The following is a 45,191-nucleotide window of genomic DNA, read 5'->3' as shown; positions in this document are numbered from 1 at the left end:
GTGCGCAGCGAGCGCTGGCGCGTGGCCAGCAGCGCACCGCTTGCCGCGGGCTGCCGCGTGCGCGTCACCGGCCGCCACGGGCTGCTGCTCACGGTCGCCCCGCTCTACGACATGCCGGTGCAAGAACAACACCAAGGAGAACCTTCATGATCGGTTTCACGTTCGGCTTCAGCAGCATCCTGATCGTCTTCGTCGTGGTACTCATCGCGTCGTCGATCCGCATCTTCCGCGAGTACGAGCGCGGCGTGGTGTTCATGCTCGGCCGTTTCTGGAAGGTGAAGGGGCCGGGGCTCGTGCTGATCATCCCGATCGTCCAGCAGGTCGTGCGGATCGACCTGCGCACCGTCGTGTTCGACGTGCCCGCGCAGGACGTGATCACGCGCGACAACGTGTCCGTGAAGGTCAATGCGGTCGTGTATTTCCGCGTGGTCGACCCGGAGAAGGCCGTGATCCAGGTGGCGCGCTTCTTCGAGGCAACGAGCCAGCTCGCGCAGACGACGCTGCGCGCGGTGCTCGGCAAGCACGAACTCGACGCGCTGCTCGCCGAGCGCGAGCAGTTGAACGCCGATATCCAGAAGACGCTCGACGCGCAGACCGATGCGTGGGGGATCAAGGTGTCGACGGTCGAGATCAAGCACGTCGACCTGAACGAGACGATGATCCGCGCGATCGCGCGGCAGGCCGAGGCCGAGCGCGAGCGGCGCGCGAAGGTGATCCATGCGGAAGGCGAACTGCAGGCGTCGGAGAAGCTGCTGCAGGCCGCGCAACGGCTCGCGCTGCAACCGCAGGCGATGCAGCTGCGCTACCTGCAGACGCTGACGACGATTGCCGCGGACAAGAACTCGACGATCGTGTTTCCGTTGCCGGTCGATCTGCTGGGGGCGTTGCTGGAGCGGTTGGGGGGGAAGCGGGAGGGGTGAACGCACGCAGCCCATCGTACGTCGACCGCCTCCCCTAGGCCGCCGATGCCAGGATGGCGTCAATCAGTTCGGCCCCCCCTTCGATGTCCTCGTTACCCACGAATCGGGAAACTTCCATGTGTCCGTCATCGAACACGTCGATCTCGATACGCTGTCCCACGACTGTCACGGAAACGAGAATGGTGTCGGGACGATGGCGACTGAGCGCATAAGCCACATGTGCGCTTTCCAGCTTCGTCAGCAGGTCAAAAATCGGATGAGTCATGCCGGATCCTGTTTCCTGAATCGGTTGTCGTTGAGCAGTTTAAGTGCATTGCAGCACGGAAGCCGGCCGGTCCCGAGCGCTTCTTGCGGTACTCCAGAACGATCAACAAGTGTCATCGGAGCATCCAGTGCGGCACCAGGCTGGCCACGATCACGGTGCCCCGACTCTAGAGCTTCCCCTCCATTTCCCCCTTCCATTAGGACAAATCCTCACCTCTGGGGGCTGGCGCGCGTCCCGGAACCGTCTATGATCATTACATCATTCAATGACACATTAAATGCTGACTGAATAACCCGCGACGGTGACGCCGGCGGGCGCGTTCCGGATCAGCGCCCCAAACGGAGACGCGCCATGGCCGACCACCACCCGCTGCCGGAAGTCCACCTCGACGAGCTGCCGCAATTTCGCGCGGTCCAGCAGCTTGCGTACCGCTGCGTCGAAACCGTCGGCGCGATGCTCTACCCCGGCATCACCGAAAAGGAAGCCGCGCGCCTGCTGACCGAATGGCTGCAGGACAACGGCGTGCACGACTGGCTGCACAAGCCGTTCGCGTGGTTCGGCGATCGCACCGCATTCGAAGGCTTCTCGGGCCTCAAGCACATGGGCGGCTTCAATCTCGCGTTCTTCCCGAGCAACCGCCAGCTCGAGACCGACATGCCCGTGATCCTCGACGTCGCGCCGGTGCTCGACGGCATCGTGGCCGACGTCGGCTACGCGCACTGCCTCGGCCACAACCCGATCCTCGAACAGCTGCAGGACGACCTGATGGACCACCGCGACATGATCGTGCGGCTCGTGAAGGAGCGCCGCTCGATGGCCGAGGTCGCGCAGGAAGTCGACGCGCTGTGCCGTCGCCAGGGCGTCGAGCCGCGCCACAAGGCCTATCCGTTCAAGGTGCTCGCGCATCGCGTGGCGAAGATCCACAAGCTGTCGAAGCCGCGTTTCGTCGCGCGCTTCGGGCTGAACGCGACGCGCAACCTGCTGCTCGACCAGGGCCGCGCGGCGAAACAGCAAGGCTGGTCGCCGCTGTGGTCGATCGACCGCCGCTCCGAGCATGCGCCCGTGCCGGGCCTGTGGGCGGTCGAGCCGCATCTCGGCTTCGCCGGCGTCGGCGCGAAATTCGAAGAGCTGCTCGTCATCACCGAAGACGACGCGTACTGGCTCGACGAAGACCTGCCGCACGTGCGCCGCTGGCAGCGCCGCCAGGCCGAGCGGACGCAGGCCGTCGCGACCGTGCCGGCCGCCGCCTGACGCAAACGCGCCCCTCCTCCCGAATCCCTGAACGACGGACTCACGATGCAGCCTCTTTCCGACGAAGCGCCGCTGGCCCTGTTCGAATCGGTTCACAGCGAAACGGCGGTCGCCTCCGGCGACCTGACGCTCGCGGTCAAGACCTGGGGCGACCCGGCCCGCTCGCCGGTCGTGCTCGTGCACGGCTATCCCGACGACAGCAGCGTCTGGCAGCACGTCGCGCCGCTGCTTGCGCGCAAACACTACGTGATCGCGTACGACGTGCGCGGCGCGGGCCTGTCCGGCGTGCCGAAGCGCACCGCCGACTACCACCTCGCGAAGCTGACCGACGACTTCGTCGCGGTGATCGACGCGCTCTGCCCCGGCCGCGCCGTGCACCTGATCGCGCACGACTGGGGCTCGATCCAGGGCTGGGAATTCGTCACCGATCCGCGCCTCGCCGGCCGCATCGCGTCGTACACGTCGTGCTCGGGGCCGTGCCTCGACCACGTCGGCTTCTGGCTGCGCGAACGCGTGCTGCGCCCGACCCCCGCGTCGCTCGCGAAGCTCGGCGGCCAGCTCGTGCGCTCGTGGTACGTGTACCTGTTCCACCTGCCGTTCATCCCCGAGCTCGGCTGGCGGCTGTGGCTCGGCCGCGCGTGGCCGCGCCTGCTGCGCCGCCTCGAGAAAACGCCCGCCGCGCCGCGCCCGACGCAGGCCGACGACGGCGCGCGGGGCGTGCGCCTCTATCGCGCGAACTTCATCCGCTGCCTGTTCGCGCCGCGCGAACGCTACGCGCATGCGCCGGTGCAGACGATCGTGCCGCTCGGCGACAAATACGTGAGCCCCGCGCTGTCCGAGAACCTGTCGCGCTGGGTACCGCAGTACTACCGTCGCGAAGTCGCGGCCGGCCACTGGCTGCCGCTCGCCGATCCAACGCGCTTCGCGGATCTTGCCGGGCAACTGATCGACGCGGTCGAATCGGGCAACGAGCCGCCCGCGCTTGCAAACGCGCGCCGCCGTGCAACCAGCGGCCGCTTCAGCGGCAAGGTCGCGGTGGTGACCGGTGCGGGCAGCGGGATCGGCCGCTGCGCGGCGCTCGCGTTCGCCCGCGAAGGCGCGACGATCGTCGCGTGCGACATCGATCTCGCGAGCGCCGAACGCACCGCGCTGCTGATCGGGCTGACCGGCGCGCAAGCGCACGCGAAACGCGTCGACGTCGGGTCCGCCGACGACATGGAAGCGCTGGCGACGTGGGTCGGCAGCGACCTCGGCGGCGCGGACGTCGTGATCAACAACGCGGGCATCGGCATGGCCGGCGGCATCCTCGACACGAGCACGCGGCACTGGGAACGCATCCTGCACGTGAACCTGTGGGGCGTGATCCACGGCTCGCGGCTGTTCGCGCAGCAGATGGCCGCGCGCGGCACCGGCGGCCACATCGTCAACACCGCGTCGGCCGCCGCGTTCGGGCCGTCGCGCGACCTGCCCGCGTATGCGACGACGAAGGCCGCCGTGCTGATGCTCAGCGAATGCATGCGGGCGGAGCTCGCGGAGCAAGGCATCGGCGTGACGGCAGTGTGCCCCGGCTTCGCGGAGACCGGAATCATGGCGTCGACGCAATACGCGGGCGCCAATGCGCAGGACGAAGCGCGGCTGCGCAAGCGCGCGACGAAGCTGTACCAGATGCGCGGCCTGAAACCCGAAGCCGTCGCGCAGGCGATGGTCGACGGCGTGCTGCGCAACCGCCCCGTCGTCGCGGTCGGCGGCGAGGCGCACGCGATGCGTTTCGTCGGCCGCTTCATGCCGTGGCTCGGCCGGATGATCGCCCGCGTCAGCATGGCATCGCATTGACGGCGCATCGCGCCGCACAGGGAGACACAGATGACCGATACCGCCGACTATCACAAGATCAAGGCCCGGCACGTGAAGTTCGACTTCAGCGACACGCCGATTACGTGGGTGCCGAACGACCCGGGCAGCACGCACATCATCAACACGCTGAACCTGCTGTTCCCGGAAGGCGAGCTGTGGTTCTGCCGCGTGTACAACAAGGCGTTGCCGCTGATCGCCGATGCGCGCCTGCGCGACGAGGCCGAAGGCTTCCTGCGGCAGGAAGCCGTGCATTCGCGTTCGCACGGCGGCGTGCTCAAGCACTACTACGACCGGCACGGGATCGACACGAAGCCGTTCACGCAGAAGCTCAATCGCCTCTTCACGCGCGTGCTCGGCGAACAGCCGCTCGGGCTGAAGATCGGCCACACGCGTTTCTGGCTGCGCCAGCAGCTCGCGGTGATCGCGTCGCTCGAGCATTTCTTCGGCTATCTCGGCAACTGGGTGCTCAATGCGCACGGGCTCGACGAAGGCAAGGCCGACCCGACGATGGTCGACCTGCTGCGCTGGCACGGCGCGGAGGAAGTCGAGCACCGCACGGTCGCGTTCGACATCTACCGGCACCTGGGCGGCACCTATCCGGAGCGCTGCGTGCACATGGCGTTCGTGATCCTGCTGCTGCTCTACTACATCACGACGGGCGCGAAGTTCATGTACCGGCGCGACCCGGCCGCCGGCCGCTACCCGGGCTTCGTGCTCGCGTGGTGGCAAGGCTCGCGGCGCGGGCACCTGCCGTCGTTCTGGAAGGTGATCGGCGCGGCGCTGCGCTATTTCAAGCCGAGCTATACGCCGCACCACGAAGGCTCGACCGAACAGGCGCTCGCCTACCTCGCCCGCTCGCCGGCCGCGCAGGCGGCCGCGCACGGCGGCAACTGGGGCACGACGAAGGGCGCCTGACCGGGTTTCCTGCCGGCTCGGCGGGCGGTGCCCGCCGAAATGCGTACAATCGCGGCTTCATTTCCCGGAGGTGCCGCGATGGCCATGAAGAAAACCGATCTCGAAAAGAACAAGGCGCTCAAGCTGACGCACGCGCTGAAGCAATCCAGCTCCGCGCGTTTCGGCAAGGGTGCCGACGACGCAGCCAAGCTCGACCGCCGCGCGCAGCGCAAGCTCGACCAGGAACAGGGCCTCGTGCCGTTCGCCTGCAAGCTCAACGCCGAACTCGTCGAACAGCTCAAGGCGCGTGCGGCCACGCACCCGGAAGGGATGACGGGCCTGCTGTCCGAGCTGCTCGTGAACGGGCTCGCGCAACGCGACGCGTGACCGCCACGTATCTCGAAAATTCCGTTGACATTGCTGCGCCGGCGCGACACACTCGTTCGCATGCCTACGCTCAAGCCCGCCGCCATCGCGCATAAAACACCAGTGAACGCCAATACGTGGCGATCACCGGGGGCGCTTGTGCGTTAGCATCGAGATTCAGTTGCGCATGTCACAAGGCCTCGCCGGAAACGGATGAGGCCTTTTTGTTTTGGTGCGCGTCATTCTGCCCGGCTCAACGGATGGAGATGACGATGGACCAAGCAAGCCGGCTGGTTGTCTGCCCCGATCGGTGCCGCACCGATGCGATCGCATTGCCGCGGGTCGTGATGCAATTCACGGTCGCGCCGCGCAAGACGCTGACGTGGCGCGCGCAAAACGACGCCGAGATCCGCGTGCACGACGCGACGCTGTGGGTCACGCGGCTGGGCAGTGTCGACGATTACTGGATACGAACCGGCGACGTACTGCGCGTGCGGCGCGGCGATCGCATCTGGATGAGCACCGACGACGACCGTCCCGCCGAAGCATCGATCACGACCGCGTATGCGATGAGACGCAGCGCGTGGCTCGCGCATGTGCTCGCACGCATGCGCAGCTTGCTACGCGAGCGATGTCGAAGTCGATCTTGACGAACGCGCTGCTGCGCACTCGATACGGCTATGCAGCGGCGTCACGAAATGCCGTGCGCGCACGTCGATGCATCGCGCTCGCGTATCCCGAAAATTATCGTTGACAACGCAGTTCCACGAAGACAAACTCGTTCGCATGCCTACGTACACGCCCATCGCCGCCGTGATTCATCGATCGATGAACATTCGAAAGAATGGTTCACGGGAGGCGCGTGTGCGTTAGCAATCGAGCAGTACCGCATGTCACACAAGGCCTCACCGGAAACGGATGAGGCCTTTTTGTTCTGGTGCGCGTCATCCGTCCGGCTCACTGAATGGAGAAGACGATGGACCAGGCAAGCCCGCTGTTTGACCGTCCCGATCGGCGCCGCGCCGGCACGATCGCGTTACCGACAATCGTGATCCGTTTCGCGGTCGCGCCGCGCGCGACGCTGACCTGGCGCGCGCCGCAGGACGCGGAGCTCCGCGCGCATGGCGCGGCGCTGTGGGTCACGCGCCCGCCGTGCATCGACGACTACTGGGTGCAGCCCGGCGACGTGCTGCGCATTGCACGCGGCGAGCGCATCTGGCTCGGCACCGATGCCGACCGGTCGGCCGAAGCGACGCTCACGACCGCGTACGTGCGGCGCGGCGAACGCTTCAGGCGCACGCTCGCGCAAGTGCAACGTTTGCTCTTCGGGGCAGGCAGAAGGAGTGGATGAGCGACGCGCCGTCAGGCACGCGAGGCGCGGAACGGCCGCGACCGGAAACGGACGCACCTGCGGCGTAACGCGCCGCAGGTGCGCATCGAATGACGCGGCACGCCGGTGCGTGCCGCGAGCGATCGCGCGCCGTGCGCAGCGACAGGATGCAGCAGGTGCATCAGGTGCTGGCGGCGAGACGCGGGCCCGTGCTTCGTGGAGTGGATTCGAGGTCGGGGCGTTGCGCTGCCTGCGAGGTCACCCACGGATCGATGCCCTGCTTCTGCACCTCTTCGAGGAATGACACACGTGTACGCCAGTAATCCGCTTGTAATTTCGCGTCGATGACGCGCTGTTCGGCAGCGAACAGTTCCATGCGCGCCGTCACGAGCATCGACGCAGCGGTTTTTTCCGGCGTGGGGGCGTGTCGCATCGCCCAGCGGCTGATCCAGTTCAACATGCTGACCTCCGTTATTACGGACGAACCCGCATCGGGCAATCGCAAGCGGCCGTGCCTGCCCGAACACGCAACGGCCTTGACCGCACTTCACCGCCCGGCCTGCACGGACTGCGACTCCCCCGCGTCGGCAATTACCGGCCGGCGTGTGCATGCGCGGTGTATCTATCCTAGAAAGACTTGCCGGTTTATGCGATGGGGTCTTGCAATCTTTTACACAGAAACCACAGTCGCCCCCCCATCACGAAATGACAGTTGCGGGCGGGACGGCTTCGGCGCACGATAGCCCGATATCTGCACCCGCCTGGACTGACGAATGGCCGCTGCATGCCGCGGCCGGGCATCCGCACCGGCCGCGCACGTGCTGCCTGCCCCGCGTTCGTGCAGCATGCGGGCGCTCCGTTTCAGTCGGATGTCATCCCGCACCCGCCACACTCGATACGCCGCGCGTGCCGTCCTGCACGTTCTCGCACGCCGTTGCGTACGCATCGGCGGGCCTCGTCCGCACCTCCCGCTTCCGTTTCAGGCATTTCTTCCGGCCCGCTCCGCCCGAACCGGTAAAATGCGCGCCTTCGCCGCGCGGCCGGGCTGCCAGACCGTTCGCGGGCAGGCAGCCACGCGATCTGTCGATCGTGCCCTCCAACTATATCGTCCGAGCTATCCGCGCTATTACAATCCGCCGATAGCCGGGCAATAGTGGCTGGTTACAGTAAGCCGGCCGCGCGCTGCCTTTACAACAATTCGGCACAACAAGCAACACGACAACCCGACCGGAGAAACGCCTTCATGGAATCCATCAAGCGGTATTTCGGCTTCGCTGAAGCCGGCACCGACTTCCGCACCGAAATACTCGCGGGCGTCACCACATTCCTGACGATGGCCTACATCATCTTCGTCAACCCCGCGATCCTCGGCGACGCCGGCATGCCGAAGGAATCCGTGTTCGTCGCGACCTGCCTCGTCGCGGCGCTGGCGTCGCTCATCATGGGCCTGTACGCGAACTACCCGATCGCGTGCGCGCCCGGCATGGGCCTGAACGCGTATTTCGCGTACACGGTCGTCAAGGGCATGGGGTTCACGTGGCAGGCCGCGCTCGGCGCCGTGTTCATCTCCGGCTGCCTGTTCCTGCTCGTCACGCTGTTCCGCGTGCGCGAGGCGATCGTCAACGGCATTCCGAAATCGCTGCGGATCTCGATCACCGCCGGTATCGGCCTGTTCCTCGGCATCATCTCGCTGAAGACGTCGGGCGTGATCGTCGGCAACCCGGCCACGCTCGTCACGCTGGGCGACCTGCACAAGCACGACACGATCCTCGCGATCGTCGGCTTCTTCACGATCGTCACGCTCGACCACCTGCGCGTGCGCGGCGCGATCCTGATCGGCATCATCGGCGTCACGGTCCTGTCGTTCTTCTTCGGCGACAACCAGTTCCACGGCGTGTTCTCCGCGCCGCCGTCGATCGACGCGACGCTGTTCAAGCTCGACATCCACGCCGCGCTGTCGACCGGCATCATCAACGTGATCCTCGTGTTCTTCCTCGTCGAGCTGTTCGACGCGACGGGCACGCTGATGGGCGTCGCGAACCGCGCGGGCCTGCTCGTCGAAGGCAAGATGAACCGCCTGAACAAGGCACTGCTCGCCGACAGCACGGCGATCGTCGCCGGCTCGGTGCTCGGCACGTCGTCGACCACCGCGTATATCGAAAGCGCGTCGGGCGTGCAGGCCGGCGGCCGCACGGGCGTGACGGCCATCACCGTCGCGGTGCTGTTCCTCGCGTGCCTGTTCATCGCGCCGCTCGCCGGCGTCGTGCCGGCGTACGCGACGGCACCGGCACTGCTGTACGTGTCGTGCCTGATGCTGCGCGAAATGGTCGAGGTGCCGTGGGACGATGCAACGGAAGCCGTGCCGGCCGCGCTGACCGCGCTGCTGATGCCGTTCACGTACTCGATCGCGAACGGCGTCGCATTCGGCTTCATCGCTTACGGCGGCCTCAAGCTGCTGACGGGCCAGGCACGCTCGGTCAAGCCGATCGTGTGGATCATCGCAGCCGTGTTCCTGTTCCGCTTCTTCTATCTCGGCAGCGAGTGACGGCGGCGCTTGGGCGCGATGCATGAGGAAAAAACGCCACCTTCGGGTGGCGTTTTTCGTTTTCGCGCGATTCTTCTGCGATCCTGACGGATCGACACGCACGGACTGACCGACACTCGGGCAATCCGGGGCGGCCCGCATACGAAAATGCCGCCCGGCCCCGCCGAACGGCATTGCGTGAAAGGCAACGTCTTCGCGTGCGCAGCGCTCAGCGACGTGCGCCGCAAGACGAGCGTCGTGTCAGCCGCGCCAGTTGGCCTCGTAGAAGCGTACATAGCCGCTGCGCAGCGTCACGCATTGCGCGCGCGTCTCCGACAGCAGGCGCCGTGCAGCCGCCTCGATGCGGTCGCGGTGCTGGTCGAATGCGCCGACCATGTCCTCGAAGCGCGGCGAAGCCGCGCCGAAGTGATCTTCCAGCGCCTCGGCGGTGATCTGACATTGGACGCGCTCGCCATTCACCAACGCCGTGAACGCAAGCATCAAGTCGCGCCCCGAATACTCGGGCTTCTCGTTCGTGAAATGGATCTGCATGGGAGCCGCCTCGACCCGTAGAAAACGAATGACCGCGTCCGTCGTCCGCCACCGGCCGGACGAAATGTACGCGGGCTCGCCGGCAGAGGCGCGACGCGCGGGAGTAGGCGCGAACGATGCATGCCGGTTGATTTCCACTTTAGACGGTTTCGCGCAGGAGACAAAATTTCCGGCGTGCGTCGTTCCGACGCGCATTTCATCTGATCAGCGCGGCATCCGGCACCGTTTCGGCAACCGGCGTCAGTGAGGATCGGTCGGCCAGACGTTGAGCGCGATGGCAGCCGTCGTGGCGCCCACTGCAATCGCAGCCGCCCCGTATCGCACCGCATCGGTCAGATCGAACAGCAGCCCGTGAATCGCCACGGCGATGCCGCCCAGCATGATGAATGTGGCGATAGCCGCCAGCACGACTCTCAGTTCCGTCCGAACCATGATGCCTCTCCCGAACGGATGCATGTCGCGTCGCATGCATGTTGCAATGCGGAACACGGCGCGTGCGTGCTCCATTTCCATCATTGCAGGCGGACGTTTAAAAGCAAGGGGATTTTGTTCGCGGTCGCGCATCGTACGCGGCGCTTGTATGATGATGCGTACCCGGATGGTTGCCGTTCGCACACCGATGGTGCGCCGCACGCGAAGGCGGGAATCTGAGGAGGGTTTTGGCGCGTGTGCATGCGCCGGGAACCGGTCAATATCGACGAGCATGGGCCTGGGTAGGCGTTGAAGTGCCAACCGGGACCGACCGCGAAGCATGGGGTCCCAGCAAGCGCTGAAGCGCTAACTGGGGCCGACAGGAGACAAGTCATGCCGCAACCCTTCGTGCTGCCCGCCACCGCGGGTCGCACCGACCTGCTCGCGCAGGCGCATGCGCGTTCGACCGCGGTCGGCCTGCGCGCGCACGAACGCCCGGATTTCTCACCACTGTCGCGCATCGCGCTGCGCGAACTGCTCGACACGAATCACGCACTGTTCTCGCACGCGCGCCCGGTGATGGAGAACCTGCACGCGCAAATCGCCGACACGCAAAGCCTCGTGCTGCTGACCGACGCCGACGGCGTGATCCTGCACAGCATCGGCGACGCGGACTTCATCGAGAAAGCCAACCGCGTCGCGCTATGTACGGGCGTCTCGTGGGCGGAAGGCGCGCGCGGCACCAACGCGATCGGCACCGCGCTCGCATCGGGCCAGGCCGTCGCGGTGCACGGCGCCGAACACTTCCTGCGCGCCAATCACATCCTCACCTGCTCGTGCGCGCCGATCTTCGACCCGTTCGGCCGCACGCTCGGCACGCTCGACGTCAGCGGCGATCCGCGCGGCTCGAGCCCGCATACACTCGCGCTCGTGCGGATGTCCGCGCAACTGATCGAGAACCACCTGTTCGCGAACCAGTGCGCAGAAGCATTGCGGCTGCGCTTTCACGCGCACGAGGAATGCGTCGACTCGCTGTTCGCCGGGCTCGTCGCATTCGGCCCCGACGGCGGGCTGATCGCCGCGAACCGCAGTGCACAATTCCAGCTCGGCGCGTCGTTCGACGCACTGCAGCATCAGGCCAGCGACGCACTGTTCGGCATGCGCTTCGGCCAGCTCGCGCAGCAGGCGGCACGCGCACCCGGTGCGATGTTCCGCCTCACGCTGTCGACCGGCGTACGCGTGCTGGCACGCTGCGAATTCGCGGAAGCACACAAGACCACCATCGCCGTCACGCCGCCCGCGCCCGCCGCGCGCGTGCGCACGCCGGATCCCGACGCGATCACGTTCGCGACGCTCGACACGGGCGACGCGCGCATGGCCGCCGTGCTCGAACGCGTCGCGAAGATCCGCGGGCGCGACCTGCCGCTGCTGATCCTCGGCCAGACCGGCACCGGCAAGGAATGGCTCGCCCGGGCCCTGCACCAGGCATCGCCGCGCGCGGACGGCCCGTTCGTCGCGGTCAACTGCGCAGCGCTGCCCGATTCGCTGATCGAGGCCGAGCTGTTCGGCTATGAGGACGGCGCGTTCACGGGCGCGCGCAAGCGCGGCAGCCCCGGCAAGATCGTGCAGGCCGACGGCGGCACGCTGTTTCTCGACGAAATCGGCGACATGCCGCTCGCGCAACAGGTCAGGCTGATGCGCGTGCTGCAGGAACGCGCGGTGATGCCGCTCGGCGGCGCGCGCGCGGTGCCGGTCGACGTGCGGGTGGTCTGCGCGACCCATCGCGACCTGCGCGCAATGATCGCGGAAGGCACGTTCCGCGAAGACCTGTTCTACCGGATCAACGGGCTCGCGGTCACGCTGCCGGCGCTTGCCGCGCGCACCGACCTGCCCGCGCTCGTCGAGCGGATTCTCGCGCGGCTCGCACGCGGCGAACCGATGCCGCGCCGCATCGCGGCCGACGTGCTCGACGCGTTCACGCGCCACCGCTGGCCCGGCAACCTGCGCCAGATGACCAACGTGCTGCGCACGGCCGGCATGCTGGCCGAGGACGAAGCCGAAATCACGCGCGCCCATTTGCCTGACGATTTCTGGCTCGACTGCGACGATGCACCGGTTGCACCGGCCACCGCGATGCCGGCCGTAGCGGCCGGCACGCACGAAGGCACGACGCTGCAAAGCCATCAGGCCGCGGTGATCGATGCCGTGCTCGCGCGGCATGGCGGCAACGTGTCGGCGGCCGCGCGCGAGCTCGGTCTCGCCCGCAATACCGTGTACCGGCACCTGCGCCGCCATTGACGCCGGCGGCCGGCCGGCGCCGGCCGCCAGCCCGTTCGGGTATGCTTGGCGCGTTGCCGCCGAACCGCCACCCGCCTCCTTCATGACCGATCCGGAACACGCTCCCCTCGTACGCATCGAGCCGCTCGGCGCGACCTTCGATGCGCCCGATTCGCTCACGCTGCTCGAAGCGGCCGCGTTCGCGCGCGTGTCGCTGCCGCGCTCGTGCCGCAACGGCACGTGTCGCAGCTGCCTTTGCCGGATCGTCAGCGGCAGCGTACGCTATACGATCGAATGGCCCGGGCTGAGCCGCGAGGAAAAGGCCGACGGCTATACGCTGCCGTGCGTGGCCGTCGCGACGTCGGACCTCGTGCTCGACGTGCCCGACGCGGTCATGCTCGACTAGACGCGGCGCGCGGTCGCGCGCGTCGTCCTGCAATGCTCGATCCTGCATGGAGAACGTGATGACCCAGCAAACCGATCGCATCGAAAAACAGGCCCAGCTCAACGCATCGCCCGACCGCGTGTGGGAAGCCGTCAGCAATTCCGGCGAATTCGGCCAGTGGTTCGGCGTCACGTTCGACGGGCCGTTCGCGGCCGGCCAGCCGCTGTTCGGCCGCATCACGCCGACCCGCGTCGACGACGACGTCGCCAAGGCGCAGGAGCCCTATGCCGGCACTGTGTTCGAAATCGTCGTCGATCGCGTCGAGCCGAAGCAACTGTTCTCGTTTCGCTGGCATCCGTTCGCGATCGACCCGAATTTCGATTACTCGACCGAGCCGATGACGCTCGTCACGTTCGCGCTCGCCGCGCAGGCCGGCGGCACGCTGCTCACGGTCACCGAGACGGGCTTCGACCAGTTGATCGAAGCGCGCCGCGCGAAGGCGCGCGAGATGAACGATCACGGCTGGGCCGCACAGATGACGCTGATCACGAAATACCTGGCGAAGCGCGCGTAGCGCGCCGCCACGCCGCACGTCCGTGCCGACATCCGAAGCGACGTGCGTGGCATAATCCGCTCCATCCTCGCCCAACCGTCGCCGCGCATCGCATGCTGAGTCGTCGCCTCCGGAAGATCGGCAGTCTGATCGGGATGCTCGCCATCCTGATGACGGCGCTCGCGCCGACGATCTCGCAGGCCCTGACGACGCAGCAGCGCGTCGATACGCTGCTGGCCGGCTACTGCACGGCCGCGCCGGCCGCCGGCGAGCGCGCCGCCGATTCGGCGCAGAAGAGCCTGACGGCCCACCTCCAGGCATGCGGCTATTGCAGCCTGCTTGCCCATACACCTGCACTGCCGGCGCCCGAACTGACGTTCGCGGCCAACGTGCACGTCATTCAGCACCGCGAAGCGACCCGCTTCGAAAGCCTGCGCCGCGCGCTGCCGCTCACGGCCGCGCAACCGCGCGCCCCTCCGTTCGCGTCCTGATTCGTCGTCAACGCCCGTGATGCCATAACGCATCGCGTGGTTCGCGCGCCACCCGCGCGCGTGACGTGTCACGTTTCGAAGGACGATCATGTCTCACCGTGTTGCGCGCGGCATCGTGCCGTGCGTGCGGCTGGCTGCTTCCGGCCCGGACTGTCGCGCCGACATTCGCTCGCGGGCGAACGTCCGGCCGCGCATGTTCGCGCCGGCATCGGCCGGCATCGGTGCTGCCGCGAGGGTGCGCGTGCATCCGTCCGTCGAATCCGTGTTGCGCCATCCGATTCACCACTCGCACATTCGACCATGAACACCACTACTTTCGTTCGCGGCGCGCTCGCCGCACTCGGCTTCGTCGTCATCCAGGCCGCCCACGCCCACGCGCTCCCGAAGACGCAGGAGCCGGCCGCCGACGCCACGCTTTCGACCGCGCCGCACGCGGTCACGATCGGCTTCAGCGAAGCGCTCGAGCCCGCTTTCAGCTCGATCGCCGTCACCGACAGCCACGGGCAGTCGGTCGTCGACGGAAAATCGTCCGTCGATGCCGGCAACCGGAAACGCATGCAGGTCGCGCTGACCAGCCTGACGGCCGGCACGTATACGGTCGCGTGGATCGCGGTGGCCAGCGACGGCCATCGCACGCACGGCCACTACGCGTTCACGCTGAAATGAGATTCGCGATGCGTATCGGCGTGCCGCGCCGGTCGCGTCGCGGCCTATATCCTGCATCCACCGCATCCGCTGCATTCACCCATAAGGAGAACCAACCATGAAACGTTCGATTCCGACCGGCCTGCTGTTCGCACTGCTGGCGCTGCAAGCCCCCGCCACGTTCGCCGCGCCGGCCGTGCAGGCAGAAAACTGCTGGATCCGCGCGATGCCGGCGACCGTGCCGTCGTCCGGCTACTTCACGCTGAAGAACGACGGCGACGCCCCCGTCACGCTGACGGGCCTCGACTCGCCCGCGTACGGGATGGCGATGCTGCATGAAACGCAAACGAGCGGCAGCACCGCGAAGATGGTTCACGTCGACGCCGTCGAAGTGCCCGCGCACGGCACGGTGACCTTCAAGCCGAAGAGTTATCACGTGATGCTGGAGCAACCGCGCCAGGCCGTCGCGCCGGGCGCGAAGGTGCCGTTCCGGCTGCATTTCGCGGACGGCTCGACGGTGTCCGTGACCTGCGACGCCAAGGCGCCGACCTACGCCGGCCAGTAACGCCCACCGCCCCCGATCGAAGGAGACGCACATGAAACATCGCCTGCCGCTGGCCGACCTGATCGTCCGCTACCGGACGCCGCTGAACGTCGCCGTGATGATCGTCTGCGGGATATGGGCCGGGTGGATCGCGTGGATGACGCGGCCCGCCGCGATCGATACGCCGCCGTCGATTCCGGCGTACTGCATGCGCGACGCAAGCTGACGCGCCGCGACGGCACGGTTCCGGCGCAAACCTGCGCCAATTATTGGCGTGGCATCATCGCTTCATCCCGACCGCCGGAACCGCCTCTCGGAGCGCCACATGTCCATTCAGACCTGGATGCTGTTTGCCGCAGCCTATCTCGCCACGACGCTGTCGCCGGGGCCCAACGTGCTGCTCGTCATCCGCAACACGGTGCGCTACGGCACGCACGGCACGGCCGCGACGATCGCGGGCAACCTCGTCGCGCAAGGCGTGGTCGTGCTGCTCGTCGCGCTCGGCGTCGGCGCGGTGCTGGCCGCGATGCCGCCGCTGTTCGTCGCGATGAAGGTGGTCGGTGCCGCGTACCTGATGTTCCTGGGGGTCCGGCAATTGCGCGGCGACCGCAAGGCCGCCGCTTCGACCGGTGCGGCGGAAATCGCCGCGCCCGACCGCAGGAAACTGTTCCGCGAAGCGCTGTTCGTATCGGGCAGCAATCCGAAGACGATGATCTTCCTGTCGGCGTTCATGCCGCAGTTCATCGTGCACGACCGCCCGCTCGCGCTGCAATTCGTCGTGATGTACGCGACGATCGCGTGCACCGTCGTGGTCGTTCACAGCGTCTATTCGGCCGGCGTGCGCCGGTTCCATCGCGGCTTCGGCATGAGTCGCGCCGTGCGTGCGCTCAAGCGCGCCAGCGGGCTGCTGTTCGTCGGGCTCGGGATCAAGCTGCTGACTGCGCGGCAGGCGTAAGCGGGCGCGCACCCGTCAGTGCGTATGCGCGGCCAGCTCGGCCGCGATCTCGCCGAACGACGGCCGCGCTTCGACGTCGTCATTCAGGCAAGCCATCGCAAGCGCATCGAGCGCGCTCCTGCCGGCCCAGGTGTGCGGTTCGCATCGCTCGAGCAACTCGCCGAGCAGATGGCCGAACGCCCGCACCTCGAGCCGTTCGAACGCAGTAGCACGCGTGCGGTCGTTCACGTCATAGAGCGACGCTGCGCCGAAATCCCCGAGTAGCGCACCCCCTGCACCGTCGTGCAGGATGTTGTGCGCATACAGGTCGCCATGCATGATGCCGTGTACGTGCAGATGGCCCGCCACCGACGCGATGCCATGCGCGATCCGCACCGCCACCGCCGGCGCGAAGCTCGCGTCGGCCGCATACACGTCGCGCGTGCAGGTCGCGAAGCTCGGCGGCCCGGCGAGGTTCGTGAGCGCGGGATCGACCAGTTCCATCACGAGGCCGTGCGTGCCGTCGGGATGCCCGCTCACCTTGCCGATCACCGGAATCATGCCCGGATGGCGGCCGGCGTGCAGGCACGCGGCCATTTCGCAATCGGGCAGGCCGTCGCTCGTCACCGCGCCCTTGAACAGCTTGACAGCGACCGCCCGGGGCGGATGCCCGTCCGCACGCCATTGCGCGCGGTAAATGACGCCCGATGCGCCCTCGCCCAGCTTCTGCTCGCATGCCAGCGACGCCCAGTCGACGTCCGCGACCTCGGGCCCGGCCGACGCCGCGGCTTCGGGCGCGGCACCGAACGGGTTGCCCGCGGTGGCGAGCCACGCGAGGCGCGGCAGGCGCAGCAGCCAGTCGGGCAGGTCGTCCAGCCGGTTCGCGGACAGGCGCACCAGTTCAAGCGCGCGGCATGCGGCCATTTCAGCCGGCAGCGCGCGCAGCCGGTTGCCGGCGAGCATCAGCTTCTGCAGCCGCGAGCAGTCGCCGATATCGGCGGGCAATGCGTCGATTGCGTTGTCGGTGAGGATCAGCCAGCGCAGCGCGCGCGGCAACGAACCGCTCGGCACCGTTTGAATCCGGTTCGCCTTGAAGCCGATCATGTCGAGCTGCCCGCATGCGCCGAGCACGTCGGGGAAGGCGGTGAAGCGGTTGCCGGACGCGAACAGGATGCGCAGGCGGTGCAGCCGCGGCAGGTCGTCCGGCAACGCCGAGAGCGCATTGCCGGTCAGGTCGAGCACTTCGAGCGTGTCGGCAAGATCGAAGATCTCGCGCGGGAATTCCGTCAACCCGCATGCGAGCTTGAGTTGCCGTGCGCCGGCGAGCTGCCCGGCCTGCAGTTGTTCGAGGGTGTGTGTCACGCGGAGAAAGCGGGTTGCGGTTGCGACGATCGTCGGGTCGATCGCCCGAATTCTACCGGGATCGCCTGCGTGAATCCCTTCAATGTGTCACACCCCCTTCACAAACGCGCAACGTCGCGCTAGAATTGCGCCCCTTGCAGTGCCGACGTGGTGAAATTGGTAGACACGCTATCTTGAGGGGGTAGTGGCGAAAGCTGTGCGAGTTCGAGTCTCGCCGTCGGCACCAGATGCGGTTTCTCCGCATGCACCGCAATTCCGGAAACCCGCGACAGCACGACGCTTCGCGGGTTTTTTGTTTTTGATGTTCGGTAGTCGCGGAAAGTGATCGGGAAAAGGGCTTGGAAGACTCCGCCAACCGCTGTCTTGCCGCCCTTCGCAATGTCGGGCCGTCGCATCCATCCCTGTCGATCAGACGGCGCCCGGCCTCAGTCGAAGACTGTTCAGGAACGTGTCCCACACTTGAAGCGCGCCAGCCTCATCCACTGGCGACGTTGCTTCATCCCGCGACAAATCGTGCGTCCTTGCGCCGAGTATCAACTGAATGGCGGTATGGGGTTTCGCCAGCGTAGCCGGATCGCCCGGTGCGAGCAGGTAGAAACGATACGAAGTGATGTCGCCGTCGTTCAGTTCGAACAGCACTTCTTCGGCGTCCATTCCCGCCACCGTGCGCTTGCCTTTCCGCAGGATGCGGTAGCTGCCGTTTGACACCCGGTTAAGTTGTGACCGCAGTTCGGGCAGCGTCTTGGTCAGCGGTGATTTCTGATCCACGTCCACCGCGTCGCGCATCTGGATCACCAGCAGCGCCGGACGACCCGGCATCAGTGCGAACGACTGAGACACTTCCTCTGTAGAAGTCGACGAACCCGTGGCAATCCCGCCGTCGAAGCAGAATCCTGATTCGGTCGGCACCGACCAGTTATCACGTGCCTTGATCCGGCGATAGATGCCGTTATAGATGTCTTCTGCCTCATCAATTGCCGCCGACCCGATGCGGCCGGTTGTATGAAATAGCGTTCTATTTTCGTAGATATACCCTTCCGCATCGAATGGCAGGACAACCCCTTCCGTGTACGCCTCCTGGTAAATGAATACCCTGGATTCACCCGTCGGCGAGAACGATTTTTCCAGCCATACGTGAGACAAAGGTTCGTTTCCGCTGCCCGGGTCGGTGCGCTTCTTTGTCTTGAGTTTCTTCTCCAGCTCCGCAACCTTGGCCTGATACGTCGCAGGCGCTACGTTGTATTGCGTCTCCAGTTTGTCTCCCTGAAACTCGTACCGCTCATTCGTGATTATGCTTGCCGCTGGGCGGTCGAACACGAAGCGGCCGACGCACCACGGACGCAGGTTGGTCAACACAGGGTTGGTGACGGTCAGTTCCTCGGCGAACGCGATCGAGCAGGCACATACGCTCGCCGCCAAAAACAGAAATCGTCCCACTCGTGTCAGCATTTCGGCTCCGATACATCTCGTTCGTCAAACGGTGATCGCTCGCGATGCGCGCCAAACGCATCTGAGGGCAGGCTTCTATTCGACCGGCATGGCGCATGGCGTCGGGTAGCGTAAACGAGCCGACCAGGCCCGTCCGCTCGCCTCATGCGTCGATATACGACACCGACTGCGACGCCACCAGTTTCGGCGGCACCGGACAGGCGCACCGACATAGATCGTCACTCAGCGCCATCTGTCGGCCATCCGGCCCGGTGCTCGATTGGCGCGGGCCGTCGCACACGATCACGCCGACGGTCTTGCATACAGGACACCACACCGGATCGTGTTCATACGCTTGTTCGCGGCCGAGCAGCGTGTCCTGTCCGTCACCGCCCTGCACGATGCCGCCAACCGTCGTCGTGTCGCCTTTCACAATGTCGTAGCGTCGCATCACACCCTCGCTCACACCGCGCCAGGCCGCAGTCGCAGGCTGTTCAGCAGCGTGTCCCAGACTTGCAGAGCACCGGCCTCGTCGACCGGGGAACTTGCCTGATCCGGCGCCATGTCGGGGCGCGGGGCACCCAGCAGCAATTGAATCGCCGTATGCGGCTTCGCCAGCGTGCTCGGATCACCCGGCGCAAGCAGGTAGAAGCGATACGACGTAATCTCACCCTCCTTCAACGCGAACAACACCTCTTCGGCATCCATTCCCGCCACCGTGCGCTTGCCTTGCCGCAGGATCTGGTAGCTGCCGCTCGACACCCGGCTAAGCTGCGCGCGCAATTCAGGCAGCGTCTTGGTTAGCGGCGCCTTCTGATCGGAGTCCACCGAATCGCGCATCTCGATCGCCAGCAGTGCTGGTCGACCCGGCATCAGTGCAAACGACTGAGTGACTTCCTCGGTGTAGGTCGAAGACCCGGTGACGATCCCGCCATTGAAACAGAACCCCGATTCGGTCGGCACCGACCAGTTGTCGCGCGCTTTAACCCGGCGAACCGTATCGTTATAAATTTCCTCGGCTCGCCCGATTGCGGCCGACCCAATCCGGCCAACCGTGTGAAATAGCGTTTTGTTGTCGTATATATACGATTCAGTATAAAAAGGAAGCTTAATGCCTTCCGTATAGGATTCTTGATAAACAAACACCCTGGAGTCGTTTTTTGGAGAAAATGCCTTTTCCAGCCAGGCATGAGCTAAAGGCTTGCCATTTTCACTAGGATCCGTTCGCCTTTTTGTTTCCAGCTTTTTCTCCAGATCCGCAACCTTTTCCTTATAAGTCGCAGGCGACACATCGTCCTGCGTCTCAAGCGTTTCGCCACGAAACTTATATCGTTGATTCGTGATTTCGCTCGTCGTTGGGCGATCGAATACAAAGCGCCCGATACACCACGGGCGCGGCTTGGACAACAATGGGTTCGCCATCACCGGCTCTCCGGAATACGTTATCGAACAGGCGCACACGCTCGCCACCAAAAACAAGAATCGACCAATGCGTGTCAGCATTTTGGCTCCGGTGCATCCGTTGCGATTTGCGCGATACTGTAGAGTAACGCCCAGCGCACCCACGGATGGTTATAGCTGTCCTGATGCACGTAGCCTCCCTGGTCAAAAATTACTTGAACACCGTGAGCCGCGCCCCCTTCTGCGCTATGCGCGGGCGCCTCAGCCGACCAAACCGGTACGGTGCTGTCACCCGGTATGATGCCGTTCTTTTTAGCGTCGGGCGCATCGCAGCCAGGCGGCAGTTTCGCCGTTTTCTGTACCTCGAATTCGACGGTAATGTCGCGCGAGTCCAAATGAACGCGCAACCTGCCAGTGTGGGAATCGTCATGCTTCTCGCCCAGGAACCGCGCCGCGCGCAGTTCGTCCTCGGTCACGCCTTCCGGTATGTTCCCCTTCCACATCACCGTGCCCCACGCCAGCAGATCCGCAAGCTTCTTGCCTTGCTCGATCGCTGGCTTTCCGTGGTTGTCAGCCGATTCGGCGGAGCCCCTGGGACGTAGTTCTCCATTTCCATAGGTAACATAGGTTCTATCGTGGTACTTGTCCCTTATACCGTTTTGGTTATCTGTAACAACCCTCATAACATCATTGAAATATTCGAATACATCGTTATCTTTCGCGTCCGAACCCAGTCTTTTTTTCACCATTCCTTCCGGGTCGAGCAAAGAAAACGACTGTTCCGGCACCAAGCCATACCATTTAGAATTGGCATAGATTTCCTTGTATGCACTACCTTGCTGCGGCAATTTCAACACCGGCGTCCCATCCAGCCGCGCAAAAATCCACCACGCCTCTCCCTGGTGATAATCCGGCATCGGCAGCAACTCCAGCGCCCCCGGTGCATTCGCGGCGACCGCCACGAACTCGTCCGCATTGCTCCCGAGCAGCGCGCCGTTGATAAAGCCGTTCTTCCCGCCTTCGCTACCACCACCGGTACGGAATCGCTTCGCCGCGATCGGCGCACCCGTCGCCGGCAACACGTTATGGAACACCCCGTGAAACAGATTCATCGCACCGTGCATCGCGATCGCCATGCGTGCAACTAATCCACCCATGGAGTGCGTGAGAATGATCGCCTTGCCGCTGTCGTTCTCATTGATGATTTCATTGATCCCCATCAGCCGCATCTTCTGGCCGGTCTTCTTGTCCTCGAAATTCGCGCCATCGATGACCTGTTTCGCCGACTTTTCATTCGACTGCAGCCAGTTGTAGCCGATCGCATACACCCGGTACTGGTATTTCAGGAAGTGCTTGAACACCTCCGATTCTTCCGTGATCGCCTGCCCCCGGCCCTGCTTGCCCGCGTCGTTCGCGCCATAGTCGGACGGCTCGGTATCCAGCACGGGCTTGAGCGCCCACTTCTTGCCGTCGGGGGCGGCTTCGGCCCATGCGCCCTTGGTCTTCCCCATATGCTTCGGCTCGTTCAGTTGCTCCTGCAACCATGCCAGCAGAGGTTGATAGCTTGACCGGTACACCGAGCCCCAGCCGCGCCGACGCGCTTCCGCCTCGTCCACGTACTGGATCGCCGAGTCGCCCTTCTCGTGCTTGCCCGCACTGACCGGCCCGAACGGCGTCACCTCGGCCACGGTCGGGTCGAACTGCTTTTCCCGCGTGGCAGCACCCTTGAACCACATGCTGATCAGCGTCGGTAATGCGCCCAGGTCGCCCAGCATGCCGTCCGTGTTCGGCGCAAAAAACATCTCCTCGCCGGTCACCGAGTTGATCAGCGGCGAGCCCATCACGCCCGGCAAAAAAATGACCGGAATGATCGGCCTCACATCGCATAGCAACTCCTTGCTGCGCGTGTCGCTCGCCGGCGTCAACGTGAAGTGCCCGACCGACGCACCGTCCTTGTCGGTACGACCGACCTGCTGCACGACCTCTTTCTCGGCCTCGTCGCCGAAAGGCGACCCGCCGCCGGATTGATCAGTGTTATCGCTCATCGTCGCTCGTCAAATTCGACCATCGGTGATTGAATTCATGCAGCGGGGCCGCGCGATACCGAGCGCAACGCCCGCACCGCCACCCCCTCCACGTCGTCGCTCTTCTGCTCGTCCACGTGCCCCAGCTCGTTCGTCATCCCGGTCAGGCGCGTGCCGTCCCCGCGAATCAGTTCGTAAGGGTGGTTCTTCAGCACTTCGCCCGTGATGCGGTCGCGCAGCACATACGGATCGTTGAATTTCGCCTGCGGCAGACTGTTCATGTGCTGGGCAATCGAACTCGGCCCCTGACGACTGAGCGATGCCGATTTGATCGTGCGCGGGCCCTGCGTGCCATCCTCAATGCCGGCGGCCACCCAGCGCGTGTACGAGCCGCCCGCCTTGACGATGATTTCATCGGCGTCGAGCACGATGCGCTTGGCCTTCACGGTCACGTCCTTGCCTGCATTGACGCTCACGTCGTCCGTGTTTGCCGACAGCTTGATCGGACCTTTCGCCGTGACGAAGAACGCGCCGAGTTTCTGCGCGAAAAAGCTCACCTTTTCCGCAGCCGCGACGACGAACGACTTGCCCGTCGCGACATACGTGTTCTCGGTGCTGACGACGTTGACCTCCTTCTCGGCCACGATATGCGTCGAGCTGTCTGCGACCAGTGCGATGTCCTTCGGCGTCGAAACCAGGATGTTCGGTTGTGCGAATCCATTGGCGCTACCCGTGCCGCCGCCCGCCGTCACCCCGCCCGACGTATCGCCCGATACCGGGTGCTGGATAGCCTTCGACAGCGCCTTGAGCGCGTCCTGTCCCGTCTGCAGCGATTCCGCCTGGGCAGTCGTGCTGGCGCTGGACAGCGACTCGACCAGCATCCCCGCCTGCTGCAACTGCGATCGCGCTTCGTCGACCCCCATCTGTTCGTCGTCGTACGCCTTCGGATGGGCGCTGATGGACAACCCCTTGCCGGCTCGAACCGCACCGAACTCGTCCGCATGCAGCACGAAGCCGGCACCGAGATACTGGCCGCGCGTGTTGTCGTCGTGCTTGATCAGGTAGCCCTGTGTCAGCGCCGAATAGCACTTGCCGGTGTAACTGATCAACCGCGTCCCGCTTTGATTCGTGGCGTCATCGTGGACGAACGCGTTATAGGCGCCGGTCTTGCCGAACCCCTCCGACTTGAACCCGGACATCAACGCATTCGAATGCCATTGCGACGGCGTGGTGCCGCCGTTGATGCGCCCCAATACGAACGGCTTGTCGCAGTCGCCGTTCCAGTAGCCGACGATGACCCATTCCCGTGCCCGTGGCACGTGAACCGCACCATAGCCGTTCCCGGTATCGGATTGAAGCGACGACAGCAATGGCGACGAATTGAAGGCATCCGAAGGATTCTTGTGGTCCCACGCGAAATGCACCCGGATCTGGTTCCGTTCGTTCGTCCACGCTTCGGCGCCATCCGGCGTCACGACCAGCGCGTGCTCGATCGACATGACCGGTTTCGGATGATCGAGCGGGCTCCGGTATTCGACCGTCGTCGGCTGCGCCTCGACTTCGAGCATGAAAAAACCGGCCGAACCATCCGCCGCATGCCCGGGCGTCTCGAATCGCTCGCGATGAATGGCCTGCTGCTCGGCCAGCGTCGCACGAAGACTCTGAGGAAACTCGACCATCTGCTGGCCGATCGGCACGTTGTTCTCGATGAACCAGCGCGCCTCGACCACCAGAAACTCCCGCTTCTTCGTGTCGCCATCCGCGTGACGAGGATGATCGTTCAACACGAATCGCGATCCCGCATCGAGCCAGCGCACGCCGCCCGTTCCGAAATACCGGCTGGCGCGCGCATCCCATACCTGCACGCGCCGTTTTGCACGCGCGTCGCCATGGTCCGAACTCGAATAGCCGTAGGCCGTCGATTCGTAGACGGTCATCGGTGCATCGGGAACACCGTGCTCGACCTGCTGTTGATGCTCTTGCGTGACATAGCTCGTCGCGGCAAGCGCATTCTCCACCTGAAAGTCGGACGTGGGCCGCTTGTAGTCGAATGCGCGAGACACGTAACGCGTACTCTGCATCGTCTGCACCGCAGCCCAATGCGCGAACCCGTCCGACTCGTCGTTGCCGTTCGCCCGGATGTACTCAACCGGCTTCGCGTCGGGAAGCGACACCACCTGGTCGACGATCGTCAGCGTCGTCTTGGGCGGGCTCCCCTCGCTGACGTTTTCATGAACCCAGTAAAAGTACCAACCCTCGGCCTCGGCCAGGCGGTTCACGAAATGAAGATCCGATTCGCTCTGTCGGCACCACGACCGCTTGGCGGGATCGGACAGCAACGCAAAGCGATACTGTCCGCGAAGTTGCGGGTATCGATCCAGTACGTCGGAAACGATCTCGCGGGCATCCTTCTCGAGCCACCCTTCCTCATTGTGGGTTCGCTCGAGAAAGACCAGCGCCGACGAGAATTCAATCTGGTAGGTATACAAGCCGCCGTCCCCGCCCAGATAGGCGACGCGATGCACGAAACCGTGGACCGGGCGATACGTCGAGGGGCTGAACGGAGCGGAAATCTGCTGAACCCAGAGCGTGACCGGCTGGTGCATCAGCGAGAGCAACGCCGTGTCGTCACGCAGCGATGCCACATCAACGGTATAGGAATAGTTGCGCCCGATTCTGGCAAACCCGCGCGTGCGCAATGGCGTCAATGCGTTCTTGCCGAGCGGCGTATCCAGCATCAGTAATCGATCGCGCTGAAACATGCCCGACTTCATCGCGCCGGACAGGTCGCGCAGCGTCATCCCCCCGAGTGCGGACGGTCTGATTGCCATTTTCGTTATCCTTCTTTCTCTCAGGTTCAACCGTCAAAAAAGTGACACAAAGACGGTCAGCCGTTGCGACTATCAGTCGCTCACGCGATTTTAATCAGCATTCGATAAATTTTGTTCGGCTTCACAAAAATTGACGCCGAATGACATTTCACGTCAAATCACCGACACCAAAAAGACATATTTCAAATCAGAGACATCGGCAATACACACCAGACATCGCATGAATTCGTCATTTGGCGAGATGCGCCACACAAAACTCCGGCTCCCCGTCCAATTGTTCGGGAATTGGTGTGATTTCAGCGCGTAAATGCGCGGCCGGCCTGTAACGAAGGATGCCTGATTCGAAATACGCGGCGCGTTTGTCGCGCCGCGTCAATACGAAGGCAGAATGATCAAATATGCAGCTTTCAGGAAAATGACAATCGGAGGCAAGCAGTGGCCTCATTGTGCGCACGCATCTCATCGTGATCGTCTTGGGTCGCACAGCACGGCATCTGCTTCATCGCGGCCTGAAAATGCCGCGCAAATCACTTTCAAGCCCGACACGCTGCAACGCCGCGCCGATGAGGACGACGGGCGTTGCAGCGGTGAAAACATCACATGCGTCGATCACGACGCCAGCACATCATCCCCCTTCACCGCATACGCCGCCTCCCGCCGCCGCAACCGCATCGCGATCAACGCAGCCAACACCGCCAGCGCCACCCCGGCCAGGAACCCGCCCGTATAACCCACCTTCGCGGTGAGCGACAGGATCGTCGACGACGCAATCAGCTCACCGAGATCGCGCGTGCTCTGCACGGCCGTCACGTCGGTGCCGGCCTGGTCGCTGCCGCCCGCGAAGCGCATGCCGGCCGTCATGATCGACACCGACGTGATCCCGGTCGCCAGCGAACCGAGCACCGTGCACAGCCATGCCCACGACGACGACACCGGCAGCCATCCGCTCGCCTGCGCGAACCACAGCAGCGCGGCCGCGCCCGCACAGCTCACGCCGGCCGTAAACGCAGGCCACAGCCCGAGCCGCCGGACGAGCCACGCACCGCCGCCGCAACCGAGCACGACCGTCACGATGCCGCCGGCCATCCCCAGTTTCCCGATCGCGTCGAGCGTCCAGCCCGCGTCGTTGAGAAACAGCTTCGACAGGCCGAAGCCCGATACGGCCGTCATCGCCGACAGCAGCGCGAGCGACAGCAGCGACCACGAACGCGGCCGCTTCGCGAAGCGCACGAGGCTCGCATTGTGTTCGGCTTGCACACGTGCGCGATCCGCATCGCGCGGCAGCACCCAGAGCACGCATACAAGGCTCGCAAGCGGCACGACAGCCAGCGCGAGAAACGCGGCGCGCTGGCCGAACAAGCCGATCAGCGTCAACGTGCCGGCGCCGCCGCCGAAGAAGCCGATCATCACGCCCGCGATCTGGATCGCGTTGATCTTCGCGAGCGTGTCGCCGCTGAAGTGCTCGGCGGCCATCCCGTCGTTCGCGATGTCCTGGGTCGCACTCGCGAGCGACGCGACGGCCAGCAGGCCGACCGCCCACCCGGCCGTCGCGACCGTCATGCCGATTTGCGCGAGGCTGGCGAGGCACAGCACGACGAGCGTCTGCATCGGCAGCATCCAGCTGCGCCGCCGGCCGATGCGCGGCGACCAGCGGTTGTCGACGACGGGCGCCCACAGGAATTTCACGACCCACGGCAAACCGACGAGCGGCAGGAACGCCAGTGCGTGAAGCGGCGCGCCATCGTGGCGCAGCAGGGTCGGCATCGCGTCCATCGCAATGCCGATCGGGATTCCCTGTGACAGGTAGAGCAGCGTGATCGTGATGACCAGGCGGCGATGTTCGAGCAGATCGCGCATCGAAGTCTCCAGTTGCATGAAATTAAAAAGGTTCGGCGCCGGCCGGCACGCGCGAGGGCCGCAGCGCATCACGCCGCGGACGGCGCGCGGCACGCAGCAGCAACGCGCCGAATGCGACGAGTGCCACGTCGATCGGCCAGTACACGGGTTCGCCCGTGCCAAGCAGCGCGATCGCGCAGTGCGCCATGCCGGCCAGCCCGTACGCGGCGCCGGCCGTGCGCATCAGCCTGCGCAGCCACGCCGCACGATCGGCCACACAGGCCGCCAGCGCGACCGCGCCGCCCCACACGGCCCAGAACAGCATCGCGAGCACGTGGTCGACGTGCACGCCATCGGGCAACGCACGCCCTGCGAGCAGCAGTACGCCGCCCGCGAGCACGAGCCCGCCGCAGGTGCCGACGGCGACCGCGGCCAACACGTTTGCGGAGCGATCCTGCTGCGCCCGCCGCCGCTCGATCCACAGATGCAGCCCCGTCGCGCACAGCGCGCACGCGGCGAGCCCCATCAGGAAGTGCACGACGCGCAACACGCCGCCCATCGCCCCCACCCAGCCGTATTGCGCGAAGTGCAGCGGCTGCACCGCGATGAAGGTGCGCAGCCAGAAGCCTCGGCCGCGCGACGTGGCGTCCGCGAGCCATTGCCCGTCCGCCGCGCGATACAGGTGACGCTCGAACACCGCCGTACTCGGCAGGCCGGCGGTCGTGCCGGCAATCTCGACGCGCGCGTTCGCGTCGCCCCAGCCATGCAGCACGACTGCTTCCGGCCGGAAATCCGGCATGCGTGCCGCGTCGCGCCGCAGCAGCGCATCGAGATCGGGCGCGCGTTGCCACGCACCGCCGGCCGCGGCAGGTGGCGGCCCGCCGAGCAGCTCGGCGAACGCACGCTGCGGCTGCCCCGGATACGCGACGCCCGCGAGCGACACCGTGCCGAGCGCGCCGAGCCCCGACAACGCGCCGGTGAACGCGAACAGCACGAGCCACGGCGAGCCCCACAGGCCGATCCACGCGTGCAGGTCGAACAGCGCGGCGCGCAACCCTTTGCCGCGCCGGATACGCGCCGCGTCGGGCCAGCGCCGGTGATGCACGATCAACCCCGCGACGATGAGCACGAGCAGCACGATCCCCCACAGGCTCACGAAGATGCGCCCGGGAAAGCCGGCGAACAACGTCTTGTGCAGCGTGACGAGCAACGCCGCGCGTCCGCCGTCGGCCAGCCGCTCGCCCGTCGCCGGGTCGAGCGCCAGCGTGCACGCCTGGCGCGCGTCGCAGAAACGGATCGCCGGATCGGCCGGTTGCGGCAGCACGATGCGCGCATCGCGCAACGGCACGCCGAGCGCCGCCGCGCGCGCGACGAGTTCATTCAGCGAAAGCGACGGCCGCGCGACGGCGAGCGGCGGCGGCCGCCACCAGCCCTGCATCGAATCGGTTGCCAGACTCCACGTGCCGCTGAACAGCACGACGAACAGCACCACGCCGAACAGCGCACCGGCGCCGCGATGCAACGCGCGCCAACGCGAACGCAAGGAGACGTCCATGTCAGCGCCCTCCCCAGAACATCGCGCACGGCACGAGCACCGCGAGCCAGGCACCCGCCCGCCACGCGGCCTGCCGCCGCCCGGGCGCGACGAGCACCCACAGCAGCGCGGCAACGCCCGCCGCAAGCGACAGCAGTACGGCCGCGTAGAGCCGGTTCAGGCCGTCGGCCGGGTAATGACGGGCCAGCGTGACCGCCAGCGCGACCGCGCCCGGCAACACGCCGCCGATCGCAAGCGCCGCCCGCGTCCCCCAGCCGCCCGCCATCAGAACTGCCCGCGCACGGTCAGCATCACGTTGCGCGGTTCTCCGTAACGGTTGTTCCAGCCGGGCTGGCTCAGGCTCAGGTAGTACTTGCGGTCGAACAGGTTGTTGACATTGATCGCCGCGCTCCAGTGCTTGTCGTAGCGGTAGCCGAGCCGCACGCTCGCGAGCGCGTAGCCGCCCTGGCTCATCGTGACGCCGTTCGCCTGCGCCGAGTAATTGCTCTGCACCTGCACGCCGCCGCCGACGCTCCAGCGTCGCTCCTGCCACGGCAGGTCGTAGTTGGTCCACAGCCGGAACAGGTGGCGCGGGTTCAGCAGCGGCGCGAACGAGCCCGCGTTCGCGAGGTTGTCGGCATAGCTCATCGTGTCGTACGTGTAGCTCGCCCACACGCTCCACCACGGCGTGATGCGGCCGTTCGCCTCGAACTCGAAGCCCTGGCTGCGCACGCTGCCGCCGTTCACGTAGTAGCAGTTCGGCCCCGCGCACGGATGCGCGAGATCGACCTGCGGGTTGTTGTCGAGATCGATGCGGAACGCCGCGAGCGACACGTTCAGCTTGCCGCCCGCCAGTTCGCCCTTCACGCCCGTCTCGTAGGTGCGCCCCTTCACCGGTGTCAGGATGCCGCCGCCCCACATCGACTTGGTTTGCGGCTGGAACACTTCCGCATAGCTCGCGTACCACGACCAGTCGCGCGCGAAATCCCAGATCAGCCCGCCGTACGGCGTGAACTGGTGGCCGGTGTTGTAGTGCGCGCCGAGGCTGTCCTGGTTCCACCAGCTCATGCGGCCGCCGAGCACGAGCGTGACGGGTTCCGCGAGCTTGATGCGGCCGAGCCCGTACACGCCCTTCTGCGAAACGTCGTTCTGCTGCGACTGCTGGTACGGACCGACGCCCGGCTCGGGCACGCTGCTCGGGTTCCAGCGGTACACGTTCACCGGTGTGCCGGACACGTCGCCGAGCAGCTGCGCCGACATCTGCCCGCTGCTGCTGTTCGCGTAGGTCACGCCGAACAGCAAATCGTGCGTGAGCCCGAACGCATGCACCGGGCCCTGCACGTTCGCATCGATGCTGCGGCTGTAGCTGCTGAACTGGTACGCACCGCCCGTCAGCGCGCCGCCCGCGCCGGTCGCCGGGTCGATCGTGCCGAACGAGCCCGCGTACTTCAGGTCAGAACGCACGCTCTGGTATTCGCCGCTGACCTTCGCCTTCCAGCCGGCGCCGAGCTTTTGCTCGACCGACGCGAACGCGCGCGTCGTGTCCCAGTCGAAGTGGCCCCACGCCGTGTCGAGGAACGTCGAGCGCGACAGGCCGAGGCTCGATCCGTCGCGCGCCATCGGCACGCCGGACATGTCGGGTATCGATCTCGTCGTCTGGTATTGCGCGCCGAACGTGAGCAGCGTGTCGCGCGTCACGTCGACCTCCGTGATCCCGTAGATCGAGCGCGTGTCCTGCTTCGCATGGTCGTAGAAGAAATGGCGATCCTCGTATGCGGCGACGAGCCGGCTGCGCACGGTGCCGGCCGCATTGAGCGGGCCGCCGATGTCGGCTTCCGCGCGATAGCGGTCCCAACTGCCGACGCTCACGCTCGCGTTCGCGGAGAACTGGTACTGCGGCCGCTTGCGCACGAGATTGACCGTCGCGGCGGGGTTGCCCGAGCCGTGCAGCAGGCCGTTCGCGCCGCGCAGGATTTCCACGCGCTCGTACACGGAGATGTCCTGCGGCGCGCTCGCCATGTCGCCGATCACCACCGGCACGCCGTCGAATTCGAACGAATCGACCTTGAAGCCGCGCACGAAATACGCGGTGGTGAGCAGCACGTAGGGCTGCACGGTCACGCCCGCCGATTGCTGCATCACTTCGTCGAGCGAGTACAGGTTCTGCTGGTCGATCCGCTCGCGCGTCGTCACGCTGACCGACTGCGGAATCTCCCTCAACGCCAGCGGCATCTTGCCGACCGTCGCCACCGACGGATCGTCGGTCACGCCGCGCGACGCGGTCACCGAAATCGCCTTCAGCTCGCCCGCGGCTGGCTTCACGGCGGTCGTCTCATCCTTGCGGACTTCCGCGCCGGCCGCCGGCGCCGGCGCCGCATCGGCAAACGCCGCCGCCGGATGCGCGGCAATCAGCAAGCCCAGATACAGCGACGGACGCCAGCGCCCTCGCCCCAAACGGGCGACGCGCGCGCCCTTCGTCCTCGATCTCCCAGGTTCCACCACCTCGTACCGCATTCACGCCCCCGTATTTGATAATCATTCTCATTATCAATTAGAACCGGCGGGCGATTTTTCGATCGAGGGGCTTTTCCTATCGATTCCGGGCATGCCGGATCGCATTGTTCACGTCAGTGTTCGGATTCGGCCGGCCGGGCTTCCGCGTCCGCATCGGCCGGTGGTGGCCCATCGGACGGCCGCCCGGCGCGGGCGAACGTCGCATACCACGCATCGGTCTCGACCAGCTGCGCGTGCGTGCCGGTCGCCCGCACCCGGCCCGCGTCGAGCACGACGATCGTGTCGGCGGCCGCCGCGAGCGCCGGCTGGTGCGTGACGACGATACGCGTGCGCTGCCCGCGCAGCGCGACGAGGCTGTCGCGCACGCGCCGCGCGCTCAGTTCGTCGAGGCTCGCGGTCGGCTCGTCGAACATCAGCACCGGCGCATCCGCCAGCAACGCGCGCGCCAGGCACGCACGCTGGCGCTGCCCGCCCGACAGCAACTGGCCGCCCGGCCCCACGTCGGACTCGAGCCCGTCCGGCAGGCGCTCGGCGTCGTGCAGCAGGCCGACCGCGTCCAGCGCGGCGCGCAGTTCGGCATCGGTCGCGTCCGGGCGGCCCATCCGCACGTTCCATGCGAGGCTGCCGCGAAACAGCCCGTTGTCCTGGAACACGAGGTTGCGCGTCGCGGCGAGCGTCGCCTCGCTCAGGTGCCGCACATCGGCGCGGCCGAGCAGCACGCGCCCGGCGCCCGGATCGTCGAGCCGCGCAAGCAGGCCCAGCAGCGTGCTCTTGCCGGCCCCCGTGGGGCCGACGATCGCGACGAAGCCGCCTGCCGGGCAATGCAGGTCGACGCCGTCGAGCAGCGTCGCGCCGGTGGCCGACCGGTAGCCGACGCACACCGCGTCGACACTCGCATCGTGTACCGGCGTGCCGCGCTCGGGGCTGTCGAAACGCGGCGCATGCAGCACCGCGAGCACCGTGTCGAGCGCGCGCCAGCCGCCGCGCAGCGCCTGGTCGAGCTGCGTGAGCTGCGCAAGCGGCTCGATGAAGCGCACGAGCAGCACGAGTACCGCGACGGCCGTCGCGGCATCGAGCCGGCCGGCCGAGACGGCCCACGCACCGCCGACCAGCATCGCGACGAACACGCCCTGCACCGCGCCTGCAAAGCCGAGCTCGATCGGCAGCGAGCGCCGCATCAGCGCACGCGTGCGGCGATGCTGCTCGTCGAACGCGTACTGCAGCGCTGCGCGCGCGTCGCCTTCCCGGCCCGCGAAGCGCAACAGCCCCTGATGCGCGGCGAAAGTCTGAAGCTGCACGGCCATCTCGCGATCGCCGGCCGCGCGCGATTGCTCGAACGCGAGCGTGCGCGTGCCACCGCGTTCGAGCAGCACGAACAGCAGCACGGCCGCCGCCGCGAGGCACAGCGCGATGCGCCAGTCGATCCACGCGAGCCCGGCGACGACCGCGAGCGGCGTCACGACCGCGCCGATCAGCGGCCCGAGCAGGTGTGCGGGAATCCCCATCGCCTGCATGACCGGCCCGCGCAGCAGCCCGGCCGGATGACTGTCGCGCACGGCCTGCCACGACGCGATGCGCGGCAGGTGCCGCACGAGGCGTTCGACGAGACCGGCCGCGAGCGCACCGCCCGCGCGATAGCCGCCGCGTTGCGCGACGTACAGCACGAATGCGTGGCACAGCGTCAGCGCGCCGAGCGCGATCGTCCACTGCAGCACGGCCGCATGCACGCCGGCAAACCATGCGCGGATCAACGGCACGAGCAGCAACCCGCAGGCGCCGTCGAGCAATGCGGCCGCCACCGCCCAGCCGGCTCCGCGCCACAGCGCGCGACGCGTTTCGGATGGCAGGCACTGCAAACGTTTGAGCGACTTCATCATCATGCGGCCTCCCCGCCTGCGGCACCGCGTTCGCTCCATAGCCGCGCATACAGCCCGCGCGCGGCCAGCAGCGCCGCATGCGTGCCGCGCTCGACGATGCGGCCGCGATCCATCACGAGAATCTGGTCTGCGTGCCGGATCGCGTCGAGATCGTGGCTGACGATCACGCGCGTGCGGCTATCGCCGCGCAGCGCATTGCGCAGCGCGCGCCCGGTTTGCGGATCGAGCGCCGAGGCCGGTTCGTCGAGCAGCAGTAGCGGCGCCGGCGACAGCAACGCACGCGCGATCGCCAGCCGCTGCAGTTCGCCGCCGGACAGCCGCACGTCGCGACCGCATAGGCAGTCGTAGCCGCCCGGCAGCGCGTCGATGCGTTCGTCGAGACAGGCCGCGCGTGCGGCTGCGCCAATCGCGTCGCGATCGGCGTCCGGCCGGTAAAGCGCGATGTTCGCGGCAATCGACACATCGAGCGCGGCGGCCTGCTGGAACACCATCGCGACCTGCTCGCGCCGCGTATCCGACGCGAGCAGCCGCAGATCGGCGCCACCGAGCTGCACCGTGCCGCGGTCGGGATCCATGAAGCGCGCGAGCAGCATCAGCAGCGTGCTCTTGCCCGCGCCCGACGGCCCGACGATCGCGGTGGCCGTGCCGGCCGCAATCGTCGCGTCGATGTCGCGCAGGATCGGCGTGCCGTCGAAGTCGACACTCACGCCGCGCAACGCGATCGACGCATCGCGCGGCATCTTTGCGGCGCCCTCGGCAGGTTCGGGCAGACCCGGCTGTGCGAGCAATGCCTCGAGGCGTGCCGCGGCCGCCCGCGCCTCGCGCAATGCGTCGGCACCGTGGCCGAGCGCGCGCACCGGCGCGGCCACCGCCCAGATCAGCAGCGCGAACACGCACAGTTCGCCGATCGGCAAGCGGCCGGCCGTGAGCCACATCGCACCGAGCACGACCCACGTGAGCAGGAACGGCGTGCCGAGCAGCACCTGCGTGCAGGCACCGGGCCCGCCGACACGGCCGACCCACGCTGAAAACGCCTGTTCGAAGCGCCCGGTCGACTCGAGCGCGGCCGCCTCGATGCCGGCGCCCGGATACTGCCGCACGAGCGCCGGGTTCTGTGCGAGCTGCGCGTAATCGCCCATCAGCTGTTCGAGCGCCGCGTTGCGCGCGGCGACGGCCGGCGCGAACCGCGCCGAACGCATCCACCGGAACAGCGCGGCGCCCGCGACGAGCGGCACGAGCGCGAACGCGAGCAACGCAGGATTCAGGTAAAGCAGGCACGCCAGCGCCGCACCCGGCACGACGATGAGTTGCGTGACGTCGGCCGGCGCATGCGCGACGAGCTGGTGCAACGCACGCACGTCCTGGTCGACGTGGCGCGCGACGCGATCGCTGCCCGCACGGGCGAACCAACCGAGCGGCAAGCGTTGCAGATGATCGGCGAGGCGCCTGCGCAAGCGGTCGGCGAGATCGGCGTCGACGCGATGCGTCAGGTGCAACGCGACCGTCTGGCCGCCCAGCCAGCACACGCCGGCCACCACGGCCGCGACGAGCCAGCCGCGCGCCGTCGCGTCGAGCTGCGCCGTCGCACGCCACGCGTCGGCGACCCGGCCGAGCGCGAACCACGGCACGAGCGATGCGACACCCGCCAGCGCCTGCAGCGCGACCGCCGCCACGAGCGGCACCGCGAACGGCCGCAACATCGAAAGCAACGGCCCCTTCATGCGGCACGCTCCAGCAGCATGCCGAGCGTGGCCGCGCACGCGTCGCCCGGCGGCTGCTCCGGAAAACCGAGCTGCATCGTCAGTTGCTGCCAGACGCGCGTCACGTCGATGCTGCGCTGGTTGCACGCCCGCAGCCCGTCGCCCGACACGAGCCGATCGACCGCGCGCACGGCCGCTTGCGGCCAGCTGCGCGCATGAATCGCCCCCCACGTGTCGCTCGCGTCGTCGCACATCTGGATGCTCGGCATGTCGTTGTCCGTCGCGTCGCCGAAGATCGGGAACAGCCCGTTCTCATCCGTCGCCGGTTCGCGCAGCGCAGGCGCCCACCACAGCGGGCCGTGCGGCGATGCGAGCGTCCACGTGCCGGCATCCGTCGTCAGCGTGATGCTGAACAGCATGCTCATCCGGCCGTCGTCGGCCGCCGCCATCTCGTTGTGCACACGCAGCGAGACCGGCGTTTCGGCGAGCACCATCGCGCATTCGCGCATCGACGACAGCGCCGGCCCGACCGGCTCGACCGACCACGGTCCCGCGCCCTGCAGCGCGGCCGCGAGCACGTCGAGCGCCGCGAAACTGGCCTGCACCGAGCACACGACATCCGCATGCACTGGCGCGCTCGATTCGCGCAAACGCCGCGCGACGGCGATGAAGCGCGAGACGACCGGCAGGTTCGGATAGAAGCTGTTGAGCAGGCAGCGGCGGCCATGACGCGATGCGGTGCGCAGCACGCGGTCCCATTCGTCGGGCAGCAGCGGATGCTCGATCACGACATCGATCCCGCGTTCGAGCAGCCGGCACGCAAGCGCGGCCCCGTCGGCGCCGCGCGCCGCGCCGCCGACCGCGACGCACGCGACACGCACGTCCTCCGGCAGCGCTTCAGGAGAGTCGAACACGGGTGCGCCGACACGCGCGGCCAGCGCGGCGGTGCGCGCGCTGCCTTGCCCCAGGATGCCCGCGACACGATATGCGCTGGACGCAGCGAGGCCCGCCGCATAGAACTGGCCGAAGCGGGAGCCGGCCACGACGACCGGCAACGGATGGACCTTCATGGCGCCTCCTTCAGGCGGGTGTCGACGAACGCGGCATTCAGGCAGTCGAAATGACCGCCGGGGATATCGACGGCCGTGATGCCGCCGAGCGCCTGCGCCGTCCAGTATTCGGTGAGCGCCGCGCGCTGCTGCGGAATCAGCGGGTTGCAGCGCTCCGGCACGAACAGCCGCAGTGCGCCCGCATACGGCGCGTCGCCCGCCCAGTGGCTCGCCTGCACCGAATGCATGAAGAGCCGGTACAGCCGTTCGCGTTCATCGAGCAGCGGGTGCGCGACCTCGTCCTGCATCGACAATCCGGCCGCCGCGCGCAGCACGCGGCGGCGCAACGCATCGAACGGCTCGCAGCGATCGCCGAAGATTTCCAGCTGCGCCTGCAGGCTGTCGGGCGCGAGGCGCGCGGGGTCGGCCTTCAATGCGTCGGCGAGCGCGTCGGCCAGCACATACGTTTCCGGAAACCCGAGCGCGTCGAGCGGCAGCCCGAGCGTCGCCGCGAAGTTGAACAGCACGAGCCGTTCGTCTTCGATCAGGTACGGAATCCGGTAGCTCGACACGATGTCGAGCGTGCGCACTTCAACGCCGAGCTGCACCAGCGACTTCGCCATTTCGAGCGCGACCAACCCGCCCGAGCAGTAGCCGAGCACGTCGACCTCGCGCACGCCGGTGCGCCACAGCGCATCCGCATAGCGCCGGCCGAGCGTCGCGTTCAGGTGGCGCGCCGGCACATCGAGATAGTCCTGCGCGTCGCGCACCGCGAAGCCGAGCACCGGGCCGAGCCGCGCGAGCGCCGGCATCACCGGACGATACGCATGCACGGTGCCGAGACCCTCGTGCACGATCACGCGCGGCACACCTTCGCCCGGCGCGAGCGGAATCGGCCGCACGTCGGCACGCACACGAGGTGCCGGCGCGTGGATGACCGCCGACGCGTGCGTCGTGCGCGGGGCGGCCGGCGGCGTTGCGACCGCCTGCTGCTCGCCTGCCTCGCGCAGGCATTGCGCGAACGCAGCGGGCGTCGGTTGGGCGAGCACCCAGCGCAGCAGCCGGTCGAATGGATGTGCGTGCGCGAGCGGCTCCTCGCCGCGCAGCCGCGACACGAGTTGCGCGATCAGCAGCGAATCGCCGCCCGCGGCAAAGAAGTCCTGGTCCGGCGTGACGTTCCGCGTATCGAGCACGGCTTCCCACAAGCCGATCAACCGCGCCAGCAGCGGATCGGCGGCGGACTGCGTGTTGACCGGTCGCGCGGCCGCCGGCTCCGGCTCGCGGATGTCGGCGATGCCGGCCAGCGTGCGGCGGTCGATCTTGCCGTTCGCGGTCACGGGCAGACGGTCGAGCACGCGCAATTGCGACGGCACCATGTAGCCCGGCACACGCTCCGCGACGAACGCCAGCAGCGCGTCCGGCGCGATGCGCACCGCGCCGCGCTTCACGTGCGCGAGCAGGATGTCGTAGCCGAGCGCGTCGAGCGGCGTGCCGGGTACCACGCAACCGAGCGCGCGATCGCCGCCATCCGATTGCAGCCATTCGAGCCACTGCGCACGCGGCACGAACAGCCGCGCCGACTCGGCGCGCGCGTCGTTCGGCGTTTCCATCATCAGCCCCTGGCTGATGCTGATCTCCGGATGTTCGGTCGTCAGTTCCTGGATCACCCACCACGCATCGGCCGCCGACAGCGCGCGCAATCCGGCGACCAGCGCGACCGTGTCGCGCGCGTTGTTCAGCGCGCCGGAGCTGATCGTGACGTCGATCGAATGCGGTGCGATGCCCTGCGCATCGAACGGCGCGTTCATGTCGAACCGCACGAACCGCATCCACGGATACGCGGCGAAACGCTCGCGCGCCGCCGCGAGGAAATAGCTCGACACGTCGCTGAACAGGTAGTCGATCCGCGCCCCCGCCTCGACCAGCGGTGCGAGTGCATCGACGATCGCGCGCGTCGCCGCCGCCGTGCCCGCGCCGATCTCGAGGATGCGCCACGGGCGCTGCGGCTCGCGCGCAACGATCGCGCGCACCGCCTCTGCCATCCCGCTGTGCAGTGCGTGCGCATGTTCGCCGTCGCTGTACATCGCGTCGGCGATATGCGACGCACCTTCCGGGAACATCAGGCCGGCAGGCGACACGCTGCCGTCCACCTGCACGTCGATGCATCCCGCGCTGTCGCGGAAGTAGTCGACGAGGACGGCCGGCCACAGCTCGGGCGATGCATCCTGCGCGAAAGCCTCCCAGCACGCGTGCGCATCGGCGTGGCGGGCATCTGGCCGCAAACGCCAGCCCCCTGCTTCGGCATCCGCGTGCAGCACGCCGTGCTTGTCGAGCATCGCGAGCCAGTGGCGCAGCAGATGCTGTCGCGCCACCGGTACGCGCAGCCGTTCACACAACGTTGCGAAATTCGTCGCAGCGTCATCGGTCAGCGCAGCCGCCGGCACGATCCACGCGGCCAGCGACGCAACGCAGGCCGCTTCGAGCTGGGCGACCGACCGTGCCACGTCTGCATGCGCGGGCCAGCGCGCGGCGTCGAACGCCGTCCGCACCTGCTTCGCGATCTCGTGCAGCGCGTCGTCCTGCGCCGACGTCGATGGCTCCGCGCCGTGCAGCGACGCGAAGCTCGCGAGCCGTCGCTCCGCGCCTTCGCCGAGCACGATCGTTGCGGCTGCGCCGACGAGCGGATGCGCGGTCAGCGCCGCATCGATCTCGGCCAGCTCGATCCGGTAGCCGCGGATCTTCACCTGGTCGTCCTGGCGCCCGAGGAATTCGAGCGAACCGTCGGCGCGCAAGCGGCCAAGATCGCCAGTGCGGTAGAGCCTGCGCCCGTCGCGATGACGGATGAAGCGTTCCGCCGTGCGCACGGAATCGTTCGCGTAACCCGTCGCGAGCCCGACGCCGCCGATATGGATCTCGCCGCGCACGCCGGGCGGGCACGGCCGGCCGAGCACGTCGAGCACTTCCATCGTCTGCCCGGTCAGCGCGCGACCGTACGGAATGCTGGCAAGCTGCGTGTCCGCCGGACGAATCGGATGCTCGATCGACCAGATCGATGCCTCGGTCGCGCCGCCCAGGCTGAACAGCGCGCTGTCGGGCCAGCGCCGCCACCAGCGTGTGGGCAGCGTCACCGGAATCCAGTCGCCCGACCACAGCACGCGGCGCGGGCCCGGCACGTCGAGCGCCGGTTCGCCTTCGAGGTAGTCGATCAGCATCTGCCCTTGCGCGGGCACCGAGTTCCACAGCGTCACGCGATGGCGCACCATCAGCTCGGCCCAGTGCGACGGATCGTTGCCGCGCGCCGGATCGGGCAGCACGATGCACGCGCCGCGTGCGGTCGCACCGAAGAAGTCGTAGACGGACAGGTCGAAGCTCAACTCGGCCAGGCCGAGCACGACGTCGCCGTCGCCGACTTCGTGGCGTGCGCTGATGTCGGCAAGCGTGTTGCACACGGCTGCGTGGCTCAGCATCACGCCCTTCGGTTCGCCGGTGGAACCCGACGTATAGATCACGTATGCGAGTGCATCGCCGTCGACCTCACGCGCAGCCCGCGGCGGCCATTGCGGATCGATCGGCAATGCATCGATATCGATGCGCACGCAACCGTCATGTTCGAAGTCGAGCGCCTGTACGCTGACGACCGCACGCACCCGCGCATTGCGCAGGATCGCCTGTTGCCGCAGCGCCGGCTGGCGGCTGTCGACCGGCACGTACGCGGCACCCGCCTGGACGATCGCGAGCACGGCCGCGAGCTGGTGCGCGCACTTCGGCATCAGCACCGCAACGGTGTCGCCCACGCAAACGCCGGCCTGCTCGAGCGCAGACCGCAGCGCCGCCGCGTGCTGCGCGACATCGCGATACGTGCGCGCCCCCTGCGCATCGATCACCACCGGCGCATCGGGCGTACGCAACGCCTGCTCGGCGAAGCCGGCCGCGATATGCGTATCGGCATCCGGATGGAGATCGGCGGCGGGCGCGTCGGACGGCAGCACGATGTCGCCCGCACGCGACCACCATTCGGCTTCCGCTGCGAGCCGGCCCAGCAGCGCGACGTACGCGTCGAACATTGCGGCAGGCATCCCGTCCGGAAACAGGTCGTCGCGCACGTCCCAGCCGATTTCCAGCCCGCCGAACTGGTCGGTCACCTGGCAGTCGAGCCAGACCTGCGGCGTCTGGCTGATCATGTGGAGAGGCGGCTCGGCGCGGCCCGCGTGCTCGCCGAGCAGGCGGCCGACGCTGCCGATGCCGCTCGTGAACACCACCGGCATCAGCGCCGCATCCTTGCCGCGCCGCCGCGCGAGTTCGCGCATCACGTCGACGCCGGTAAACGCACGATGGTCGAGATCGTCGAACATCCGTGCGCCGATCGTGCGGGCGCGCTCGACGAAATCGCGCCCTTGCGTCGCGTCGACTGCAAGCAGGCTCAGTGCGGTGAAATCGCCGAGCACCGCGTCGATGCGCGGATGCACGGGCGGCCGGTTCAGCACCGTCAGGTTCAGGCAGAACGCCGGCGACTGGCTCCAGCGGCCGACGACCTCGGCGAACGCGGCCAGCGCGACGCTCGCCGCGCTCAGCCCGAAGCGGCTTGCGTGGCCGCTCAACGCGGCCCATTGCGCGCGATCGAGCCGCGCATGCCGGTGCGTGAAGCGCGGCCGCGCGTCGGACTGCATCGCGGGCACCACCGGCAGGTCGGGACGCGCCGGCAGATCGTCGATGCGCGCCAGCCACCACGCCTTGGCGCGCGCATGATCGGCGCGCGTGCCGGCATGGGCTTCATTGACGACGTAATCGCGGAACGTCGCGTCGAGCGGCGCGGGCTGCCATTGCGGATCGTCGTAACGGCGCCGCCATTCGGCGAGCAGCAATTGCAGGCTCGCGTAGTCGATCAGCGTGAAATCGACCGACAGGTGCAGCACGGCGCCGTGCGGCCCGAGACTCACTTCCGGCTGCAGCACCGGCCAGCGGTCGAGCGCATGCACCGCATGGTCGAGGCGCTCGCGCACGCGGCTGACATGAGCGTCGAACGCGTTCGCATCGGCATCGCGCAGGTCGTGCACCGCGAGCGGCTGCCACGGCACGTCGGGCAGCACGCGTTGCCATGCGTTGTCCTCGACGATCGCGCGCAGCATCGGATGCCGCGCAACGCACGCATTCCACGCGGCCTCGAAGCGCACGCAGTCGAGATTCGCGGGCTCGCCGTATTCGACGTACAGATGGCACGCATTGCCGCCGTACTCGAACGATTCGTGTCGGCCGAGCACATACGCGGCCTGCACCGGCGTCAGCGCGAACCGCTCGTGCCGGCGCGCCGGATCGCTGCGCCACGCACCGTCCTGCAGGAAGCGGACGAACGCGTCGCGTTCGGCCTTGATGCGCGCGGCCAGGTCGGCGTCGAGCGCGCCGGCCGGCGCGCGATAGCGCAACTGTCCGCCGTCGTCGCACCACAGTTCGATCTGGCGTTCGCGGCAAAGATCGAGCACGTCATCGAAGCTCACAGCACGCCCTCCTCGATCGTCGCAACCGGGGCGTCACCTTCGGCCGGCGATGCCGGTGCGGCCTGCGTCGCCTCGACGAGCTGCGCGGCAAGACCGGCAAGCGTCGGCTGCCGGTAGAACGTAGCCATCCCGACCCGCACACCGAGCCGCTCGCGCAGTTGCGCGAGCAGGCGCGTCGCCAGCAGGCTGTCGCCGCCGAGCGCGAAGAACGTCGCGTCGCGCGCGTTCGCCGGGCGACCGAGCGCGTGCTCCCAGCACGCGAGCAGCGTCGCCTGCCGTTCGTCGGCCGGCACGAAGGCATCGTGTGAGGCCGGTGCGTCGCCGAGCGCCCGCGCGAGTGCATCGCCCACCGCCCGCCGATCGATCTTGCCGTTCGCGTTGAGCGGCCAGCGCGCGATGCACCACAGTGCGTCCGGACGCATCGCGTCGGGCAACCGGTCGCGCAGCCAGTCGGCCAGCGCCGCTTGCGCGGCCGGTTCGCCGACCCGGCGCGCGTCGATGCAGGCAAAGGCAGTCGAGCGCCAGCTTCGGGAAGCTTCCAGCGCAAAGCCGCACGCGTGTGCCGCCGACGCCAGCGCATCGTGTGCAAACGGCCGCGGCAGCGACGCATCGCCCGTCACGCCCGCTACGAGTTCGCGCAGCGGCGAATCGCGCAGCACGTCGGCAAGCAGCAGGCGGCCATTCTCCGCCAGCAACGCTGCTGCGATCCGGAACGTGTCTCGCGGATCGTCGCGCAGGTGTGCGGCCGCGAAACTGATCACGCAATCGAACCGGCCGAGATAACGTGCAGGCACCAGGCCGTCCTGAGTCGCCTGCAACGTCGGCATCGTTTGTGCAAAGTACGCCTGCGCGTTGTGCAGCAGACCTGGCGACGCATCGAACAGCGTCACGTCGAAGCGCGGATCGTCGAGCACGCCGAGCCCCGCATCGAACCATTGCCCGGCGCGCGCGTCGAGCACCGCGACCCGCAACGGTTCGGTGCGCGCAGCGGCCTGGGCCTGCAGCGCATCGCCAAACTCGCGCAGCGCGCGTGCGCCATCCGGCAGATGCGCCGCGAACGCCAGCGGTGCTATCCGCGGATCGAGCGGCACACGCCGCGCGGCGCCCTCAGGATCCGCAGCGAGCGCACGCAACGATCCGGTCAGGTCGTCGAGATCGGCGGCATACCAGTCGAGCAGATCGAGCGCGCCGTCGATGGAGATCGATACGTCATCCTTCGCATGCCAATACGCACGCAGCGAAGGCGGCAGGCCCGTCTCGCCGTCGAGCAGCCGATCGGCGACCGCGCGCGCGACGGCCGCTTCCGCGTGCACGGTATCGGCAACGTCCGCTTCCGCGAGCGCGACCGATGAGGGCGCTGCATCCGATGCGCGATCGGCCGGCACGAACGCCGCGGCGATACGTGCGGCCTCGCCGCCGACCACACTCGCGCATGCACCGTCGATCTGCGGATGCGCGGCCAGCGCGGCCTCGATCTCGCCCAGTTCGATCCGGTGCCCGCGCACCTTCACCTGGCGATCCTCGCGCCCCAGGAATTCGAGTGTGCCGTCGGGCCAGTAGCGGCCACGGTCGCCCGTGCGATACCAGCGGCCCGACGCCTGCTGCATGAAGCGCTGCGCGGTCAGCTCGGGATCGTTCCGGTAGCCGCGCGCAAGACTGTCGCCGCCGATCAGCAGTTCGCCCGCCACGTAATCCGGTACGTCGTGACCGTCGGCATCGACGACGCGATAGGCCTGCCCCGGCAACGGCCGGCCATACGGAATCGAACGCCAGTGCGGCGGCACGTCGTGCACCGTCTGCACGTTCGACCAGATACCGGCCTCGGTCGCACCGCCGAGCGCATGGAAAGCACAGGCGTCACCGCACCGTTCGCGCAGGCGCGCCGGCAGGTCGAGCGCGATCCAGTCGCCGGACAACAGTGCCGCGCGCACGCTGCGGCACGCGTCGGCCGCCGCCGGCACCGCCAATGCCATTTCCAGCAGCGCGGGCGCCGAATTCCACAGCGTCACGCGATGCTGCGCGATCAGTTCGATCCAGCGCGCCGCGTCGCGCGCATCGTCCTGGGTCGGCAGCACGAGCTCGGCGCCGGCACCGAGCACGCCGAACAGGTCGTACACCGACAGGTCGAAATCGAGCGCCGACACGGCGAGCAGGCGGTCTTGCGCACGCACGCCGAGCAGCGCATCGATCGCATCGATCGTGTTGAGCGCCGCCGCGTGCGTCATCTCTACACCCTTCGGCACACCGGTCGAACCGGACGTGTAGATCACATACGCGGTGGCCTGCGGCGCGACCGCGAGCGGCGCAGCCAGCGGCGCATGCCGCATCAGCGCCGCGACGCCGAAATGCGGCAGCGGCGCATCGGCAAGCGTCGTGTCGCCGATCGCGGCCTTCACGCCGGCCGCGCGCTCGATCAGCGCCTTGCGCGCGGCCGGCTGCGCGATATCGAGCGGCACATAGCACGCCCCCGCCGCCAGTACGCCGAACACCGCGGCCACCTGTGCGGGCCCGCGCGGCAGGCTGATCTCGACGGCATCGCCGTGACCGATGCCGGCCGCACGCAAACCACCCGCAATCGCCAGCGCCTGCCCGGCCAGTTCGCCACGCGTCACCGCATGTTCGCCGAACCGCAATGCGACGGCCGCCGGCTCGCGCACGGCCAATGCGAAGAAATCGGCATGCAGCATGCGCGGCCGCCCGGGTGCGGGCACTGCGTTGAGCGCATCGCGCACGCGTCGCTGCGCGGACGGCAGCTCGACGGCGATCGGCAGCCGCCAGTCACGATCGCACAACGCCTGCACGAGTGCGACATACGCACCGAACATCGCATCGATCATCCCGTCGGGAAACAGGCCGTCGACGCTGTCCCATGCGAGCAGCGCGCCGTCCGGCACGCGATAGAGCTGATGGTCGAGCCACACCTGCGGCGTCTGCGAAATCATGTCGTGCAGGTCGCCGAACACGCGCGCGAATGCGTCGGGCACGAACGGCGCATCGCCGAGATTGCACGAGAACACGACGGGCGCCGCGCGCGGCGCACCTTGCCGGCGCGCATCGCGCAGCACGTCGAGCGCCGGATACGCAGCCTGTGCGATCGCGCCGTGCAGCCGCTGCTGGAAGCCGCGCACCGCATCGGCTGCGCTCGCGTCGGCGCGCATGTCGCATTCGACGAGCAGCAGCGTCGTGAAATCGGCGATCACGCGGCCAAGATCGGGCGCATCGCCATGCCGGTCGAACAACGGCACGTTGAGCAGGAATGCCTGACGGCCGCTCCAGCGCGCGAGCACCGCGGCAAACGCGGCGCCGAACACCGACGACAGCGTGACGCCATGCTGCGCGGCCCGCGCCTGCAGGCGCGCGAGTTCGGCCGTGCTCAGCGTATGCGCGACGCGGCTGAAGCGCGGCGCACGAATCGTTTCCGGCGCACGGGCGAGCGGCAGCGCCGGCCCTTCCGGCAGCGTAGCGAGCCGCGCCTGCCACGCGTCGCGCGCCACGGCCCGCGCATCGCGCGTATCGGCCGCGCGACGCGCGAGCCAGGCCGGGAACCACGTCGACGGCGCATCGGGCAACGCCGACGGCTCGGCGTATGCGGCGCCGATCTCCTGCATCAGCAGCCGCACGCTGTCCACGTCGGCCGCGAGCAGGTCGACGCTCAGCCACACGCGATCCTCGCCGCCGGGCATCTGCACGAGCCCCACCATGAACACCTGCGCGTGCTCGACGTCGAGACATTCGTGCGACCGGAACGCGCGCAGCGACGCCCATTCGGTTTCCGCATCGGCGGCTGCCCTGTCGCGCCAGTCCGCATGCGCGAATACCGGCGCGTCCGGCGCCGCGACGATCTGCTGGCGGCCACCGGTGAAGCGCGCGCGCAGCATCGGATGGCGCTCGCGTACACGCCGGCACGCCGCATCGAGACGAACGGGATCGATCGCGCGGCTGCGAAA

At 67.4% G+C, this 45,191-nt stretch carries 36 protein-coding genes and 1 tRNA gene (1 of these 37 cut by a window edge); 18 read left to right on the top strand and 19 right to left on the bottom strand.

Annotated elements, in window-relative coordinates; translation table 11 throughout:
• Both BDI24065_RS40940 and BDI24065_RS01645 read left to right on the top strand, forming a co-directional pair.
• Window positions 1–150: NfeD family protein (locus BDI24065_RS40940; RefSeq protein WP_368040765.1), on the top strand; the 150-nt coding region annotated here is incomplete at its 5' end.
• A complete protein-coding gene (locus BDI24065_RS01645) occupies window positions 147–920 on the top strand; it encodes a slipin family protein (RefSeq protein WP_089475357.1) in 774 nt (257 codons plus the stop codon). The genes BDI24065_RS40940 and BDI24065_RS01645, both read left to right, overlap by 4 nt.
• A gap of 34 nt (window positions 921–954) precedes the next feature.
• Here the strand turns inward: BDI24065_RS01645 and BDI24065_RS01640 are convergent, their stop codons facing one another.
• Window positions 955–1,185 (bottom strand): hypothetical protein, encoded by a 231-nt coding sequence (locus tag BDI24065_RS01640; protein WP_254609645.1) that lies wholly within the window; start codon window positions 1,183–1,185, stop codon window positions 955–957.
• 351 nt (window positions 1,186–1,536) lie between these two features.
• On the opposite strand from BDI24065_RS01640, the gene BDI24065_RS01635 reads away from it, so the two are divergent.
• The 6 genes from BDI24065_RS01635 (at window position 1,537) to BDI24065_RS01610 (ending at window position 6,901) form a co-directional block, all read left to right on the top strand.
• Entirely contained in the window at window positions 1,537–2,436 is a 900-nt protein-coding gene (locus tag BDI24065_RS01635; protein WP_175029700.1) for a M24 family metallopeptidase, read from the top strand.
• A 45-nt stretch (window positions 2,437–2,481) separates the two neighbouring features.
• On the top strand, window positions 2,482–4,269 hold the full coding sequence (locus BDI24065_RS01630) for an SDR family oxidoreductase (protein ID WP_175029699.1): 1,788 nt from the start codon (window positions 2,482–2,484) through the stop codon (window positions 4,267–4,269).
• Window positions 4,270–4,299: 30 nt separating this feature from the next.
• Window positions 4,300–5,205 (top strand): metal-dependent hydrolase, encoded by a 906-nt coding sequence (locus BDI24065_RS01625; protein WP_175029698.1) that lies wholly within the window; start codon window positions 4,300–4,302, stop codon window positions 5,203–5,205.
• A 78-nt stretch (window positions 5,206–5,283) separates the two neighbouring features.
• Entirely contained in the window at window positions 5,284–5,571 is a 288-nt protein-coding gene (locus BDI24065_RS01620) for a hypothetical protein (protein ID WP_089441866.1), read from the top strand.
• A gap of 251 nt (window positions 5,572–5,822) precedes the next feature.
• A complete protein-coding gene (locus BDI24065_RS01615) occupies window positions 5,823–6,200 on the top strand; it encodes a DUF2917 domain-containing protein (RefSeq protein ID WP_175029697.1) in 378 nt (125 codons plus the stop codon).
• A gap of 326 nt (window positions 6,201–6,526) precedes the next feature.
• On the top strand, window positions 6,527–6,901 hold the full coding sequence (locus tag BDI24065_RS01610; RefSeq protein ID WP_175029696.1) for a DUF2917 domain-containing protein: 375 nt from the start codon (window positions 6,527–6,529) through the stop codon (window positions 6,899–6,901).
• Between the two features lie 160 nt (window positions 6,902–7,061).
• Here the strand turns inward: BDI24065_RS01610 and BDI24065_RS01605 are convergent, their stop codons facing one another.
• Complete coding sequence (locus BDI24065_RS01605; protein ID WP_011354312.1) at window positions 7,062–7,340, bottom strand: hypothetical protein; 279 nt, start codon at window positions 7,338–7,340, stop codon at window positions 7,062–7,064.
• A 783-nt stretch (window positions 7,341–8,123) separates the two neighbouring features.
• Between BDI24065_RS01605 and BDI24065_RS01600 the strand changes: the two genes are divergently transcribed.
• On the top strand, window positions 8,124–9,425 hold the full coding sequence (locus BDI24065_RS01600) for an NCS2 family permease (RefSeq protein ID WP_175029695.1): 1,302 nt from the start codon (window positions 8,124–8,126) through the stop codon (window positions 9,423–9,425).
• A gap of 240 nt (window positions 9,426–9,665) precedes the next feature.
• Here the strand turns inward: BDI24065_RS01600 and BDI24065_RS01595 are convergent, their stop codons facing one another.
• Together BDI24065_RS01595 and BDI24065_RS41460 are read right to left on the bottom strand one after the other, a co-directional pair.
• Entirely contained in the window at window positions 9,666–9,956 is a 291-nt protein-coding gene (locus tag BDI24065_RS01595; RefSeq protein ID WP_039366385.1) for a DUF1488 domain-containing protein, read from the bottom strand.
• 240 nt (window positions 9,957–10,196) lie between these two features.
• Window positions 10,197–10,472, bottom strand: coding sequence for a DUF2964 family protein (locus BDI24065_RS41460; protein ID WP_368040764.1), 276 nt, complete (start codon window positions 10,470–10,472; stop codon window positions 10,197–10,199).
• Window positions 10,473–10,760: 288 nt separating this feature from the next.
• Here BDI24065_RS41460 and BDI24065_RS01585 point away from each other — a divergent pair, with 288 nt between their 5' ends.
• The 8 genes from BDI24065_RS01585 to BDI24065_RS01550 all read left to right on the top strand — a co-directional run bounded on the left by BDI24065_RS01585 (window position 10,761) and on the right by BDI24065_RS01550 (window position 16,217).
• Complete coding sequence (locus tag BDI24065_RS01585) at window positions 10,761–12,665, top strand: sigma-54-dependent Fis family transcriptional regulator (protein ID WP_175029694.1); 1,905 nt, start codon at window positions 10,761–10,763, stop codon at window positions 12,663–12,665.
• Window positions 12,666–12,747: 82 nt separating this feature from the next.
• Window positions 12,748–13,050: a 2Fe-2S iron-sulfur cluster-binding protein gene (locus BDI24065_RS01580; RefSeq protein ID WP_175029693.1), complete on the top strand. Its 303-nt coding sequence runs from the start codon at window positions 12,748–12,750 to the stop codon at window positions 13,048–13,050.
• A 58-nt stretch (window positions 13,051–13,108) separates the two neighbouring features.
• Complete coding sequence (locus BDI24065_RS01575; RefSeq protein ID WP_175029692.1) at window positions 13,109–13,603, top strand: SRPBCC family protein; 495 nt, start codon at window positions 13,109–13,111, stop codon at window positions 13,601–13,603.
• Window positions 13,604–13,695: 92 nt separating this feature from the next.
• Window positions 13,696–14,073: a DUF2946 domain-containing protein gene (locus BDI24065_RS01570; protein WP_175029691.1), complete on the top strand. Its 378-nt coding sequence runs from the start codon at window positions 13,696–13,698 to the stop codon at window positions 14,071–14,073.
• Between the two features lie 300 nt (window positions 14,074–14,373).
• Entirely contained in the window at window positions 14,374–14,739 is a 366-nt protein-coding gene (copC, locus tag BDI24065_RS01565; protein WP_175029690.1) for a copper homeostasis periplasmic binding protein CopC, read from the top strand.
• 97 nt (window positions 14,740–14,836) lie between these two features.
• A complete protein-coding gene (locus BDI24065_RS01560; RefSeq protein WP_174943139.1) occupies window positions 14,837–15,283 on the top strand; it encodes a copper chaperone PCu(A)C in 447 nt (148 codons plus the stop codon).
• Between the two features lie 31 nt (window positions 15,284–15,314).
• Window positions 15,315–15,488, top strand: coding sequence for a hypothetical protein (locus BDI24065_RS01555; RefSeq protein ID WP_166895179.1), 174 nt, complete (start codon window positions 15,315–15,317; stop codon window positions 15,486–15,488).
• Between the two features lie 99 nt (window positions 15,489–15,587).
• Window positions 15,588–16,217 carry a LysE family translocator gene (locus tag BDI24065_RS01550; RefSeq protein ID WP_175029689.1) on the top strand — a complete coding sequence of 210 codons (630 nt, stop codon included), beginning with the start codon at window positions 15,588–15,590 and terminating at the stop codon, window positions 16,215–16,217.
• A 15-nt stretch (window positions 16,218–16,232) separates the two neighbouring features.
• On the opposite strand, the gene BDI24065_RS01545 is transcribed toward BDI24065_RS01550, so the two are convergent.
• On the bottom strand, window positions 16,233–17,558 hold the full coding sequence (locus tag BDI24065_RS01545; protein ID WP_175029688.1) for a leucine-rich repeat-containing protein kinase family protein: 1,326 nt from the start codon (window positions 17,556–17,558) through the stop codon (window positions 16,233–16,235).
• Window positions 17,559–17,699: 141 nt separating this feature from the next.
• On the opposite strand from BDI24065_RS01545, the gene BDI24065_RS01540 reads away from it, so the two are divergent.
• Window positions 17,700–17,784, top strand: a tRNA-Leu gene (locus tag BDI24065_RS01540).
• Between the two features lie 182 nt (window positions 17,785–17,966).
• Here BDI24065_RS01540 and BDI24065_RS01535 read toward each other — a convergent pair.
• From BDI24065_RS01535 to BDI24065_RS01470, 14 genes are all read right to left on the bottom strand, one after another.
• On the bottom strand, window positions 17,967–19,007 hold the full coding sequence (locus BDI24065_RS01535) for a T6SS immunity protein Tli4 family protein (RefSeq protein ID WP_175029687.1): 1,041 nt from the start codon (window positions 19,005–19,007) through the stop codon (window positions 17,967–17,969).
• A 142-nt stretch (window positions 19,008–19,149) separates the two neighbouring features.
• Window positions 19,150–19,437, bottom strand: coding sequence for a PAAR domain-containing protein (locus BDI24065_RS01530; RefSeq protein ID WP_175029686.1), 288 nt, complete (start codon window positions 19,435–19,437; stop codon window positions 19,150–19,152).
• 11 nt (window positions 19,438–19,448) lie between these two features.
• Window positions 19,449–20,489: a T6SS immunity protein Tli4 family protein gene (locus BDI24065_RS01525; RefSeq protein ID WP_254609643.1), complete on the bottom strand. Its 1,041-nt coding sequence runs from the start codon at window positions 20,487–20,489 to the stop codon at window positions 19,449–19,451.
• Window positions 20,483–22,432 carry an esterase/lipase family protein gene (locus BDI24065_RS01520; RefSeq protein ID WP_175029685.1) on the bottom strand — a complete coding sequence of 650 codons (1,950 nt, stop codon included), beginning with the start codon at window positions 22,430–22,432 and terminating at the stop codon, window positions 20,483–20,485. The genes BDI24065_RS01525 and BDI24065_RS01520 overlap by 7 nt, the downstream gene beginning before the upstream one ends.
• Before the next feature lie 35 nt (window positions 22,433–22,467).
• The gene (locus tag BDI24065_RS01515) at window positions 22,468–25,242 is read right to left on the bottom strand and encodes a type VI secretion system Vgr family protein (RefSeq protein WP_175029684.1); all 2,775 of its coding nucleotides are present in this window, start codon (window positions 25,240–25,242) and stop codon (window positions 22,468–22,470) included.
• Between the two features lie 609 nt (window positions 25,243–25,851).
• Window positions 25,852–27,099, bottom strand: coding sequence for a RhtX/FptX family siderophore transporter (locus BDI24065_RS01510; RefSeq protein ID WP_175029683.1), 1,248 nt, complete (start codon window positions 27,097–27,099; stop codon window positions 25,852–25,854).
• Window positions 27,100–27,121: 22 nt separating this feature from the next.
• The gene (locus BDI24065_RS01505) at window positions 27,122–28,633 is read right to left on the bottom strand and encodes a PepSY-associated TM helix domain-containing protein (protein ID WP_175029682.1); all 1,512 of its coding nucleotides are present in this window, start codon (window positions 28,631–28,633) and stop codon (window positions 27,122–27,124) included.
• Between the two features lies 1 nt (window position 28,634).
• Window positions 28,635–28,898, bottom strand: coding sequence for a hypothetical protein (locus tag BDI24065_RS01500; protein ID WP_175029681.1), 264 nt, complete (start codon window positions 28,896–28,898; stop codon window positions 28,635–28,637).
• On the bottom strand, window positions 28,898–31,126 hold the full coding sequence (locus BDI24065_RS01495; RefSeq protein WP_438819993.1) for a TonB-dependent siderophore receptor: 2,229 nt from the start codon (window positions 31,124–31,126) through the stop codon (window positions 28,898–28,900). The genes BDI24065_RS01500 and BDI24065_RS01495 overlap by 1 nt, the downstream gene beginning before the upstream one ends.
• A 113-nt stretch (window positions 31,127–31,239) precedes the next feature.
• A complete protein-coding gene (locus BDI24065_RS01490; RefSeq protein ID WP_438819992.1) occupies window positions 31,240–33,006 on the bottom strand; it encodes an ABC transporter ATP-binding protein in 1,767 nt (588 codons plus the stop codon).
• Window positions 33,003–34,724, bottom strand: coding sequence for an ABC transporter ATP-binding protein (locus tag BDI24065_RS01485; RefSeq protein WP_175029680.1), 1,722 nt, complete (start codon window positions 34,722–34,724; stop codon window positions 33,003–33,005). Before BDI24065_RS01485 ends, BDI24065_RS01490 begins: the two co-directional genes overlap by 4 nt.
• Window positions 34,721–35,773 (bottom strand): Gfo/Idh/MocA family oxidoreductase, encoded by a 1,053-nt coding sequence (locus BDI24065_RS01480; RefSeq protein ID WP_175029679.1) that lies wholly within the window; start codon window positions 35,771–35,773, stop codon window positions 34,721–34,723. Before BDI24065_RS01480 ends, BDI24065_RS01485 begins: the two co-directional genes overlap by 4 nt.
• On the bottom strand, window positions 35,770–41,244 hold the full coding sequence (locus BDI24065_RS01475; protein ID WP_175029678.1) for a non-ribosomal peptide synthetase: 5,475 nt from the start codon (window positions 41,242–41,244) through the stop codon (window positions 35,770–35,772). The genes BDI24065_RS01480 and BDI24065_RS01475 overlap by 4 nt, the downstream gene beginning before the upstream one ends.
• A protein-coding gene (locus BDI24065_RS01470; protein WP_175029677.1) for a non-ribosomal peptide synthetase crosses the window boundary here: on the bottom strand, window positions 41,241–45,191 show its 3' portion. The gene runs 447 nt beyond the window's last position; 3,951 of the gene's 4,398 nt are visible here — the last part of the coding sequence; its start codon lies off the right edge, out of view — the gene reads right to left on this strand; it ends in the stop codon at window positions 41,241–41,243. The genes BDI24065_RS01475 and BDI24065_RS01470 overlap by 4 nt, the downstream gene beginning before the upstream one ends.

Origin of the sequence: Burkholderia lata, from assembly GCF_902499025.1 — a bacterium.
GTDB lineage: Bacteria > Pseudomonadota > Gammaproteobacteria > Burkholderiales > Burkholderiaceae > Burkholderia > Burkholderia lata_C.
Note: the sequence above shows the minus strand (reverse complement) of the source record. Positions and strands in the feature narration are given on the sequence as shown.

Excerpts from the sequence above, each read along its gene's own strand:
- BDI24065_RS01605 (WP_011354312.1), bottom strand. The coding sequence starts at position 7,340 with ATGTTGAACTGGATCAGCCGCTGGGCGATGCGACACGCCCCCACGCCG.
- BDI24065_RS01515 (WP_175029684.1), bottom strand. The coding sequence starts at position 25,242 with ATGGCAATCAGACCGTCCGCACTCGGGGGGATGACGCTGCGCGACCTG.
- BDI24065_RS01635 (WP_175029700.1), top strand. The coding sequence starts at position 1,537 with ATGGCCGACCACCACCCGCTGCCGGAAGTCCACCTCGACGAGCTGCCG.
- BDI24065_RS01575 (WP_175029692.1), top strand. The coding sequence starts at position 13,109 with ATGACCCAGCAAACCGATCGCATCGAAAAACAGGCCCAGCTCAACGCA.
- BDI24065_RS01495 (WP_438819993.1), bottom strand. The coding sequence starts at position 31,126 with ATGCGGTACGAGGTGGTGGAACCTGGGAGATCGAGGACGAAGGGCGCG.
- BDI24065_RS01615 (WP_175029697.1), top strand. The coding sequence starts at position 5,823 with ATGGACCAAGCAAGCCGGCTGGTTGTCTGCCCCGATCGGTGCCGCACC.
- BDI24065_RS01570 (WP_175029691.1), top strand. The coding sequence starts at position 13,696 with ATGCTGAGTCGTCGCCTCCGGAAGATCGGCAGTCTGATCGGGATGCTC.
- BDI24065_RS01630 (WP_175029699.1), top strand. The coding sequence starts at position 2,482 with ATGCAGCCTCTTTCCGACGAAGCGCCGCTGGCCCTGTTCGAATCGGTT.
- BDI24065_RS01555 (WP_166895179.1), top strand. The coding sequence starts at position 15,315 with ATGAAACATCGCCTGCCGCTGGCCGACCTGATCGTCCGCTACCGGACG.
- BDI24065_RS01640 (WP_254609645.1), bottom strand. The coding sequence starts at position 1,185 with ATGACTCATCCGATTTTTGACCTGCTGACGAAGCTGGAAAGCGCACAT.
- BDI24065_RS01525 (WP_254609643.1), bottom strand. The coding sequence starts at position 20,489 with ATGCTGACACGCATTGGTCGATTCTTGTTTTTGGTGGCGAGCGTGTGC.
- BDI24065_RS01620 (WP_089441866.1), top strand. The coding sequence starts at position 5,284 with ATGGCCATGAAGAAAACCGATCTCGAAAAGAACAAGGCGCTCAAGCTG.
- BDI24065_RS01535 (WP_175029687.1), bottom strand. The coding sequence starts at position 19,007 with ATGCTGACACGAGTGGGACGATTTCTGTTTTTGGCGGCGAGCGTATGT.
- BDI24065_RS01530 (WP_175029686.1), bottom strand. The coding sequence starts at position 19,437 with ATGCGACGCTACGACATTGTGAAAGGCGACACGACGACGGTTGGCGGC.
- BDI24065_RS01610 (WP_175029696.1), top strand. The coding sequence starts at position 6,527 with ATGGACCAGGCAAGCCCGCTGTTTGACCGTCCCGATCGGCGCCGCGCC.
- BDI24065_RS01490 (WP_438819992.1), bottom strand. The coding sequence starts at position 33,006 with ATGATGATGAAGTCGCTCAAACGTTTGCAGTGCCTGCCATCCGAAACG.
- BDI24065_RS01585 (WP_175029694.1), top strand. The coding sequence starts at position 10,761 with ATGCCGCAACCCTTCGTGCTGCCCGCCACCGCGGGTCGCACCGACCTG.
- BDI24065_RS01500 (WP_175029681.1), bottom strand. The coding sequence starts at position 28,898 with ATGGCGGGCGGCTGGGGGACGCGGGCGGCGCTTGCGATCGGCGGCGTG.
- BDI24065_RS01480 (WP_175029679.1), bottom strand. The coding sequence starts at position 35,773 with ATGAAGGTCCATCCGTTGCCGGTCGTCGTGGCCGGCTCCCGCTTCGGC.
- BDI24065_RS01625 (WP_175029698.1), top strand. The coding sequence starts at position 4,300 with ATGACCGATACCGCCGACTATCACAAGATCAAGGCCCGGCACGTGAAG.
- BDI24065_RS01600 (WP_175029695.1), top strand. The coding sequence starts at position 8,124 with ATGGAATCCATCAAGCGGTATTTCGGCTTCGCTGAAGCCGGCACCGAC.
- BDI24065_RS01505 (WP_175029682.1), bottom strand. The coding sequence starts at position 28,633 with ATGGACGTCTCCTTGCGTTCGCGTTGGCGCGCGTTGCATCGCGGCGCC.
- BDI24065_RS01510 (WP_175029683.1), bottom strand. The coding sequence starts at position 27,099 with ATGCGCGATCTGCTCGAACATCGCCGCCTGGTCATCACGATCACGCTG.
- BDI24065_RS01520 (WP_175029685.1), bottom strand. The coding sequence starts at position 22,432 with ATGAGCGATAACACTGATCAATCCGGCGGCGGGTCGCCTTTCGGCGAC.
- BDI24065_RS41460 (WP_368040764.1), bottom strand. The coding sequence starts at position 10,472 with ATGATGGAAATGGAGCACGCACGCGCCGTGTTCCGCATTGCAACATGC.
- copC (WP_175029690.1), top strand. The coding sequence starts at position 14,374 with ATGAACACCACTACTTTCGTTCGCGGCGCGCTCGCCGCACTCGGCTTC.
- BDI24065_RS01595 (WP_039366385.1), bottom strand. The coding sequence starts at position 9,956 with ATGCAGATCCATTTCACGAACGAGAAGCCCGAGTATTCGGGGCGCGAC.
- BDI24065_RS01580 (WP_175029693.1), top strand. The coding sequence starts at position 12,748 with ATGACCGATCCGGAACACGCTCCCCTCGTACGCATCGAGCCGCTCGGC.
- BDI24065_RS01485 (WP_175029680.1), bottom strand. The coding sequence starts at position 34,724 with ATGAAGGGGCCGTTGCTTTCGATGTTGCGGCCGTTCGCGGTGCCGCTC.
- BDI24065_RS01560 (WP_174943139.1), top strand. The coding sequence starts at position 14,837 with ATGAAACGTTCGATTCCGACCGGCCTGCTGTTCGCACTGCTGGCGCTG.
- BDI24065_RS01550 (WP_175029689.1), top strand. The coding sequence starts at position 15,588 with ATGTCCATTCAGACCTGGATGCTGTTTGCCGCAGCCTATCTCGCCACG.
- BDI24065_RS01645 (WP_089475357.1), top strand. The coding sequence starts at position 147 with ATGATCGGTTTCACGTTCGGCTTCAGCAGCATCCTGATCGTCTTCGTC.